The organism is Seonamhaeicola marinus (assembly GCF_008085455.1).
The window spans coordinates 213,343-271,013 of sequence record NZ_VSDQ01000163.1; the positions used below are offsets into that span (position 1 = coordinate 213,343).

Annotated in this window: 46 protein-coding genes (1 of these 46 running past the window's edge); 26 read left to right on the forward strand and 20 right to left on the reverse strand. The window is 33.8% G+C overall.

The window, feature by feature from the left end; all coding sequences use genetic code 11:
• Positions 1 to 33: 33 nt before the first annotated feature.
• Positions 34 to 696 (reverse strand): alpha/beta hydrolase, encoded by a 663-nt coding sequence (locus FUA24_RS02125; RefSeq protein WP_148539858.1) that lies wholly within the window; start codon positions 694 to 696, stop codon positions 34 to 36.
• A 121-nt stretch (positions 697 to 817) separates the two neighbouring features.
• Between FUA24_RS02125 and FUA24_RS02130 the strand changes: the two genes are divergently transcribed.
• The gene (locus FUA24_RS02130; RefSeq protein ID WP_148539859.1) at positions 818 to 1,114 is read left to right on the forward strand and encodes an N-acetyltransferase; all 297 of its coding nucleotides are present in this window, start codon (positions 818 to 820) and stop codon (positions 1,112 to 1,114) included.
• A gap of 51 nt (positions 1,115 to 1,165) precedes the next feature.
• On the opposite strand, the gene FUA24_RS02135 is transcribed toward FUA24_RS02130, so the two are convergent.
• Both FUA24_RS02135 and mtaB read right to left on the reverse strand, forming a co-directional pair.
• A complete protein-coding gene (locus FUA24_RS02135; protein ID WP_148539860.1) occupies positions 1,166 to 1,555 on the reverse strand; it encodes a hypothetical protein in 390 nt (129 codons plus the stop codon).
• Positions 1,556 to 1,652: 97 nt separating this feature from the next.
• Positions 1,653 to 2,975 carry a tRNA (N(6)-L-threonylcarbamoyladenosine(37)-C(2))-methylthiotransferase MtaB gene (gene mtaB, locus FUA24_RS02140; protein ID WP_148539861.1) on the reverse strand — a complete coding sequence of 441 codons (1,323 nt, stop codon included), beginning with the start codon at positions 2,973 to 2,975 and terminating at the stop codon, positions 1,653 to 1,655.
• A gap of 235 nt (positions 2,976 to 3,210) precedes the next feature.
• Here mtaB and FUA24_RS02145 point away from each other — a divergent pair, with 235 nt between their 5' ends.
• From FUA24_RS02145 to FUA24_RS02160, 4 genes are read left to right on the forward strand one after another with little or no spacing between them, the layout of a single operon-like run.
• Positions 3,211 to 4,254: an ABC transporter ATP-binding protein gene (locus FUA24_RS02145; RefSeq protein ID WP_449441415.1), complete on the forward strand. Its 1,044-nt coding sequence runs from the start codon at positions 3,211 to 3,213 to the stop codon at positions 4,252 to 4,254.
• A 10-nt stretch (positions 4,255 to 4,264) separates the two neighbouring features.
• Positions 4,265 to 6,049: a hypothetical protein gene (locus FUA24_RS02150; protein WP_148539863.1), complete on the forward strand. Its 1,785-nt coding sequence runs from the start codon at positions 4,265 to 4,267 to the stop codon at positions 6,047 to 6,049.
• A gap of 16 nt (positions 6,050 to 6,065) precedes the next feature.
• A complete protein-coding gene (locus tag FUA24_RS02155; RefSeq protein WP_148539864.1) occupies positions 6,066 to 7,688 on the forward strand; it encodes an ABC transporter substrate-binding protein in 1,623 nt (540 codons plus the stop codon).
• The gene (locus FUA24_RS02160) at positions 7,685 to 8,224 is read left to right on the forward strand and encodes a GNAT family N-acetyltransferase (protein WP_148539865.1); all 540 of its coding nucleotides are present in this window, start codon (positions 7,685 to 7,687) and stop codon (positions 8,222 to 8,224) included. Before FUA24_RS02155 ends, FUA24_RS02160 begins: the two co-directional genes overlap by 4 nt.
• Before the next feature lie 223 nt (positions 8,225 to 8,447).
• Here FUA24_RS02160 and FUA24_RS02165 read toward each other — a convergent pair whose 3' ends face one another.
• From FUA24_RS02165 to FUA24_RS02175, 3 genes are all read right to left on the reverse strand, one after another.
• Positions 8,448 to 8,789, reverse strand: coding sequence for a hypothetical protein (locus FUA24_RS02165; RefSeq protein WP_148539866.1), 342 nt, complete (start codon positions 8,787 to 8,789; stop codon positions 8,448 to 8,450).
• Between the two features lie 95 nt (positions 8,790 to 8,884).
• Positions 8,885 to 10,060: a GlmU family protein gene (locus tag FUA24_RS02170; RefSeq protein ID WP_148539867.1), complete on the reverse strand. Its 1,176-nt coding sequence runs from the start codon at positions 10,058 to 10,060 to the stop codon at positions 8,885 to 8,887.
• 149 nt (positions 10,061 to 10,209) lie between these two features.
• A complete protein-coding gene (locus FUA24_RS02175) occupies positions 10,210 to 10,461 on the reverse strand; it encodes a type B 50S ribosomal protein L31 (protein WP_148539868.1) in 252 nt (83 codons plus the stop codon).
• 157 nt (positions 10,462 to 10,618) lie between these two features.
• On the opposite strand from FUA24_RS02175, the gene FUA24_RS02180 reads away from it, so the two are divergent.
• The 7 genes from FUA24_RS02180 (at position 10,619) to FUA24_RS02210 (ending at position 17,661) form a co-directional block, all read left to right on the forward strand.
• Entirely contained in the window at positions 10,619 to 11,152 is a 534-nt protein-coding gene (locus tag FUA24_RS02180) for a DUF4199 domain-containing protein (RefSeq protein ID WP_148539869.1), read from the forward strand.
• A gap of 41 nt (positions 11,153 to 11,193) precedes the next feature.
• Entirely contained in the window at positions 11,194 to 12,141 is a 948-nt protein-coding gene (locus tag FUA24_RS02185) for a glycosyltransferase family 2 protein (protein WP_148539870.1), read from the forward strand.
• 101 nt (positions 12,142 to 12,242) lie between these two features.
• Positions 12,243 to 13,973 (forward strand): phospho-sugar mutase, encoded by a 1,731-nt coding sequence (locus FUA24_RS02190; protein ID WP_187388134.1) that lies wholly within the window; start codon positions 12,243 to 12,245, stop codon positions 13,971 to 13,973.
• Positions 13,973 to 15,832 (forward strand): ABC transporter ATP-binding protein, encoded by a 1,860-nt coding sequence (locus FUA24_RS02195; RefSeq protein ID WP_148539871.1) that lies wholly within the window; start codon positions 13,973 to 13,975, stop codon positions 15,830 to 15,832. Before FUA24_RS02190 ends, FUA24_RS02195 begins: the two co-directional genes overlap by 1 nt.
• Before the next feature lie 292 nt (positions 15,833 to 16,124).
• The gene (locus FUA24_RS02200; protein WP_148539872.1) at positions 16,125 to 16,667 is read left to right on the forward strand and encodes an RNA polymerase sigma factor; all 543 of its coding nucleotides are present in this window, start codon (positions 16,125 to 16,127) and stop codon (positions 16,665 to 16,667) included.
• A 33-nt stretch (positions 16,668 to 16,700) separates the two neighbouring features.
• A complete protein-coding gene (locus tag FUA24_RS02205) occupies positions 16,701 to 17,180 on the forward strand; it encodes a hypothetical protein (RefSeq protein ID WP_148539873.1) in 480 nt (159 codons plus the stop codon).
• Between the two features lie 16 nt (positions 17,181 to 17,196).
• Entirely contained in the window at positions 17,197 to 17,661 is a 465-nt protein-coding gene (locus FUA24_RS02210) for a Spy/CpxP family protein refolding chaperone (RefSeq protein ID WP_148539874.1), read from the forward strand.
• Positions 17,662 to 17,696: 35 nt separating this feature from the next.
• On the opposite strand, the gene FUA24_RS02215 is transcribed toward FUA24_RS02210, so the two are convergent.
• The 4 genes from FUA24_RS02215 to FUA24_RS02230 form a co-directional block, all read right to left on the reverse strand.
• Complete coding sequence (locus FUA24_RS02215; protein WP_148539875.1) at positions 17,697 to 18,773, reverse strand: WD40/YVTN/BNR-like repeat-containing protein; 1,077 nt, start codon at positions 18,771 to 18,773, stop codon at positions 17,697 to 17,699.
• A gap of 86 nt (positions 18,774 to 18,859) precedes the next feature.
• Complete coding sequence (locus FUA24_RS02220; protein ID WP_148539876.1) at positions 18,860 to 19,489, reverse strand: SCO family protein; 630 nt, start codon at positions 19,487 to 19,489, stop codon at positions 18,860 to 18,862.
• 53 nt (positions 19,490 to 19,542) lie between these two features.
• Positions 19,543 to 20,007: a toxin-antitoxin system YwqK family antitoxin gene (locus FUA24_RS02225; protein WP_246146927.1), complete on the reverse strand. Its 465-nt coding sequence runs from the start codon at positions 20,005 to 20,007 to the stop codon at positions 19,543 to 19,545.
• A gap of 102 nt (positions 20,008 to 20,109) precedes the next feature.
• Positions 20,110 to 20,895, reverse strand: a complete 786-nt coding sequence (locus FUA24_RS02230; RefSeq protein WP_148539877.1) for a YHYH protein — start codon at positions 20,893 to 20,895, stop codon at positions 20,110 to 20,112.
• 96 nt (positions 20,896 to 20,991) lie between these two features.
• Between FUA24_RS02230 and FUA24_RS02235 the strand changes: the two genes are divergently transcribed.
• The 8 genes from FUA24_RS02235 to purL all read left to right on the forward strand — a co-directional run bounded on the left by FUA24_RS02235 (position 20,992) and on the right by purL (position 31,424).
• Complete coding sequence (locus FUA24_RS02235; RefSeq protein ID WP_148539878.1) at positions 20,992 to 22,203, forward strand: RsmB/NOP family class I SAM-dependent RNA methyltransferase; 1,212 nt, start codon at positions 20,992 to 20,994, stop codon at positions 22,201 to 22,203.
• An 87-nt stretch (positions 22,204 to 22,290) separates the two neighbouring features.
• A complete protein-coding gene (locus FUA24_RS02240; protein ID WP_148539879.1) occupies positions 22,291 to 23,151 on the forward strand; it encodes a fructosamine kinase family protein in 861 nt (286 codons plus the stop codon).
• A gap of 105 nt (positions 23,152 to 23,256) precedes the next feature.
• On the forward strand, positions 23,257 to 24,012 hold the full coding sequence (locus tag FUA24_RS02245) for an SDR family NAD(P)-dependent oxidoreductase (protein ID WP_148539880.1): 756 nt from the start codon (positions 23,257 to 23,259) through the stop codon (positions 24,010 to 24,012).
• A gap of 201 nt (positions 24,013 to 24,213) precedes the next feature.
• On the forward strand, positions 24,214 to 25,131 hold the full coding sequence (locus FUA24_RS02250; protein ID WP_148539881.1) for a helix-turn-helix domain-containing protein: 918 nt from the start codon (positions 24,214 to 24,216) through the stop codon (positions 25,129 to 25,131).
• Between the two features lie 207 nt (positions 25,132 to 25,338).
• A complete protein-coding gene (locus FUA24_RS02255) occupies positions 25,339 to 25,896 on the forward strand; it encodes a DUF2975 domain-containing protein (RefSeq protein WP_148539882.1) in 558 nt (185 codons plus the stop codon).
• A complete protein-coding gene (locus tag FUA24_RS02260) occupies positions 25,893 to 26,132 on the forward strand; it encodes a helix-turn-helix domain-containing protein (protein ID WP_148539883.1) in 240 nt (79 codons plus the stop codon). Before FUA24_RS02255 ends, FUA24_RS02260 begins: the two co-directional genes overlap by 4 nt.
• Before the next feature lie 57 nt (positions 26,133 to 26,189).
• The gene (locus FUA24_RS02265; protein ID WP_148539884.1) at positions 26,190 to 27,416 is read left to right on the forward strand and encodes a pepsin/retropepsin-like aspartic protease family protein; all 1,227 of its coding nucleotides are present in this window, start codon (positions 26,190 to 26,192) and stop codon (positions 27,414 to 27,416) included.
• 339 nt (positions 27,417 to 27,755) lie between these two features.
• On the forward strand, positions 27,756 to 31,424 hold the full coding sequence (gene purL / locus FUA24_RS02270) for a phosphoribosylformylglycinamidine synthase (protein WP_148539885.1): 3,669 nt from the start codon (positions 27,756 to 27,758) through the stop codon (positions 31,422 to 31,424).
• Between the two features lies 1 nt (position 31,425).
• Here the strand turns inward: purL and FUA24_RS02275 are convergent, their stop codons facing one another.
• The 7 genes from FUA24_RS02275 to FUA24_RS02305 all read right to left on the reverse strand — a co-directional run bounded on the left by FUA24_RS02275 (position 31,426) and on the right by FUA24_RS02305 (position 43,347).
• Entirely contained in the window at positions 31,426 to 32,709 is a 1,284-nt protein-coding gene (locus FUA24_RS02275) for an alginate export family protein (RefSeq protein ID WP_148539886.1), read from the reverse strand.
• 117 nt (positions 32,710 to 32,826) lie between these two features.
• Entirely contained in the window at positions 32,827 to 35,919 is a 3,093-nt protein-coding gene (locus FUA24_RS02280) for a glycoside hydrolase family 2 TIM barrel-domain containing protein (RefSeq protein ID WP_148539887.1), read from the reverse strand.
• A 142-nt stretch (positions 35,920 to 36,061) separates the two neighbouring features.
• A complete protein-coding gene (locus FUA24_RS02285; RefSeq protein ID WP_187388135.1) occupies positions 36,062 to 37,819 on the reverse strand; it encodes a RagB/SusD family nutrient uptake outer membrane protein in 1,758 nt (585 codons plus the stop codon).
• 70 nt (positions 37,820 to 37,889) lie between these two features.
• Positions 37,890 to 41,435 (reverse strand): TonB-dependent receptor, encoded by a 3,546-nt coding sequence (locus tag FUA24_RS02290; RefSeq protein WP_222861298.1) that lies wholly within the window; start codon positions 41,433 to 41,435, stop codon positions 37,890 to 37,892.
• Between the two features lie 146 nt (positions 41,436 to 41,581).
• Entirely contained in the window at positions 41,582 to 42,313 is a 732-nt protein-coding gene (locus FUA24_RS02295; protein WP_317131919.1) for a FecR family protein, read from the reverse strand.
• A 15-nt stretch (positions 42,314 to 42,328) separates the two neighbouring features.
• On the reverse strand, positions 42,329 to 42,661 hold the full coding sequence (locus tag FUA24_RS02300; RefSeq protein ID WP_148539890.1) for a hypothetical protein: 333 nt from the start codon (positions 42,659 to 42,661) through the stop codon (positions 42,329 to 42,331).
• A gap of 77 nt (positions 42,662 to 42,738) precedes the next feature.
• A complete protein-coding gene (locus tag FUA24_RS02305) occupies positions 42,739 to 43,347 on the reverse strand; it encodes an RNA polymerase sigma factor (protein ID WP_148539891.1) in 609 nt (202 codons plus the stop codon).
• A gap of 444 nt (positions 43,348 to 43,791) precedes the next feature.
• Here FUA24_RS02305 and FUA24_RS02310 point away from each other — a divergent pair, with 444 nt between their 5' ends.
• Positions 43,792 to 45,165: a tetratricopeptide repeat protein gene (locus tag FUA24_RS02310; protein WP_148539892.1), complete on the forward strand. Its 1,374-nt coding sequence runs from the start codon at positions 43,792 to 43,794 to the stop codon at positions 45,163 to 45,165.
• A gap of 84 nt (positions 45,166 to 45,249) precedes the next feature.
• On the opposite strand, the gene FUA24_RS02315 is transcribed toward FUA24_RS02310, so the two are convergent.
• The 3 genes from FUA24_RS02315 to pflB form a co-directional block, all read right to left on the reverse strand.
• The gene (locus FUA24_RS02315) at positions 45,250 to 46,506 is read right to left on the reverse strand and encodes an L-lactate MFS transporter (RefSeq protein ID WP_148539893.1); all 1,257 of its coding nucleotides are present in this window, start codon (positions 46,504 to 46,506) and stop codon (positions 45,250 to 45,252) included.
• Positions 46,507 to 46,534: 28 nt separating this feature from the next.
• The gene (pflA, locus tag FUA24_RS02320) at positions 46,535 to 47,284 is read right to left on the reverse strand and encodes a pyruvate formate-lyase-activating protein (protein ID WP_148539894.1); all 750 of its coding nucleotides are present in this window, start codon (positions 47,282 to 47,284) and stop codon (positions 46,535 to 46,537) included.
• Between the two features lie 74 nt (positions 47,285 to 47,358).
• Positions 47,359 to 49,584, reverse strand: coding sequence for a formate C-acetyltransferase (gene pflB, locus FUA24_RS02325; RefSeq protein ID WP_148539895.1), 2,226 nt, complete (start codon positions 49,582 to 49,584; stop codon positions 47,359 to 47,361).
• 262 nt (positions 49,585 to 49,846) lie between these two features.
• Between pflB and FUA24_RS02330 the strand changes: the two genes are divergently transcribed.
• From FUA24_RS02330 to FUA24_RS02350, 5 genes are all read left to right on the forward strand, one after another.
• The gene (locus tag FUA24_RS02330) at positions 49,847 to 51,607 is read left to right on the forward strand and encodes an AMP-dependent synthetase/ligase (RefSeq protein WP_148539896.1); all 1,761 of its coding nucleotides are present in this window, start codon (positions 49,847 to 49,849) and stop codon (positions 51,605 to 51,607) included.
• A gap of 142 nt (positions 51,608 to 51,749) precedes the next feature.
• On the forward strand, positions 51,750 to 52,193 hold the full coding sequence (locus tag FUA24_RS02335) for a MarR family winged helix-turn-helix transcriptional regulator (RefSeq protein WP_148539897.1): 444 nt from the start codon (positions 51,750 to 51,752) through the stop codon (positions 52,191 to 52,193).
• Positions 52,194 to 52,204: 11 nt separating this feature from the next.
• Positions 52,205 to 54,613 carry a 3-hydroxyacyl-CoA dehydrogenase/enoyl-CoA hydratase family protein gene (locus FUA24_RS02340; RefSeq protein ID WP_148539898.1) on the forward strand — a complete coding sequence of 803 codons (2,409 nt, stop codon included), beginning with the start codon at positions 52,205 to 52,207 and terminating at the stop codon, positions 54,611 to 54,613.
• A 40-nt stretch (positions 54,614 to 54,653) separates the two neighbouring features.
• Positions 54,654 to 55,844, forward strand: coding sequence for an acetyl-CoA C-acyltransferase (locus FUA24_RS02345; RefSeq protein WP_148539899.1), 1,191 nt, complete (start codon positions 54,654 to 54,656; stop codon positions 55,842 to 55,844).
• Between the two features lie 173 nt (positions 55,845 to 56,017).
• A protein-coding gene (locus tag FUA24_RS02350; RefSeq protein ID WP_148539900.1) for an acyl-CoA dehydrogenase family protein crosses the window boundary here: on the forward strand, positions 56,018 to 57,671 show its 5' portion. The gene runs 152 nt beyond the window's last position; 1,654 of the gene's 1,806 nt are visible here — the first part of the coding sequence; the start codon lies at positions 56,018 to 56,020; its stop codon lies off the right edge, out of view.

The following is a 57,671-nucleotide window of genomic DNA, read 5'->3' on the forward strand; positions in this document are numbered from 1 at the left end:
AGGTTTTGGAATAAAAGTAACAAAAAACACCAATTATTCTAAAATAATTTCGGCTAAATGTTCATTAAACCACTTGTATTTATTGATAATCATAATATGCGTACCCTTTTCTATTATTTTACAAGAGCTTATGTTTTTTATTGGAAACACACTATCATTATCACCATGAATATGAATTACCCCCTCCGGAGGCTCTTTTTGACTCCAACCTATCATATTTTTTACAGCCCAATTTAAATACTTTTCATTATTAACCGATAAGTACTTCTTATACAGCTCTAAACGTTTTGTAAAATGCTTTCCAAAGGCATATTTTTCTAATAAATCTATTTTACTGGCCAAATGTGTTGGCAACAATTTATATACCCCTGTAGACTTTGCCAACTGCATATGTTTGGGTATCTCATCTTTAGATTTCACACTTGAAACCACAATTAACTTCCTGACAGTTATATGTTTACTCATTTCTTGAACAAGAACTCCTCCAAAAGAGACTCCCAATAAAACAACATTTTCGTGTTTAATATTTTGTGTCATTCTTAGGGCATAATTTGGCAAAGATTCATCTGCTAAAGGTTGTATCCATTCTAAATAATGAAGCTTAAATTTTTCTTCAGATAGTTTTATATGTTCAAAAATTAATGGACTAGCTGCCATACCTGGCATTAGATAAATATGTATTAAGTCTTGAGTCATAAGGCATTAACTTGCTTTTTTCTTTATAATAAGGTTTTTTTTTAGTACTTTTGCACCGCAATATAAACTAAGAATACTCGTAAGTATTTTATTTCTCCGCTAAAATTAAAAATTTATACATATGGCTGATGCTGCTGAATTAATAGATAATGATTTTTTACGCCAATTTGAATTTAAAGTTGATAATCATTTAGCTAAAATTGAATATTCTTTACAAGAGCGTAAAATATTTTTAACAAAACTTATAATTCCTGAAGAAATAAAGAGCGAAGACTTTAATAAAGAATTTATGGCTGCTGTTTTTGAACAGATTCAGGATAGAAACTTAAGCGTAGTTCCAACAAGTCCAGAAATTGCAAAATTTGTACGAAGCAACAGAAAATACAAACGTATGTTACCTGTTGGGGTTAGAATTTAAGTTTTAAAACATAGAACATAAGAAAAGCTGAAGTTTAGACTTCGGCTTTTTTTATATACCGTCGTACCAATCTGGGTAATCTTCAGATACTTTATCTAAAACAATCCCTGTTTGTTGTGACACCAATTGATCAGATGAATTCAAATAAAATGAACTTACTTTACTCCCTGTATTAACCTCAACAATTTCATTGGCTACCTTCCAAGAAATGTCTGTGTGGCCAGAAACCAATCGCCCTTCAGAATCTTCAACACTACTAACTTCTCCTCCGCCACCTTTTTTGGCAAAAATTAATTTGTAGTAATGCGTATCTCCTCCATCTATTGAGATATTTTCCCAAGTTCCGTAAATAGTTTGTGTAGTACTTACATCATCTTTAGAACAAGATGACATTACAACTAAAAGAATAAAAACGATAGTAGTTTTTAATAAATGTTTCATGATTTGGGGTCTTAACATTATGACGCCAAATGTAAGCTAGAGGGATAACACCTAAGAATTAAATCGACAAAGCGTTGGAAAATCGGCTTATTAGAATCTAAGCTAGAACTTTAGTAAAATTAAAACGTACCAAACCATCATCATCAATCTCTGTAAGCTCTACTTCGTGAAGTGTATTTATTAAAACCGGATTCCATGGTGTTTTTACCTTAACGTAGTTTTCAGTAAACCCATGAACATACCCTTCTTTGTTTTCACTTTCAAATAAAACAGTTCTGGTTGTTCCCAACTGACTTTCATAAAATGCCCTACGTTTCTTAACCGATAGTCCACGTAACATCTTACTTCGCTTACTTCTAACATTATTAGGTACAACGCCTTCCATTTCGGCAGCCTCCGTATTATCACGTTCAGAATAGGTAAATACATGTAGATACGAAATATCTAATTCATTTAAAAAGTTATAGGTCTCTAAAAAATGGTCATCGGTCTCTCCCGGAAACCCAACAATTACGTCTACCCCAATACAAGCATGAGGCATCACTTCTTTTATTTTTGCAACTCTATCAACATACAATTCACGCATATACCTGCGCTTCATCTTTTTTAGAATCTCGTTATGCCCACTTTGTAGTGGTACATGAAAATGAGGCACAAAAGCTCTAGATTTAGAAACTAAATCTATGGTTTCGTTCTTTAAAAGATTGGGCTCAATTGAAGAAATACGTAAACGTTCTATACCTTCAACTTTATCCAATTCGGTTACCAAATCTAAAAATGTATGCTCGTGTTTTTTATTACCAAACTCTCCCTTACCATAATCACCAATATTAACACCAGTAAGTACAATCTCCTTTATGTTTTTTGAAGAAATTTCTCTGGCATTTTTAAGCACGTTAGCCATGGTATCACTACGAGATATTCCTCGCGCCAAAGGAATGGTACAATAAGTACACTTATAATCACAACCATCCTGAACTTTCAAGAATGCTCTAGTTCTATCGCCTATAGAATATGACCCTACATAAAAATCGGCTTCTTCAATCTCACAAGAATGCACCTCGCCAAAATCATTTTTACTTAAATCATTTAAATAATCTGTGATTTTGAATTTTTCAGTGGCACCAAGTACTAAATCAACACCATTTACATCGGCTAACTGTTGCGGTTTTAATTGCGCATAACAACCAACTGCTGCTATAAAAGCCTTGTCATTTGCTTTTTGTGCTTGTTTTACAATAGTTTTAAAACGTTTATCCGCATTTTCGGTAACAGAACATGTATTTATTACATAAATATCTGCCTTTTCCGAAAAGTCTACCCTATCAAAACCTTCATTAGAAAAACTTCGAGCAATGGTAGATGTTTCAGAAAAATTAAGCTTACAGCCTAAGGTATAAAATGCTACTTTTTTATTCATCAACTATCTTTAAGTTTTATGCCTAAGTAAGAAAAGTAGTTAAATTCCTTGTTTTCTAACTTAAAAGCTTGCAAATTTACGTAATACTTACAAGTATTCCAATGTATTAACCCTTTACCCTCCTTAAATGACTAAATCTGAGCAACGGATAAAAGACGTTCATAATTTTCTTGAAAATAATGATCTCGTACTAGGTTACAGAAAATTAATGGACTGCGCCATGGATACTCAAAACATGACTATTTACAAGGCCGTTATTGAACTTACCGATTGGAAAGAAAAACATCCAGATGACAACAAAGGGCTCATCTCTAGGAGTAAATCTATCTTAGAACAAATTTCTAAATTTCCAATTGATGAATACGCAAACGATTCTTCTGTTGTAGTAGGTAAAAACTTAATAAAAAGCTATGGAAAAAACAGGTTTGCGTTAGGTCCCGTTTCTATTGGAATAAAAAAGGGACAAGTCTATGGTTTAGTTGGAGAAAATGGTAATGGAAAAACAACACTGCTAAGGCTATTAGCCAAAGAACTTAGATTAAATCAAGGCACACTAGACTATAATTTGGATTCTGAAATTAATAATGAATACGATTTAAGAACCCGATTAGTTTATATACCGCAACGTACAAAAAAATGGTATGGTAGCTTAAAAGATAATTTAAAGTTTGTGCTTTCTAACTATGGTATTTCGCCTGAAGAAAATGAAACCAGAGTTCTTATGATGATTGCCAGATTAGGACTTTGGAACTATAAACATTTAAAGTGGCGCGAGTTATCGTCTGGTTATAAAATGCGATTTGAACTAGCCAGAACCCTGCTAAGACAACCAGAAATATTATTACTAGACGAACCTCTTGCTAATCTAGATGTACTTGCGCAACAAGTGATCTTAGAAGATCTTAAATCTATTTGTAATTCTTTAAATAATCCGATTGCGTTAATTTTAAGTTCGCAACAATTATATGAGGTAGAAAAGGTTTCAGATAAGGTAATTTTCTTAAAAAATGGTAAGTATACTGACAATAGTGAAAATACAGATGAAACCTCTAACAGCTTAATTATTGAAATTGAAACTAATTCAGAAAGAGATGCCCTTAAAACATCTCTTGCACATCTAAATCTAGAAAAACTAGTATTTAATGGCGGTATTTATATTGCTTACTTCAATTCTGAAACTACGTTTGCTTCTGTTCTAGAAGTCCTTGGCAAAAGCAACATTGAGGTTGTATATACCCGAAACATTTCAAAATCTACAAGACGTTTCTTTGTATCTTAATTCTACCTAAATGAAAAAATTCATCACAAAAACCAATGCATTCTTAATAGAAAAATTTCCAAATATCTGGAATACAAAAATTGTTTGGGTATTACTTGTAAGTATAATTCTTCATGGTATCTTCTTCATTTTTGGGTTACTAACTTTCACTAATCCAGAGTCCTTGCATGACATGCGTGCAAAAGATATTTATTTTGAAAACGGTACCATCTTTATGAATATCATCCTATTCATAATTATAATTGTTGTTTGGCTGTCCTACCTGTTTAAAAATAATGCATTTAAAAGCTTATATCCCTTAAAAAGAAAACACCTTTTTGGGCATTTGTTAATGTATATACTTATAGTGTTTTGCACCTCAAGTTTTTATATTTCATATAACTACGGACTTAAAACCTATATCAGCTTTACATATGAAGATGAAAAAGTTATAGATGAAGTCTTAAAGTCTAATAAAGCTGCCCTTTTCTTTTCTCATAAATTAGAAGATTATACGCTAGAAGAACGTAAATATCCTGCGCCGTTTGATACGCTTTATTGTTCTCATGTAGCACCCAAAAATTTGGATGAAATAGAATATATAGATGATAATTACGAAATTGTAGAAAAAAAGGTAGACTCTTCCCTTCCTCACCTTAGTTTTTTCGATGAGAAATATTACTACTATACACTTTATACTAAAACAGGATCAAGCAAACAAGAAGCCTTTAATTCTGAATTCAAAGGATACGTTTATTATAGAACCAAAGACACTATAAGAACTTACTACTATAAAGACAAAGTTTTTGACATTACCACTGTAGAAACTTCTGCACTACCAAGTTATTACAACTATTCATCAAGGTTCTATAGATTGAATGAAGATTCCAATGCAAGAAATTATTATCGTATTTCCTCCACCAATCCGTATACATATAATGAAGGACGAGAAATCTTAGATAAAAAAGTATTTTGGAATAAAGAAGCCTATGACTTATTGCAAAGAAATAACCCTAAAGAAATAAAGCAAACCTTAACAGACCTTTTAGCTATTTGTGATACTTACAAAGTAAAACACAACCTAACTCCGGATACATGGTTTAGTCTTGTTTATCATCCTGAAGACTTTAAACTAAAAGCTTTAATTAGAGAGGAACCAAAAGAGGAATTTGCATATTTTAATAATGCTAATAAAACAGAACTAGAAACCTTTAAAGAGAATCTTCTAACTGATTATTTTATTGAAACTGATAAATTATATAACCTCTTTGATAATGTTGAAGACATAAAAGAAAGCACCCCGTTTTCGGATAGCATCCATGTCTATTTATGGCTATCCTTTGTTATTTCGGCCATGATTTTAATGTTTAGAACAACAGGATTAAAGACCTTCATTCTTACCATAGTTACAGCCGGCGTAGTGTCCATATTTATTGGGCTGTCAGCTACTGTTTATGACCATATAATGAAATACCCAAATAGAAACACAGAATATTTTGTTACATATCTATCATTAATCATTACAATAGTTATACTTCTTGTACCCATTTTGTTCTCACAGAAGCTTAAAAAGATAATTGTTGGCATATGCGTAAATCTTTCTTTAGTAAGCTTTATGGCATTTATATTATTAGTAATGGGGTTAATCTCCATTTACCAAAATGATTACTGTCGTAGTACTGAAATTAGACCCTGTGATACCATTTGGGATGTCTTTGGTATTTACTGGAGTCCCATATTATTTATTATTAACTTAATAATTCTCTACTTTTACACCAAAGTAATTAAAAACTGGAAAGCGTTACCGGAAGCTTAAAAGAGATGAGTTAATAATGATTATAACCGTAGTATTGAGGCAAAGATTTCTTTATTATTTATGCATTTGTGTTTTGTTTTTTTCCTGCGGAAAAGACCTTAACTCTAATAAAGACCATTTGGTATTTAGGTATAATGAATACGCTAACATAAACACCTTAGACCCTGCATTTTCAAGGACGTTACAGGACAATTCTATAAATAACCAGCTGTTTAACGGATTGGTTCAGTTAGATGATAAACTAAATATTGAACCGTGTATTGCTAAAAGCTGGGTGATTTCCGAAGATGCACTTAGCTATACCTTCAATCTTAGAAATGATGTGCTTTTTCATAAGCATAGCTTATTCGGACAAGACTCAACAAGAACAGTTCTGGCTAAAGATTTTGAGTATAGCTTAAATCGCCTACGAGACAAAAAAGTTGCCGCCCCTGGAAGTTGGGTTCTAAATAAAGTTAATGATTTTAAAGCGCTAAATGACACCATTTTTGAGATTAGATTAAAACAGCCATTCCCTGCTTTTATTAGTTTATTAGCCATGAAATACTGTTCGGTTGTACCGCAAGAAATCGTAGAATATTATGGGAACGATTTTAGATCAAATCCAATTGGAACAGGGCCTTTTAAATTTAAACGCTGGGAGGAAAACATTAAATTAGTGCTTAGAAGAAATGAAAATTACTTTGAGAAAGATAAAAATGGAAATCAACTTCCATATTTAGAAGCGGTTGCTTTAACTTTTTTACCCGATAAGCAAAGTGAGTTTTTACAATTTGCACAAGGTAATATTGATTATTTACAGAGTTTAGATGCATCATACAAAGATGAATTACTTACGGCAGATGGTAGATTAAGAGAAAAATATAAGTCTACCACAAATATGACTACGGGCCCTTACTTAAATACAGAATACTTAGGGTTTTATTTAGATTCCGAAACACCAGAAATTCAATCTAAACTCATTAGAAAAGCTATTAACTATGGCTTTAATAGAAAAAAAATGATGATGTACCTTAGAAATGGTATTGGTAATCCCGCTAATGGAGGATTCATACCTATTGGACTAGAAGGTTACAAAAAAACAAATGGTTTTAACTATCAGCCAGAAAAAGCAAAGCAACTTATTGAACAATTCAAAAAAGAAAGCGGCATTAAGTCTCCTAAAATAGATCTTGTTACCACAAGTAATTATTTGGATTTATGTGAATTCATTCAACGAGAACTCGAAAAAGTAGGTCTAACTATTAATGTTGATGTTATGCCAGAAGCTGCTTTACGCAGTGCCAGATATAATGGCAAAGTAGATATGTTTAGAAGCTCTTGGGTAGCCGATTACTTAGATGCAGAAAATTACTTATCCATTTTTTACAGTAAAAACTTTGCACCCAATGGCTCTAACTATTTTCATTTTAAAAATAACACTGTTGATAGTTTATACAATAAAGCCTTTACAATAACAGATATTAACGAACGGAAGCATTTATACACTACTATAGATTCTTTAGCAATGGATAACGCCATTATGGTTCCCTTATATTATGATGAAGTAGTAAGGTTTACTAGAAAAAACGTTTCAGGATTAGGAATAAACCCAATTAACATGATAGATTTAAAACGTGTTAAAAAGCTAAAAGAATGAGTACACTCAACAAACTTATTCTAGAAAAAGAAGAAACAGAGCGCCTGATTTTCCGACCTGTAACCAAATCTGATTTTAGTATATGGTTGGAATTCTTCAAAACCCCAATAACCTCTTTATATTGGGAAGCTGAATCCGAATCCCCAGATATTGAATGCACCAAATGGTATGAAAAACAATTTTATAGATATGAAAACAATTTAGGCGGTATGAACGCCCTAATTGAAAAGTCCTCTGGAAGACTAATTGGACATTGCGGTTTGCTAATTCAAAATGTAGATGGCATTGCAGAAACGGAAATTGGCTATTCCTTACTTCCTGAGTTCTGGCATAAAGGGTATGCCACAGAAGCTGCTAAAAAATGTAAAGATTTTGCATTTAAAAATAATCTAACTACATCCTTAATATCGATTATCAGTCTTACCAATAAACCTTCGGAAAATGTGGCCTTAAAAAACGGCATGCATATAGATAAAACCACAGTTTATAATAAGAATAAGGTAAATATTTTTAGAATAAACAGAACGGAATGGTAAAACACCAGTAGCTAAATAATGTGAAATAAACATATTAAGAACTGATAATCCAAACTTTACACGTAACAATCAAATTGAAATTGTCATTCCGAACGAGGAACGAGGAGGAATCTCACTCGAATAAGATATCTCGTCGCTCATGCTTCGCTCTGTCGATATGACAAAGAACTATTTTAAGTATTATTGCCGCGATTTGTTAGTTGAAATTTAAATCGAACTCACGTTAAATATTTTCTTCTGGAGACCTACCGATATCATCAATTTCGGCTGTATTAACCATCACTTTCTTTTTCCATTTCTTTTCAAGAAGTATATAAAAGCCATAAACACTAATTAGTCCTGAAGGAAGTCCTATTAATAAATTAACCTTAAATGTATTATCCCAATCTATTCCCCAATAAAAAACGAATAAATCTAAAACTCCAATCAATATTCCAACCACAAAACCAGCTGCATAATAAATAACTACACCCAAAATTGCATAGAGCCATTTATTTTCATTATGCTCATCCGCTAAATCATAAAAGCGTTTACCTATAAAATAGATTAAAATTAACCCTAACATATATTTAATTTTTGTTTTATGGATTGAACAATACTAGAACCGCAGGAATATTAGAAAACATGAAAAAATCTCACCAAAGCAATATTCATCAAATCCTATTCTCTCCTATATTTTTTCGTTTCTTCAAATACGAATTCTAGTATTTTCTGATCTTCTTCGGTAAAGTCAACCTTCCTTCTAGCCATAACTACTTTAGCGACTTCAAAAGCCTTCTTCGTTAAATAGGTTGTAAAACCACTATTTCCGCCCCAACTAAAACTAGGCACAAAATTTCTAGGGAATCCACTACCAAAAATATTTGAACTTACACCTACAACAGTACCCGTGTTAAACATTGTATTAATACCTGCCTTACTATGATCTCCCATCATTAGGCCGCAAAACTGCAACCCTGTTTTGGCAAAACCTTCTGTTTGATAATCCCATAAACGTACTTGAGCATAGTTATTCTTTAAGTTGGAGGTATTTGTATCGGCACCTAAATTGCACCATTCCCCAAGCACAGAGTTACCTAAAAAGCCATCATGACCTTTGTTAGAATATCCAAAAATAACAGAGTTACTAATCTCTCCGCCAACCTTTGAGAAAGGCCCTATAGTTGTTGGACCATAAATTTTACCAGCCATTTTAACAACAGCATTATCGCATAGGGCAAAAGGGCCTCTTATCATACTACCTTCCATAATTTCGGCATCTTTACCAATGTAAATTGGCCCATTAGTAGCATTTAAAGAACACAATGGTAATACAGCACCTTCTTCGATGAAAATATTTTCAGAATGAAAAGCAACCGTTGTTTCTGGTATAGGTTGCGATGTTCTATCCTTAGTAATTAAATTAAAATCCTCTTGAATGGCTTCTCCATTCTTTGCAAAAATATCCCAAGTATTTTCAAGTTTTAAACAATCCTCATGGAATTCTAAAGCCTCATAAGTATCAAAATCTATATCTTCTTGAGTATCTTTAGTAAAGAAAGCAATAACATCTTCTCCTTTAAAAATTGCTTGATTTTCCTGTAAATTCTTTACCATCTCTACCAATTCAAAATTTGGAAGATACGAACCGTTAATCATAACATTAGAGTCCTTCTCTACCATAGGGTACTTCTCAGATAAATAATCTTCGGTAACCGTAGTTGTGGTGGTATTTAAATATTTCTCCCATTTTTCTCTAATGGTTAAAATACCAACTCTAATATCTGCTACAGGGCGTGTATATGTAAAGGGTAAAAGATTGTTTCTTGAAGGGCCGTCAAAAAGAATATAGTTCATTTTTAAAGTTAGAAGTTAGAGGTTACACCTTAGAAGTTTACCACTCCCAACGTGCAACTGTAGTTCAACATCAAATGTAGCTTAAAAGTATAAAACAAAAAAGCCTTTCTTATTCAGAAAGGCTTACAAATATTATTATATAGTTAAGTTTATTTTTTAAACTTAGCGTATTTAGTTTTGAATTTATCAATACGTCCTGCTGTATCTACTAATTTAGATTTACCAGTGTAGTATGGGTGCGATGTTCTTGAAATCTCCATTTTTACAAGCGGATACTCAACACCATCAACCTCAAGAGTTTCATTAGTTACTGCAGTAGACTTTGTTAAGAACACATCATCATTAGACATATCTTTAAATGCCACTAATCTATAATTTTCTGGGTGTATACCTTTTTTCATCGCTTTAATCTTTAAAGTCTTTAATTTTTCGAGGTGCAAATTTAAGCATTTTTTACAATTTCACAATTATTTTTTATAATTTTTATTTCAAATTTTGGTGTAACATTTTAATAATTTTGAATACTAACCTTTTCAACTAACATTTAACACAAATATTATGGAAAAATCTTTTAAATCTGTCGCAACAAATTATGGACTCTATGCAGCTCTGGCTTTAACTCTATTAACCGTTATTGCTTATGCTTTTAATGTTGAACTTTTCCTTAACACTATGTTTGGAATTTCATATTACATTATAGCCATTGTATTCGCTATAATTTCAATTGTTAAAGCAAAAAAGCTTCTTGGCGGTTTTATTAGTTTCAAACAAGCATTTACAAGCTACTTTATAACCATTTTAATAGCATTTGCTGTAGTGACATTAGTTTCTTTTATAATTTTCAACTTTGTTGATGCAGAAGCAGCAGCGGTTTTACAAGAAAAGTCTATTGAAAAAATGGTTAAGGTTTATGAAAGAATGAATTTGGCTCCCGATAAAATTGCCGAAATAGTAGAAGGCATGGAATCTCAAAATCTATTTTCCTTAAAAAACTCCTTAATTTCCTTAGTTGTTAACTATATTCTACCAACTACAATTGTTGGACTTATAGTGGCAGCAGTAATGAAAAAAAATAATCCAGACGCAGAATAAATTCATTATTTTTGAACTTTCCTAAAGTTTAAAACTATTAAATGAATATATCTGTAGTTATACCACTACTAAACGAGCAAGACTCTTTAAAAGAATTACATGATTGGATTGCAAAAGTTATGCAATCCAATCATTTTTCTTATGAAATCATTTTTATTGATGATGGCAGTACAGATAATTCATGGCAAGTAATCTCTGATTTAAATACCCAAAACGATACCGTAAAAGGCATTCGATTTTTAAAGAACTTTGGCAAATCTCAAGCACTTCATGCCGGATTTAAAAAAGCGCAAGGCGATGTTGTTATTACAATGGATGCCGATTTACAAGATAGTCCAGATGAAATTCCTGAATTATACAATATGATTGTTAATGACGGTTATGATCTAGTTTCTGGTTGGAAAAAAAAGCGCTATGATTCTATAATCGCCAAAAACCTACCTTCAAAGCTATTTAATTGGGCTGCCAGAAGAACTTCTGGAGTTAAGCTTCATGATTTTAATTGCGGCTTAAAAGCCTATAAAAACTTAGTGGTTAAGAATGTTGACGTTCATGGTGAAATGCATCGTTATATTCCAGTATTGTCAAAGAATGCTGGTTTCACCAAAATAGGAGAAAAAGTTGTGCAACATCAAGCCAGAAAATATGGTGAAACCAAATTTGGTATGAATCGCTTTATACATGGTTTTCTAGATTTAATTACTATTTGGTTTATTTCAAGGTTTGGAAGACAACCCATGCATTTATTTGGAGCACTAGGAGTTATTATGTTTATGATTGGTTTTGGGTTTTCCATCTATCTAGGTATAGATAAACTTTACCTGAACACAACGGGAAGGCTGATAACCGAACGTCCTCAATTTTATATTGCACTTTCTACAATGATTATTGGTACGCAATTCTTTGTAGCTGGTTTTTTAGGAGAAATCATTTTACGTACAAAACGCAATAAAGAACGTTACTTAATTAAAGACGAATTAAATTTTTAATACTATTTCGTTTTCGTTGCCAATACATGAAAAGCGTATTTTTTTAATTACATTTTTTAATCATTTAACTATTTTTGCATAGTAACATTTTTATCTACACTATGATTCATATTGAACCACAAATTTTAGACAGAATAAATACTTGGTTAACTCCAACTTTTGATGAAGAAACACAGCAATTTATTAAGGATAGTATTGCTAATAATCCAAAAGACATTCAAGAGAGTTTTTATAAAGATTTAGAGTTTGGTACTGGTGGTATGCGTGGTGTAATGGGCGTTGGAACCAATAGAATAAATAAATATACTTTAGGAAAAAGCACGCAAGGTTTAAGCAATTACCTAAAAGAAGCCTTTCCTGGAGAAAACATAAAAACAGTTATAGCTTATGACTGTAGACATAACAGTAAAACATTAGCCAAAGTAGTTGCAGACGTATTTTCAGCCAACGGTATCGAAGTGTACTTGTTTGAAGACTTAAGACCAACTCCAGAACTATCCTTTGCTGTTAGACATCTTAATTGTCATTGCGGAATTGTACTTACGGCTTCTCATAATCCACCAGAATACAACGGATACAAAGTGTACTGGCAAGATGGCGGACAATTAGTTCCTCCACAAGATGGAGCTGTAATCAGTGAAATAAATGCATTGAACTATGCCGATATTAAGTTTGAAGCCAATGATAACTTAATCAATTATATAAGTACTGATATTGACAATGTTTTTGTTGATGCTTCTGTTAAAAATGGTAGTTTAGGCTTAACACAGGAAGCAAAAGATGACTTAACCATAGTGTTTACATCTTTACATGGTACTTCTATTACAGCAGTACCCGAAACACTAAAACGAGCGGGGTATAAAAATGTTCATATCGTTAAAGAACAAGAAGTTCCTAATGGTGATTTCCCAACAGTAGCTTCGCCTAATCCAGAAGAACCTGCTGCCTTAAAAATGGCTTTAGAACTAGCTGATGAAGTTAATGCGGATATCGTAATTGGTACAGATCCAGATTGTGACAGACTTGGTGTAGCTGTAAGGAACTTAGATGGTGAATTGGTACTTTTAAATGGAAATCAAACTATGGTTATGATGACCGATTTTCTTTTAAAACTATGGAAACAAGAAGATAAAATTAAAGGTAAAGAGTTTATAGCAACGACTATTGTTTCTACTCCTATGCTTACTACAATTGCAAATTCTTATAATGTTGAAAACAAAATTGTTTTAACAGGATTTAAATGGATTGCAAAGTTAATTAAAGATTTCCCAGAATTAGATTTTATTGGTGGCGGCGAAGAAAGTTTTGGCTTTATGGTTGGTGATTTTGTTAGAGATAAAGACGCTGTTACCTCTACCCTTTTAGCTATTGAAATTGCTGCACATGCAAAAGCAAATGGCAGTTCTTTATTCGAAGACCTAATAAAACTTTATGTTGAACATGGTTTCTATAAAGAAAAGTTAGTGTCTTTAACCAAAAAAGGAATTGAAGGTGCTGAAGAAATTAAACAAATGATGGTAGACGCTAGAGAAAATCCTCTAACTGAAGTTTGTGGCTCTAAAGTGGTAAAAGTTGAAGATTACCAATCTTCTATTTCTAAAGATATGGCTACTGGAGAAGAAAGCCCTATAGATATACCAAAATCTAACGTTTTAATATACTACACTGAAGATGGTACGCAAGTAGCATTAAGACCAAGTGGTACAGAACCAAAGATAAAATTCTATGTAAGTGCTAACACTAAATTAGACAATTTGGCAGCATTTAAAACTACGGAACAAGAATTGGATACTAAGCTTGATACGATATTGCAAGACATGAATCTTATTTAATGAATGAATTTCTAAAAATATTAAGGTATGCGGTACCTTATAAACGATATGCAATAGGACACATTATTTCTAATGTGTTTTTTGCATTATTTAGCACCCTTTCTTTTGTGGTGCTAATACCAATGCTAAACGTTATTTTCGAAAAAAACGTAGACCCTTGTACAAAAGAAGTTATAACAACCATACCGGCAAAACCCGTTTATAACGGGATTTTTGAAATTGAACAATATGGCAAAGAATTCTTTACCTACCAGATGTATAGTTTTAGTGGTGGTGATAAATCTAAAACCCTATTATTTGTTATAATTCTTTTAGTACTTACATTTTTCCTTAAAAATGTATCTAGCTATTTGGCAAAATACTTTATGGTCTTTGTTAGAAATGGGGTTATTAGAGATTTGCGCAACACAGTTTATAAAAAAATACTTGAACTACCTTTGTCTTATTTTTCAGAAAAAAGAAAAGGAGACATTATAGCTAGAGCAACAGGAGATATTAATGATTTACAAAACTCCATGCTCCCCATTTTAGAATTAGCTATTAGAGAGCCACTAACTATTATTTTTACTTTAGTGGCTATGCTATACATTAGTACTAAACTAACATTATTCATCTTTATTTTTATTCCGCTGTTTGCCTTTTTAATTTCTAAAATTGGAAAAAGTCTTAAACGAAAATCAGATAGAGTTCAGAAAGAACAAGGTCTATTTTTATCAACCCTAGAGGAAACATTAAGTGGTCTTAGAATTATTAAAGGCTTCAATGCAGAAGATCAATTTGATGAAAAATTCAAAGACTCTACACAACGCTACTATAACTTTTACAACAAACTGCTAATTCGTCAAAATTTAGCTTCACCAACCAGTGAATTTCTGGGAATATGTATGGTCTCTGTTATTTTATGGTATGGTGGTAATCTGATATTTAATGGCACAGATAGTTCCTTTCTTGACGGTAGTCAATTTATGGCCTACATTGGTTTAGCCTATAACATACTAACACCTGCCAAAGCCTTCTCAAGAGGTCTAGTTAATGTTAAAAAAGGCGGAGCTGCAGCCGAAAGAATTCAGGAAGTATTGGAAACGGAAAATCCGTTAAAAGACAAAGAAAACGCAATAGAGAATCTGGATTTCGCAACGAATATTGAATTCAAAAATATCTCCTTTAAATACGAAGATGAATATGTTCTTAAAGACTTCACGTTAAACATTCCTAAAGGAAAAACGGTAGCCTTAGTTGGACAATCTGGTAGCGGAAAATCTACTATTGCAAACCTAATAACACGTTTTTACGATGTAAATAAAGGGGAAATTTTAATTGATGGCATAAACGTTAAAAATTTAAAAAAGAGCGCCCTCAGAAAACAATTAGGCATTGTTACTCAAGATGCCATACTGTTTAATGCCAGTATAAAAGAAAACTTATTACTTGGTAACGAAACCGCCACAGACCAAGATGTTATTGAAGCCCTGAAGATAGCCAATGCTTGGGAATTTGTAGAAGAACTACCAGAAGGTATAAACACAAACATTGGCGACTCTGGGAATAAACTTTCTGGTGGACAAAAACAACGCCTAAGCATTGCTAGAGCAGTTTTAAAAAGTCCACCAATCATGATTTTAGATGAGGCCACCTCAGCGTTAGATACAGAAAGTGAGCGCGTTGTTCAAATAGCATTAGAAAACCTAATGAAAAATAGAACATCTATAGTTATTGCACATAGACTATCTACAATTCAAAACGCGGACGAAATTGTTGTACTGAAAAAGGGTGAAATTGTAGAACAAGGTAAACACAACGAGCTAATTGCTAAAGATGGAGCCTATAAAAAGCTCGTGAAAATGCAAAGTTTAGAATAAAACTAAACCTTTTAAAAAACAAAAAGGATAGATCTTTGGGGGAATCTATCCTTTTTTTGTTCATTGATAGAATTGGGGCTTCTAACAACATAAGTAAGTTTCTGTAACAAACTTAAAACAAAAGAACGTATACCACAAGAAAAAAATGTTTTTTATCGAATTTAATTGCATTTCATCGATGATTATTTCACAAACATCAGATAATCAACATTTTAATTTTTAACCTCAAAATTAAATTTATTTAGGATTAAACTTTAGTATATTTATTTAGTCAAAAGACCAAATATTGTTTGTGACAAACGACGACGAACTATTAAGAAAACTAAAGTCTAAAACCCTAAAAGAAGAAGGGTTTAGAGAGCTTATAACGCTTTATAAGGAGCGTTTATATTGGCATATTCGTAATATAGTGAAGTCTCATGATGACGCCGATGATGCCCTGCAAAATACCTTTATTAAGATATTTAAAGGCATTGATAATTTTAAAGGCGATAGTAAATTGTATTCATGGATGTATCGAATTGCAACAAATGAGTCTATTACATTAATTAATAAGAATGCCAAACGTTTACAAATAACTAGTGAAGAAGCGCAGCAGTTAGCTATAAATAATTTGACATCGGACACCTATTTTGAAGGCGATGCCATTCAATTACAATTACAGAAAGCTATTGCTACATTACCAGAGAAACAACAATTGGTTTTTAATATGAAGTATTTTCAAGATTTAAAATACAAGGAAATTGCGGAAATCTTAGAAACCAGTGAGGGTGCCTTAAAAGCCTCCTACCACATTGCTGTTAAAAAAATTGAAAGCTATTTAACTAAAGATTAAACCTTTAAACAAAACATTAGTCTTAGTAGTAAGATGAAAAAAGATAAATTACATACTATAAAAGAAAGTGGCTTTAAAGCTCCTAAGGATTATTTTGATTCCCTTGAAGACAGTGTAATGAATCAGATAAAATTAAAGAGCACTGCATCAAACTCTGGCTTTGAAGTACCTGATAATTATTTTGAAAACCTAGAACAAGAAATTATTTCGAAAACTAGGAAGACCGAACCTAAGGTTATTAAACTTTTTAGTAAAAAGAATCTTGTTTACGTATCCAGTATAGCAGCCGCTATTGTATTGTTGTTTACCTTAAATATTTCAAATACTAAAGAAGAACTAGATTATAAAACTGTTGAAAATTATATTTTAGACGAAGAGATTAGCTCTTATGATATAGCCTCTTTATTAGAAGAAGAAGATTTAACTGAGGATAACTTTATTGAATACACTATTGAAGAAGAAACTGTTGAAGATTACATAATCGACAACTTAAGTGTTGAAGATTTGTACTAAACCTAAAGTAAAAAAAATGAAAAAACATATACTTACACCAATACTATTCTTGATGTCTTTGGGTGTTTATGCACAACCACATCATCACGAAAAAATTCAAACATTAAAAATTTCATTTTTAACAGAGCAGCTTGATTTAACAGAAAAAGAAGCCCAAGAATTCTGGCCTGTTTATAATGAATTTGATAAAAAAAGCAACCAGTTAAAGTTTCAAGAATTTAGAAATCTTAGAAGAGAGATTAAAAGCAATATGGAAACTTTAACAGAAGAAAAGGCTAATGAGTTACTACAAAAAATGAATGTGCTCGAAACGAAAATTCATAAGCAAAGATTAGAGTTTGCTCAAAAGATACAGACCATACTCCCAGCAAAAAAAATCATTAAACTCAAAGTCGCAGAAGAAGACTTTAAGAGAAAAATGTTGGAGCGTTATAAAAGATTTAGAGGAGAACGCCATGGCGGCCCAGGCTCCGGAAATTAAAAAAAGAGAAGCTAAAGCTTCTCTTTTTTTATTCGTTATTTCTTAAAGGTTAGTTTAGACACTCTACCCGCACCCGCAGCATAAGCAATAGAATCATTTAAAAATCTAATGGTATAAAACCCTTCATCACTTAAATGTTTCCAAGTTTCACCTGAATCATTACTATAATCTATTCCTTTAAAACCAACCGCAACCAATTCTTTTCCACTACTATTAGGCATATATTTTACGCAACTCCTATATCCCGGACTTTGATTTTCACCCACTAAATGCCAAGTTTTCCCTCCATCATTAGTTCTTATTTTATTGGCGGCGTTATCATCCGGTTGTGTATAATCACCTCCTATAGCAAATCCATTTAGTTCATCATAAAAATCAAGGGAATACATTCCTGTTGTTTCTTTCCCTTGTATTATTGGAGTTTCAAACACCTCCCAAGTTTTGCCTTTATTAGGAGAATACAATATTCGACTAGTTTTTCCTCCCGTAGCTACCCAAGTATGATTGCCAACAATAGCAATATTAGTGTCACTCGCAGCAAAAGCAGCTTCACCTTCTTTAGCTTTTGGCAAATCATCACAAGATAATTTTGTCCATGTTTTACCTCCATCTCTAGTAATTATTATGCTCATACAATCTTCTGTAGGATCTCCAATGGCGATCCCCTCATCATCATTCCAGAATTCCATAGAATCATAAAACACCTTTTCATGTACTTCTTTGTAAGCTATGGAACTATCTTTAACATCTTTATCCAGTTTTATTACATACGCAGGGTTGCCTATGGTTATACCAAAACCATGTTTTTTTCTTGCAGCTAAAGCTCTAAAATTTAGTTTCAAAGTATCAGAACTTAGTTTCGCTGGATAATACACTTTATAATCTTCTTGTTCTTCAATTTTTATAGGGCCAACACCCATATTCCCTGAAGAAGTTAAAAAAGCAAAAAAACCTGCTTCTTTAATAAGCTCTAGTGCTCTAACATTTAACAAAGAGTCTTCTAAAAGATGTTTTATTTCAACTTTAGAAACATCTCCATTATAGGTGTTTTTGGAGCCTTTAAAGGCAAATAGCAACATAACCATTACGAATACTAATGCGAGTTTTTTCATGAAACTAAGTTTTTTATAAAAATAAAAAAGCCCCATAAATAATTATGGAGCTTTCAAAAAAAAATAGATCTAGTTTAACTATTAATCTAACCTTCTTTCTTTAGTATATTTATGTGGCGTTTTAAGCGTTCTACATCAATGGGTAAAGTACCATTATAAACACCTCTAATGAAACCTTTTTTATCAACCAGAATAAAATTTTCTGTATGAATAAAATTGCTCTCATCTTGAGTTTTCACAAAATCTTCATCGGCAAAATAGCCGTTTCTAGCAATGGCATAAAGTGCCTTTTTATTGCCTGTTACTAAATGCCATTTGGCATCATTCACATTATGTTTAACCGCGTAATCCTTAAGCACAGGAACGGAGTCTCTCCATGGCATTACAGTATGAGACAACATCATAATATCACTGTCATTTTTATAGGTTTCCTGAATGGCCTCCATACTTTTAGTAAGTTTCGGACAAATGCCAGGACAACTTGTAAAAAAGAAATCTGTTATATAAATCTTATTGGCAAAGGTTGTATTGGTAATTGTTTCTCCATTTTGATTCGTAAAGGCAAAAGCGGGAATTTTATGTTCTGGTTTATCCCAACTTGGCGTAAAGTCAGCCGAATTAAAATAGGGTAATGTATTTACGGCATCCCCCTGTTGCTGCTTCTCTTTACATGAAAAACAAACCAAAAACACTGTTATTATTGTGAAATACTTCATCTTAAACTATTCTCATCTAAATCCTGAAATATGCTCAGGTTGATGTTACATTATTACTTTATTTCGTCCTTATCTACGGTTACCGTGTAACACTTTTTTAATCCAATTAATCCAAAACGTTCCCCGTTAACCACTACATAATTGGATTTAATTTCTCCATTGTCCTTCCACATTTTCTGGGCTCCAGATTCTTTCCCATTCTTATAGTTAAAATCTCTAATTAGCAAACCTGTAATATCCCATTCTTTCAAATTACCATGGTGTTCGCCTTTATCATTAAAATAATAGACAAATTTATGTATTCCATTGCTCCACCAGGCCTTATGCACGCCGACCTTTACACCCTCATGGTAGAATCTTTCCATTGCTAAAATTCCGTTACCATACCATTGTTTTTCTCCCCCTTCTTTTAACCCATTATAATAAAAGACTTCAGAATGTTTGGCACTATTAGCATAAGTAGACTCCAACTTACCTGTAAAAGGATCATCATGGTATTCTAAGACACCATTGTTCAACTTTAAATTTTGATCATCAGCATTAATGACCAAAGGCTCTTTATTGCCACATGACACAATAAGTATGAAACAGGAGATTATATGTATTACAGAAAACCGCAATTATTGTGAAACGTTACCAGGAGTTCCAAAAAATCCATTCCCATTTAAATACGGATCATCACTTGTAATGTGATAATGGTAAATACCATCAGGGAAATCATCTGTAGCATGCGTATGCCCATGATAAGCATCTAAATCGGCATTAGTTATAGTTTCTCCATCTTCAACTGGTCCATAAACCGGAAAACCATCCGATAACAAACCTAAAAAAGCATCATCTCCAAACTGACTGGTTAAGTAAGTTGGTTCTATGTGATAATGATACGTTCCTTGTCCTGCAGGGTGTCCTAACCACTGATCAAATGAATTAATCTCATTTGTTAAAGGCGATCCACCCGCTGCATATTGATTAAAAAATACCACACCATTTCTAGAGATTCCAATAGGGCCCATAGGTGTAGCCTCCTTGTTTGTAGCTTCCTCAGGATGCAGTGGAATGGTAAAAACAATGTTTTGAGCTGCAATTCTATTGGGGTTTAACCTGAATTGATTATTCGTTCCGTTATAATCTGCATGTAAAGGATTAGATTCTGGCCAATAAGGACTTGTATGATTTGGTAAATCTTGAGTAGTAAACGTTACTGTATTACCATTTATAGCATATGACAACCCTGTACCTTCAAACTTGCTAAGGATACTGCTAATATCATAATCGGTGTCTTGTGGTTGTTCTATTATAGGATCTTCTTCCTCTGGCGTACTTCCGCCATCATCACTACTAGAACAGGCAATAAAAATTAGGGCTAACAAAGCGGCTAAGAACAATAGTTTTTTCTGTGACTTCATATTTTAAGTTTTTTATTTAGGACTAAGTAAATATCAAAAGGTTTAATCTGATATTTACAAATCTATATTTTACCTTTGCACCCAGATATATTTAAGATGCGATTACACAGAAATTTATGCTTTGCGGTTATTGATGGTTTAATGTCAATTTTTAATGATGAAGAATATGCCGATAAGGTCATACAGCAATTGTTAAAAAGAGATAAACGCTGGGGAAGTAGAGACCGTGGTTTTGTTGCCGAAACCACCTATGATATTGTACGCTGGAAACGTTTGTACGCCGAAATTGCCGAAGTTAAAGAACCTTTTAACCGTGATAATCTGTGGCGTATGTTTGCTGTTTGGGCTACGCTAAAAGGTATTAAATTACCAGATTGGAAATACTTTGAAAACACACCTACTAGGAAAATTAAAGGCAGATTTGATGAATTATCTAAAATTAGAAAGTTTAGAGAATCTATTCCTGACTGGATTGATGCTATTGGTGTTGAAGAGTTAGGTGAAAGTAAATGGACGAAAGAGATTGCTGTTCAAAACAAACAGGCCGATGTTATTTTAAGAGTAAACACACTTAAAACATCAAAAGAAAAGCTTCAAAATACATTGTTTGACCAGGATATTGAAACCGAATTTATTAAAGGGTATCCATCGGCATTAAAACTCACCGAACGTGCTAACGTTTTTATGACGGAGGCCTTTAAAAAAGGATTGTTTGAAGTTCAAGACGCCTCTTCTCAACTGGTAGCAGAAATGTTGCATGTTGAACCAGGCATGAAAGTAGTGGATACTTGTGCAGGTGCTGGTGGTAAAACCTTGCACATTGCTTCTCTTATGGAAAATAAAGGGCAAATTATTGCCATGGATATCTACGAGAGTAAACTTAAAAAACTTAAGGTTAGAGCTAGACGTAATGGCGTTCATAATATTGATATGAGAGTCATTGACTCTACCAAACCAATAAAGAAATTACATAATAAAGCAGACCGCGTTTTAATAGATGCGCCTTGTTCTGGACTTGGTGTTTTAAGAAGAAATCCTGATGCCAAATGGAAATTAGAACCTCAGTTTTTAGACCAGATACGTGGTATTCAGCAAGATATTTTGCAGAGGTATTCTAAAATGGTGAAATCTGGTGGTAAATTGGTTTATGCTACCTGTTCTATTTTACCTTCTGAAAATGAGAATCAAATAAATGCTTTTTTAGAATCTGAAGCTGGAAAAGACTTTACGTTTGCAAAAGACAAAAAAGTATTAGCCCATGAATCTGGTTATGATGGGTTTTACATGGCACTTTTGGAGAGACACTAAAAATTGTTTCATCACTTTGTCAACCTGAACTCGTTTCAGGTTCTGAAAATCTACATTTTTTTAAAATAGTCTCACTATTTTTAGTGCATGCTACAAAACGCATTCATAAAATATCTTGAAAATTTACTTTCGGAAAAAGTTATTTCTACCGCATACATTTCTGGAGGCGACATTTCGGAAGCATTTTATATTGAAACCGAAAAACAAAAGTATTTTCTAAAGACCAATACTTTAGATAAACTCAAAATGTTTGACCTTGAAGCAAAAGGTCTTCAAGCCATAGCTAAAACCAATACTATTGCAACTCCTAAAATTTATCAATCTAGTACGTTTAGTAATTCGTCTTACTTATTAATGGAATGGATTGAAAGTAAGCCCGCTTCAAATCAAGATTTTCAGACTTTAGGGAAGCGACTAGCTCAACTGCACAACACTAGTACAGATAGTTTCGGTTTTGAACACAATAACTTTATTGGTAGTCTATCTCAATCTAATAAGAAGCATTTGAGTTGGACAGATTTTTATATTAAAGAACGCCTTCAAAAGCAACTTGACCTAGCTAATGCCTCTAACCTACTAAGCACTAATGAAATCCCGACAACTTCAACCATGCAAGAGGTGTTGCAACCCTTATTTCAAAATATTAAACCGTCCTTATTGCATGGCGATTTATGGAGTGGCAACTACTTAATGTCATCCAAGGGCGTACCTTATTTGATTGACCCGGCCGTATATTACGGGCATGGCGAAATAGACATAGCCATGACCAAACTCTTTGGCGGATTTTCTAATGCGTTTTATGAAGCCTACTTTAATAGCATCCCTCCAGATACTAATACAAATCTTAGAATTGAAATTTATCAATTGTATTACCTTTTAGTACATCTCAATTTATTCGGAAAGAGTTATTACGGTTCTGTAACTTCTATTTTAAGGAAGTTTTTCTAGTAAAAAACAGAAAACCATAGATTAAAACAAGTTAACCATAGATTTGGCAAAAAGTAAATTGCTGTTTAAGCGCAACTTTGTAGTGTACTTTAAAACAATACAATTATGAAAACAAAAACAGCAATTATAACAGGAGGAAGCAGAGGTTTAGGCTATGACATGGCCATTAATTTAGCCAAAAATGGCGTAGACATTATTTTTTCTTATCATTCAAATTCAAAAAAGGCAACCGAGATCATCAAAGAGATAGAAGCACTAGGACAAAAAGCGGTGGCTTTTCAATTTGATGCAACTACTTTTGAAAGTATCAAAACCTTTACAGACAGCGCCATTGACTATCTACAAAAGGAGAATGGCAGTACTAATTTTGACTATTTAATAAACAATGCTGGTACTGGGACTTACAATTTAATTTCGGATACTACAGAAACGCAATTTGATGACATGCTAAACATTCACCTAAAAAGCGTGTACTTTTTAACCCAAACCCTATTACCTCATCTAAATGATAGCGGACGCATTATCAACATTTCAAGTGGTTTAGCACGTTTTAGCTTGCAAGGTATGTCGGCTTACGCCATTATGAAAGGTGCCATTGAAGTATTTACGCGCTATTTGGCGAAAGAATTAGGACCGCGAAAAATCACGGCTAATGTAGTAGCCCCAGGAGCTATAGCTACAGATTTTGCTGGTGGCAGCAATAAACAAGAAGATAAAGCGGCTTTAATTTCGAGCATTACAGCCTTAGGTCGTGTTGGTGAAGCAGAAGATATCGGTGGCATTGTCGCCTTTTTATGTTCAGATAAAGCGGGTTGGATTAACGGGCAGCGTATTGAAGCTTCCGGAGGCATGTTGGTTTAGTCGAAAAGAATTTCCTCAATGCAAAGTATCGAGGTTTCTATTGAACCTGTCATTCCCGTGAAAACGGGAATCTAAATAACAGAATTGGAGCTATTTCCTATTATATTTTGAAATAAAAATGAATTATAAAACAATAATCAGAATTGGAAAGAAAGTCTATTCTATAAATTCTTTTATTTCAGTTTCACTAATTTTACTATCATGAAGGACTTAATGCACCTAAAAAGCGTAAATGATTATCATAAACTGGCTCATATTAAAGCTCCGGAACACCCTCTTATAAGTTTAGTTAACTACAAAGAAGTTAACTATCCAGAGGATATTGATAAACTTAAGTGGAAACAAGACTATTATACTATAGGCTTAAAACGTCATGTGCCTTATAAATTCTTTTACGGTCAGCAGCAGTATGATTTTGACGAAGGCCTCATGACTTTTGTAGCACCAAATCAAGTGATGCGTTTAGGTAAAAATCCGAATGTAAAAAGTTCACAACCTTCGGGTTGGTTACTTTTAATTCATCCCGATTTTTTATGGAACTCGGCCTTAGCTGAACGCATCTCCAATTACGAATATTTTGGGTATAGTATTAGTGAAGCCCTCTTTCTATCTGAAAAAGAAGAACAAACCATTTTAAAATTATTCAAAAACATAGAACAGGAGTACAAGTCTAACATTGATAAATTCAGTCAGAAGATTATTGTTTCCCAGTTAGAAGTATTACTTAATTATGCCGAACGCTATTACGAACGCCAGTTCATAACTAGAAAAATTACCAACCACCATATCTTAGATAAGCTAGAAACATTTTTGAATACTTATTTCTCTGAATCTAATCTCATTGAAAAAGGGCTCCCAACAGTTCAAGACATTGCCAGTCATTTAAACCTATCTCCTAATTATTTAAGTAATATGTTGAAATCGCTTTCAGGACAAAGTACGCAACAACATATTCATAATAAATTGATTGAAACGGCAAAAACACAACTCTCCACTACCCAGCATTCTATAAGCGAAATTGCCTATAATTTGGGGTTCGAACATCCAGCCTCATTTACAAAATTGTTTAAAAACAAAACGAATATGTCTCCGTTAGAGTTTCGGAAGACTTATAATTAAGTTATCATTTCTTTCTTATTGGCACGCAGCTCTACAAAGTCTGTGACTTTGGAGTATAATTACTGATGCCCAATACTAACAAAGTTTTTATCAAGAGATTGTGTACCATTTCTCATCAAAAACATTTTAAAAAATTAAATTTTATGAAAATTATTTTATGTTTTACATAAATTTATTTATGTTTATATAAAATTAAAACTCATATTAATGAAACGCAATAAAATAATTAGAACCACTTTAGCACTTAACAGATTTACGTTTTGGTTATCAATAGTTGCAGGAATCGCTCTTATTTTTGGAATAAGTTATGTATTCATATTTCCAGAATCTTATCCTGATATTAAAATAAGGAATGATGGAAATCCATCAACGCTATTCTTCTGTACTGACTGTGATTATACATCAAAGAGCACACTTCTTTCCGAGGTTCGTTCGGGAATGAAACTCTGGATACTGCTACGTCTGTCTGTTATAGGATCACTATTTATCTTGTGTATATATAAAACCATCAAAATTCTAAAATCAGTTAGAGATTATAAGACGTTCCATAGTCAAAACAGACTATATTTCAAACAAATAGCCAAATATACTTTGGCAATAGCGATTTTAGGAACCTTTAATTTCATTGACGAAGGACAATATGGAATTGGGTTAGAAATAGGGTTTCCGATTCATGTCTTTGGGGTAGCTCTGTTCTGCCTCAGTATGAGTGAAGTTTTTAAAGAGGGACAACTCCTACAGGAGGATAAAGATGCTATGATATGAGTATAGTAGTGAATTTAGACGTCATGCTAGCCAAACGTAAAATGAAGTTAAAAGACTTAGCTGAAACCATTGGGTTATCTGAAACTAACCTCTCCTTGCTAAAAACAGGTAAGGTAAAAGGTATCAGGTTCAATACCCTGGATAGCATTTGTGAAATATTGGAATGCCAACCTGGAGATATATTAGAACATATACCTCCAGATTCTTTAAGTGATGCTACCGCGAAAACTAAATAGAAGCAAGTAAAAACACGCCTTCTATAAAAACATTAAAATTAATAATTCTTAACGGTCATGAAACTATACGCAATTTTAGCAGTCGTCTTATTGTTTAATTCTTGTAATCCCAAAGAAAAAAACACTAAGAAGTTAACCATGGTTAATACACTAGAAAGCCCAGTAACACTTCCTTATGAAATGGTTAACGGATTAATTGTTATTAAACTGCAAATAAATAATTCAAAACCCCTAAACTTTGTTTTAGACACGGGCGCTCCCATCACCTGTATTTTAGAATCGGATAGAGCCATTGGATTTCAGGACCCTTTGAGTGCGCATGATGAAATTAGCTCACATACAGAAACCTATATGGAAAAACCTGTGAAATTTATTGATGGATTACATCTTAAATTGAATAATAGCATTTTTCTTAAAAATCTATCCCTAGGTTTGTGGCCTCCTGAACTATTTTTTAAACACTCTTCCTATAATAATGTGCCATATGATGGCATTATTGGTTATGATCTATTAAAATTTTTAGTGTTGGAAGTTAATCAGGAACATAAAACCTTAACATTGTATAATCCAAAGAAAGATTTACCGAAAAATGATTGGGCCTATTCGGATCTTGAGTTTATAAATAATAAGCCTTATTGCAATATTAATTTACGTATTAAGCCAGAAGACGAAAAGATTCCGCTAAAAGTACATTTTGATTTAGGAAATATGAACTATATGTGGGTAAAAACAAATCCCAGTAAAAATATAATTGTCCCCGTAAAACGTAAAGAACAAGTAATAGGTATGGGAATAGATGGTAAACCAATGACGGGCACTTCATGGCCAATTCATAGTTTAGAGATTGCTGGACTTACCAATTGGGCGGTGCCCACTAGGTTTTCGTCCACAGGGCATTCTCGTGATAAAAATAGAGAAGGACATATTGGCTTAAAAGAGCTAGAACGATTTAATCTATTAATTGACTATAATAACAAGCGCCTAGGCCTTCGTCCTATAGAAGAGACTTTTGTAATCAATGATGCCTCCTTAAAATTATGTGAAGGCACATATGCCTCGCCCAGCCTTCCATATGCCATGATATTAGAAGGTAAAAGAAACGTCTTATACTTTAAAGCAGAAGGAAAAAATCCACTGCCTTTAGTTCCCATAAACAATGGTAAGTTTAGTTTTAAACCTATGAATATTTCGATAATCTTTCCAAGAGACAAAGACGGTAAAATAGATTATACTAAGTTTACCCTTAAAGAAAATAAAAAGGAGCTAATTTGGACAAGACTTTAGATTTACAAGGTAACCTAACATACAAATTGCTAGCGGTATTTTCTTTGATTTTTTAGATACATTAAGCTATATTAGTTAATCCAGATCTCCGAAGTCTGCGACTTCGGAGAGCAATTCTAGATTTGTATAAAACTTCATCAAAAAACAACTCCATTTTTATAACCCAAATACGAAGTTTGAAACTTCGCATAGCATAACAAAATTTATTTACTTTGGTCTTCAAAAGTAGTTGTTAAAAACCCTGTTAACATCCCACCGTCCTTTCCTTAAAAAATCATTACCGAATCGTTAAAAAAGTGTATTTTTGCATTTTCAATTTTATCTTATAAATAACATATAATGATTCATTTCTTTGGAAACACAAGCAGTAAGGTATTTGCTGTTCAAACAACAAAAGAATTATCAACGGAAACCATCTCAAAATTAACGTGGTTATTTGGCAACCAGCCTAAAATAGAGCAAGCATCATTAGATGCTTTTTTTGTTGGACCACGTGCTGCTATGATTACACCTTGGAGTACCAATGCGGTTGAGATTACCCAAAATATGGGAATCGGTGATATCATCAGAATTGAGGAGTTTGAAGCAGTAGCCGAAGATTTCAAAGATTTTGACCCAATGATTTCAGAGAAATTTAACGGGTTAAACCAAGAATCATTTACCATAGATATTACGCCAGAACCCATCTTAGACATTAAAGATATTGCTGCTTATAATATACAGGAAGGTTTATCTTTAAGTGATGAAGAAGTAGCGTATTTAGAAGGCGTTTCAGAAAAAATTGGAAGACCATTAACAGATTCTGAGGTATTCGGATTTTCACAAGTAAACAGTGAGCACTGTCGTCATAAAATCTTTAATGGTACGTTTGTGATTGATGGTGAAGAAAAACCAACGTCCTTATTCAAACTTATTAGAAAGACATCAGAGGCAAATCCAAACGATATTGTATCAGCCTATAAAGATAATGTAGCTTTTATTCAGGGGCCAGTGGTGGAGCAATTTGCACCAAAACGTGCTGATGTACCTGATTACTATACCACTCAGAATTTTGAGTCGGTTATTTCATTAAAAGCAGAAACACATAACTTCCCAACAACAGTAGAGCCTTTTAATGGTGCTGCAACAGGTTCGGGCGGAGAAATTAGAGATAGATTAGCAGGCGGTAAAGGGTCTATTCCTTTAGCAGGAACAGCTGTTTACATGACCTCTTACTCACGTTTAGAAGAAAACCGTCCTTGGGAAAAAGCCTTTGAGGAGCGTAAATGGTTATACCAAACCCCAATGGACATTTTAATAAAAGCTTCTAACGGAGCATCTGATTTTGGTAATAAATTTGGCCAACCACTAATTTGTGGATCTGTGTTGACTTTTGAGCACAAAGAAGAAGCTCAAAAACTAGGTTTTGATAAAGTCATCATGCTTGCCGGAGGAATTGGTTATGGTAAAAAAGACCAGGCTTTAAAAGACACACCAAAAACAGGTGATAAAATAGTAATACTTGGTGGTGAAAACTATCGTATTGGTATGGGTGGTGCTGCCGTGTCAAGTGCTGATACTGGTGAGTTTGCATCGGGTATCGAATTGAATGCCGTACAACGTTCTAACCCAGAAATGCAAAAACGTGCTGCTAATGCTGTACGTGGTATGGTAGAAAGTGATGAAAACTTTATCGTATCTATTCACGATCATGGTGCTGGTGGTCACTTAAACTGTCTATCCGAATTGGTAGAAGATACTGGCGGAAAAATAGATTTAGACGCTTTACCAGTTGGTGACCCTACCCTATCTGATAAAGAAATTATAGGAAACGAATCTCAAGAACGTATGGGATTAGTAATTTCTGAAGAACATATTGAAACACTAAATAAAATAGCCGATAGAGAGCGCTCGCCAATGTATACCGTTGGGGATGTAACTGGAGATAATCGTTTTACATTCCAATCTAAAACTAAAGGTAACAAGCCAATGGATTTAGCAATGGAAGACATGTTTGGAAGTTCTCCAAAGACTATTATGACCGATAACACGGTAGAAAGAAACTACGCTGATGTTGCTTATAATAAAGATAATTTCCAAAGCTATTTAGAACAAGTATTACAGTTAGAAGCTGTTGCTTGTAAAGATTGGTTAACAAATAAAGTAGACCGTTGTGTTGGTGGAAAAGTGGCTAAACAACAATGTGTTGGTCCGTTACAAATTCCGTTGAACAACGTTGGTGTGATGGCTTTAGATTATACCAGTGGTGAGGGTATTGCCACGTCTATTGGACACTCACCTATATCTGCTTTAATTGATCCTGTTGCAGGAAGTAGAAACTCAATTACCGAAGCTTTAACTAATATTATTTGGGCACCTTTAAAAGACGGATTGAAAAACATTTCACTATCTGCCAACTGGATGTGGCCATGTAAAAACGAAGGCGAAGATGCAAGATTATATGAAGCTGTAGAAGCGGTGTCTGAATTCTCTATTGACTTAGGTATCAATGTGCCTACTGGGAAAGATTCGCTATCAATGAAACAGAAGTATCCTGATGGCGATGTGATTTCTCCTGGAACAGTAATTATTTCTGCCGGAGCTAACTGTAACGACATTACTAAAGTAGTAGAGCCTGTTTTAAAGACAAACGGTGGTGATATTTACTATATCAATATTTCACAAGATGATTTTAAATTAGGCGGAAGTTCATTTGCCCAAATAGTCAATAAAATTGGTAATGAAGCGCCAACAGTTAAATCTGCGGACTACCTAAAAACGGTTTTCAATACCATTCAAGATTTAATTAGAAATGAGCAAATTGTTGCTGGTCATGATGTAGCGTCTGGTGGATTAATTACGACACTATTAGAATTGTGTTTTGCTGATAACAATGTAGGTGCAGACTTAGACTTATCTGGGTTAAACGAAAAAGAATCAGTTAAATTATTATTCGCTGAAAATGCGGGTATTGTAATTCAGGCTAAAGACAGCTCTATTGAATCTATACTTTTAGATGCAAATATCGATTTTGTAAATATTGGAAAAGTAACCAATAGTGATACACTAAATATTACTAATAATGCTGACGCATTTACATTAACTATTTCAGAATTAAGAGATGTTTGGTACAAAACATCATACTTATTAGACCAAAAGCAAACAGCAAACGGTTTAGCTGAAGCACGTTACAACGATTATAAAAATCAACCTTTACAATATAAATTCCCGGAAAACTTTACTGGAAAGCTTCCCGTCATTCAGAGCGGTAGCGAAGAATCTCGTCCTAAAGCAGCCATACTTCGTGAAAAAGGAAGTAATTCTGAACGCGAAATGGCAAACGCCATGTATTTAGCTGGTTTTGATGTAAAGGATGTACACATGACCGATTTAATTTCTGGTCGTGAAACTTTAGAAGACATCCAATTCTTAGGCGCTGTTGGAGGATTCTCTAATTCTGATGTATTAGGCTCTGCAAAAGGTTGGGCAGGTGCTATTAAATATAATGACAAAGCTAAAAAGGTTATTGAAGACTTTTTTGCTAGAGAAGATACCTTATCAGTAGGCATCTGTAATGGTTGTCAGCTTTGGATGGAATTAGACCTTATTAACCCAGACCATGAGGTACACGGTAAAATGCATCATAATGAATCTCATAAACATGAGAGTTCGTTTACTTCAGTTAAAATCCAAGAGAACAACTCTGTAATGTTATCATCTTTAGCAGGAAGTACTCTAGGTGTATGGATTTCTCATGGTGAAGGTAAATTTAACTTACCTTATTCAGAAGACAAGTATCATATCGTTGCTAAATATGGTTATGAAGGCTATCCTCATAATCCTAACGGTTCGGACTTTAACACCGCTATGATGAGCGATAAAACCGGACGTCATTTAGTAACCATGCCACATATTGAGCGTTCTACCTTCCAATGGAACTGGGCTAATTACCCAAACGGACGTAAAGACGAGGTTTCGCCTTGGCTTGAAGCCTTTGTGAATGCTAGAAAGTGGATTGAGAATAACTAAATTATTTATTTAGAAACTTAGGTTTTAGTACAAGCATTATCCATCCCCAATTTTGAACATTGGCGGCGGTATCTTTGGTTATATTTGACAGGTTTGGTCTTCTACGCATAAGTTCGTACATACCATCACTGGCAAACATTTGGGAATAGCCTGCAACTACACTACAGCTGTTGTTGAATGTCTTTTTAAACACAAGATCTACCTCTGTTCCTAATGACCTGTTCCTATCTGATAAATATTGTTCGCCACTAAAACTTAGCACCTTGACTGAAATGCTAGATTTTCGCCCCAAATCAAAATTAGCACTTACATGTATATCAGACAGCCCTATAGAGTTTGCATGGTTACCCACATAGAAGTAATCCATAAGGCCATTAAATTTATGATTTGTTCCATACAATGGAAAAAATGCATCGGTATCCGTTGTCGATTCTTGATCGCCGCTAATTACCTCAACACCGGCACCGACTGTCACTTTATCAGAAAGCTTATAAAATGCATCTAAACCTAATAAAAACCCTATCTCTCTATCATCTCCCATTTGCACAAAAGCATTACCAGTTACCAATACTCTTCCTTTATTAAAATTTAAATGGGAGCCCAAAGTTTGGATATTATTTACACCATCTGCCTCATCATTGTTATCAAATTTCTGAAACCCATTATTTAGAAATAGTAAACTACCTGAAAAATTATTCCAACCCTGCCTTAAATACAACATTTGCATGGTTTTATAAGAGAAAAAACCCGTAGTTCCGTATGATGTTCCAATAGATCTAAATCCAGATGGATCTTCATGGTCTTGATTAAACGCGAAGGCTGCCTCTAATTTAAATCTATTTTTTTTATACTTTATTAAAGCGGCATCATGATTACGTCCCTGTTGCGCCCAATCTAAAGCACCAAGAATACGTTCATCATCATATGATAATATTTGGCGACCTAATCTAGTAGACCAACCACTTCCTAAATTTAATTCCGCCCATGCTTGAAAAACTGCGAAAGAATCATTTTGATCCAAAGGGGAAACCTGTCTGTTTTCACCCCAAACGATAACATCTTGAACGCTTATATAGATTTTGTAAAAATCAGCTTCAAAACTTCCATTTAAACGCATTCTTGTAGCTACCCCAAAACCTGGATCTGAATCTTCATCTATAATATTTCCGAATCCGTTTCTATATTCAGCGCGAGGTCTTAATTCTCCATCTATTAGTAACTGAGCATATGTTAATTGCACTAAACAGAACATTAACACTATTGTTATAGTATATGATTTTTTCATAGGTTACAGTTTCGAATTAAACCTATCACAAAGCTAATAAAGATTTTTTTAGATGTTAATGTTTAACAAACTAATGAAACAGACTTAACACATATAATTCTAGAGACTCCATGCTGTTTAGTTCATAATGGGCTCTATATAGAATGTATATTTCATGGGTTCTGGTATAATTAAATATTCTTGATAGGGTAATTGCCCCCAACTAGTATCTCCACCAATACCCATCTGCCTATAATCAATATTCAAATTAATATGATCTTTAGGCACTATATCTATTGTATGCTTATTTTTTATAGAGTGCTCAAAGTCGTCATTATTAAAATGATTAATATTGAAATTTAATAGTTGTTGACTTGAAAACTTAAGCCCTTGGTTTTGGCTATTTTTAATCTCCAGCCAACGCACATCTGTCCTATAACCATTTTCCTGAGGCCTAATATATGGTACATAAAAATCTTCTGATTTTGAATTATACACTCCTATAAAGGCAGATTCCCTACGATCTGAATAATTTTCATGTGGTCCCCTTCCATAGTAAATAACATCGGTAAAAGTTTTGGCTAGTTTAAGATTCATTCCTATACGAGGTATTAATGCTTTACCATTTGTTCTTTCTAAAACGTATTGCGTTTTTATCTTTCCAGTACCATCAATAGTATAGTTTATATAAAAGTTTGCCACATCGGGATTATACTTTTTTATGCTTACCATAATACCGGTGTTCGGTATCTTTTTCCAATCTACGATAGTTGCTTCTACTTTAGCCTCAATATCTTTCCATTTCATAGATTTTAATGGAGTTCCAGCTCCCAGATCATTGTCTATGGGCGCTCTCCAAGTATTCAGTAAAAGAGGAGCAGTCATCCAGTTTTCACCATTAACTTCGTATGAAGAAAGCACTCCTTTCTCTTTATTAAATGATATTGTTATGGTTTCACCACATTCAACAATTATTTTATCTGTTGTTTCACTTACATTAATGTTCTGTTTTGAACCTTCATTAGAAATAGCAACTGGTCCCGTTTTAATAACAAACTGATCTTTAGCAATTTCAAACCCTTTTTCTAAAAATGATTTAGGTTGATTGAGTTTCCAGTAAAAATTAATAATATATTCAGCTCCAGGTTCTAAACTCCCAATATTACCCTCTAGGTTTATAATTTGCCTAGATAATGGCGTTCCTTTTAAAGACAAACTTCCTTTTTTAACTTTTTTACCATTCTTTAACAAACACCACTCCAAATCAAAATTAGAAAGGTTTGTAAAAAAGTGTTCATTATAAACTTCAAAGGACATAGCTTCTTCTGCTACTTTACTAATATGAATATTTTGGTATTGCTTTTTTACTTCCCAAAGTGCGGGTTGAATTGTTCTATCAGGAAAAACTAATCCGTTTAAGCAAAAAGCCCCTGAGTGTTTCACCCCTTGGGGTTCAAAATCACCTCCATACCCCCAATATGTCTCACCCTTATCATTTTTTATGGTTATTCCTTGATCAACCCAATCCCAAATAAAACCACCTTGTACTCTCGGTTCTTCTCTTACAAAATCCCACAATTCCTTTAAATTCCCTGTACTATTCCCCATTGAGTGTGCGTACTCTACCCATATAAACGGCCTATCTGAATTTGCAGGTAAATGTTCCATTTTTATATGACTAATCGGTGCATACATATAACCAATTATATCTGTATGTCTCACATAATCAAAATCTGGGTCTACCTCAGCCCTATCATAAGACACCAATCTAGAATTGTCCTTTTGTTTTAACCATGTATAACTATCTATAAATGGCAGCCCTGTTCCTGCTTCATTTCCCATGGACCAAATAAGGATAGATGGGTTATTTTTATCTCTATGAAACATTCTTTGAATTCTGTTTGTAATGGCCTCATAATAGCTTGGATCTCTAGCAACTTCATTAACAATCCATCCATAACCATGTGCCTCAATATTAGCCTCATCGATAACATATAAACCATATTGATTGCATAATTCATACCAGTAAGGGTCGTCTGGATAATGGCTTGTTCTTACGGCATTTATATTAAACTGTTTCATAAGTTTAATATCCTTAAGCATCATCTCTTTAGTCATAACGTGTCCTAAAACAGGGTCGTGTTCATGACGGTTAACACCCTTTAGCAATATAGGTTGCCCATTCACTATTAACTGCCCGTCTTTAAGAGATACACTTTTGAAACCAATTTGATGAGTGGCAGTTTCTAAAAGGTTTTTATTCTTATCTCTTAGTGTAATAACAAGGTTATATAAGCTGGGGGTTTCTGCAGACCATTGTTCAACATTACTTATTATAGTATTAAAATTTACAATCTGAGAAGCGTTTCTTTTTACGGTTATCTCTTGATCTGATTTATATATAACAGCATCTCCTTTATATAATTTTACCAAAACATTGCCATACTGCTTTGATGTAAAATTTTTTATATCAATTGTTAAATCTAATACTCCATTTGAGAAAGAATCATCTAAAGTGGCTTTAGCAAAAAAATCATGAAGCATTAATTTGGGTCTTGCATGTAAAAACACATCACGTTCAATACCTCCTAATCTCCAAAAATCTATGTCTTCTATATAACTAGCATCGGTGAATTTGTAAACTTCTATAGCTACTTCATTTTCACCTTCTTTTATGTAATTGGTAATATTGAACTCCGCAGGCAATTTACTACCTTGACTATAACCTACCCTTTCGCCATTAACCCATAAATAAAAGGCGCATTTTACCGCTCCAAAATGAATAAATATTTCTTTGTTACTCCAAGAAGGGTCTATAACAAATTTTCTTTTATATTGCCCTACAGGATTATAATCATGCGGCACAAAAGGCTTGTTTTTTGGAAACGGATACGTTATGTTGGCATAGTGAGGATATCCGTACCCTAACATTTCCCAATTTGAGGGCACCGTAATACTATCCGTTAACTCTTCATTATTTAACTTATAAAAACTTTTAGATTTCAAAGATGGATTTTCAGCCCATTTAAATTTCCAAATACCGTTTAATAACTTGTAATGATTTGTTTTTAATTCATTTTTTAAAGCTTCTTCTTCGGAATTATAAGATATAAAATAAGCATGCGGAGTTTCTTTATTTAAGCCAATAACATTGGGGTTCTCCCAGTCATCTATCTGAGTAAAAGACACTAAACTAATGCTGAAAGCAAAAAGAAATAAATAATATTTCATATGGTTTTTGTTTAAAACAACTATAAACGTTAATTAAAATTAAACTATAATTAATTAAAACATGTAGTAAAAAGCCAGCAATTTTTGATTGCTGGCTTAAACTAAACAAAACTAACTATTACGTATCACTATACATAAAATTTTAATATCCTGGGTTTTGTATTAAATTCGGATTATCTGCTAACCTACCTTGAGGAAAAGGTAAATAGTAACGCTCAGGACCAAACTGTCTTTCCTGTTGTTCTCCATTTTTTAGCGTTATACTATATTGATTAGTGTCTAGATAATATTTAAACACAAGACCTTTTTTAATCTCTCCGTTTAATATACCATCTGCGGCTCTCCATCTAATTAAATCCCAGAATCTATGTTCTTCGAAACATAGCTCAATTTGTCTTTCATGACGAATGTTTTCTTCGGTAGCTTCTGTTCTTAAAGGCATTCCTGCTCTTTCTCTAATTTCATTTAGAGCGTCTAAAGCTTCCCCTGTTCCAAGATATAAAGAAGCTTCTGCCATATTCAATAAGGTTTCGGCGTATCTAAACAAGTAAAAATCTTGTCCAGACCTACCTAATTCTGGATTCTGATTACTTTCATCAAACCTTTTACTAAGTAATAATGCTGTATTTCTAACATTTCTTGGAGGGGCTGCGGCAGGCCATTGTTCTCCGTCAGGTCTGGTTAAAAGCTCATTCGTATTAGAAGATTCTACCATGGTACCATTATCATCATAAATTGTACTAGTATGAAAATAGACCTTACTACCTTGTAAAGGTACTTCTGGATAAAAAACTGAGGCTCTAAAACGAGGATCTCTATTCCCAAAGAAATCACTGATATCCCATCTGTTATCTGCAGTTAATTGATTTCTAGGAATCATACCTGTTCTACCATCTGTAAAATCAAATAGCTCTACAAAATCATAAAGCACAGGAAAATTAGCATTCCAAGTAGATTTAAAACCTTGTGGTGTTGCTAAAAGCTCAAATGAATGACCTCTAATTTCAGGATCAAAAACTTCTGCAAAAATCACCTCATCATTTCCTTCGTTTAAGAAAATAGATTTATAGTTCTCTACTTTATCGGAAATGTCATTAACTAAACTAAATTGCCCTGAATCAACAATAGCCTTAGACGCATCATAACTACGTTGATAATAAGTCATGGCATCACCGCTAGATATACCTACCAAACCTTCTATTTCAGGTCCGTTTCCAAAATTAGCAATACTGGCTGCATATAACATAGCGCGGCTTTGCAACATTAAGACAGTATATCTATCTACACGACCAGCTGCCCCCGTCTTAGCATCAGAAAATGCGGGTAGTATCTCATTTAATTCGCTATATATGAAATCATAAACCTCTTTTTCCGTATTTCTATCTGGAAAAATTTCTTCTTCGGGGTCATCTTGACTTAATACTTTAGTTATAATTGGAACACCTCCAAAACGTCTAACCATTTCAAAATACTCATAAGCCCTTAAAAATCTAACTTCAGCTACTCTTGAATTTATATATTCTTGACTTAAACTAGAGCTATTTGGTAATTGTTCTATTAGGACATTCATTTCTCGGATATTTACATACGCCCAACGGTCTAAGTTTCCGGGTCCAGTAATAGCAGTGTACTGCCTTCTATAAGCCCCATTGGGATATTGCCAATTTGCGAAATTTACATGTTCTGCACCAACAGCAGAGAACAAGCCCATTCCCAAATGCGCTAATCCTCCTAATTCTTGAAAATTCATTCTTGTATACAGATCTGATATATAAGCTTCGGTTAATGGTTCTTGTTCAAAGATTTGACTTTCAGAAATGAAAGGTGGTTCTTTTTCTAAATCATTTTCACAACCTGCAAAAAGCGCAAGAAGTATTATAAACAATAGAAACTTTTTCATTTTTTTGGTTATTTTTTTAAAATTCATTTACAATGTCTTTTTGTTAAGATAAAACTGTTAAATCTATATATTAAAGCCCTACTCTTAACCCAAAAGTATACGTTCTTAATAACGGCAAAGTAAACCCTCCGTTATTAGTAGCCTGCTCTGGATCAACAACATCTTTAAAGATTCCCAACTTAGAAAAAGTAAGCAAATTGTTACCAGATAAGTAGATATCAAAATTGCTAAGACCAATTTGTTCTATAATCGTTTTTGGTAAACTATAATTAAGAGTTGCCGTTTTTAAACGCACATATGTAGCATCTTTAAACCAGAAATCCGATTGTACGGAATTCCATACTCTGGCACCATCTCTATCAAAGGCAGGAAGTTGCGCATTAGGATTAGAACCTACACCAGGATTTGCAGGATCTTGTCTCCAACTATATTTGTTATGAAGTTCAAAAGGCACTCTTTCATTGCCAAAAGCGGCTCTTAATTGATTTGCTATACCCACATTAAACTTAGAAGCCCCTTGCCATAACATAGATAAAGACAGTCCCTTATACTTAAAGTTAGTATTTAACGAAAAGGTCATATCTGGTTGTGCACCAAACCCAATTTGTCTTCTATCATCTTCATTAATAACATTATCTCCATTTACATCTACATAACGAATGTCTCCTGGTTTTGGAGTACCACCAATGTCTGCAAAAGTATATTGAGAAGTATACTCATCTACTTCTGCTTGCGTATTTAACAATCCATCTGTAACGTATCCAAACGTTCTATTCACATAATTACCTCCTCTTTTATTTAAACGTACTTGTGTGGGATCTGTTAAATCTACATCAGCATCGCCTTCAAAATGTCCAAAACGTTCTCTGGCCAATCCAAATCCTCCGTTAAAACTCATGGTAAAATCTTTCCCTATTTGACCTCTGTACCCTAAAGAGATTTCAAATCCTCTACTATTCCTGGAATTAAGATTGGTAAGTGGCAATACAGCTCCAAAGGTACTTGACAAACCTTCTGACGGGAAAGCCAACATATCTTCTCTATCTCTGTAAAAAGCATCAATAGTTCCAATAATTTTCCCTTTTAGAAAAGAAAAATCAAGTCCAACATTATACAAAGTTGTTTTTTCCCATGTAATCAAAGGGTTAACCAAACCTTGCGTTCTAATTCCTGTGGTTAATGCGTTCGGATCTCCTAAATAGTAACCAGGTGTTTCTGTAAATCCGGTTAGGTAATCAAAAGCTGTACTTGGCACGTTACTGTCAATACCTGTTTCACTATAAGATAGTCTTAATTTAAGGGAACTAAGAGATTCTACGCCGGCTAAAAAGTTTTCTTTGTGCATGTTCCACCCCAAAGAGACAGAAGGAAAATACCCCCAACGTACTTCTTTTGCGAATTTAGAACTTGCATCTGCTCTTAACGTAGCCTCTAAAAGGTATTTTTCATCATATGCATAATTTAATCTACCAGCAGCACTAACTCTGGTATACTCGAATGGAAGACCAGTTCCTCCTGTAAAAGTTAAAGTATTATCACCAGAAACAATTGAAGGAATATCTGGAGACAATAATTCTCTTCGTCCTGCAGTTAATGACGTAAATTCATTATCCTCTTTCTCAAAAAATGCCAATGCTCCAATTTTATGTTTTTCATTGAACGTACCATTATAATCTACGTAAATACGGCCAAGAATTCGCTTTCTAGGATCGTCTATCGTGTTTGCTACATTTCCTAGATTACCACTACGAACAGTTCTTGAAAACGAATTAGCAGGTACACTGGCGGCCTGCTTTATATACCCTTCACTATCTGCCTGACTTGATGTTGGGTCATAAATCCAAAGATCATAAGGTTTAAATAATCTATCGTTAAAAAGTGTTCTATAACGGACATTTACTTTAGTACCTATTCCTAATCCTGGTAGAAAAGGCACATCATATTTTAAATCTACAGCTGCCGCAAGAGTTTCTATTTTAGTCCTGTTAAACCCAGCAATGTTCTGACGTGATCTCGCTATTGGAGAACGTTCAGAAAATCCTGAGTATGGTGCTCTATTTGGATCGGGTAAAAACGGGTTATAAATAGGTTGCGCTGTTGTTAAATCAACCCATATAGTTCCAATATTTACAGCAGCATAATCTTGCTCTTCCTCTATATAAGAACTATTAAAAGATAATGAGAGGTTATCTGTTAAGTTAACATCTAGGTTGTTTGTAATAGTAAATTTTGTATAATCATAATCTCCATTTACAATACCATTTTGAGACAATGTACCTAAAGAAGTGTAATATCTTACTTTATCAGAGCCTCCGCTAGCAGAGATATTATGTTGTTTTATTTGTGCCCCACTACTTCTAATCATGGCATCGGACCAACTATAACTAGGCAATTCTCCAGATCTATATTGTTGTAATCTTTCTTCTGTAAAATCTGTACCGTAATCTATTGTTGCGTTAGGGTTTGCGGGATCATAAGCCCCATTAAAAATTGCATTTCTACCTAATTGGATAAAATCTGCAGCATTAGTAATATCTGGAAATGTTAGTTGTTTTTGTACCCCATACCAACCATGATAATTAATTTTAGCTTTACCTGATTTACCACGTTTAGTTGTAACCAATATTACACCATTTCCTGCTCTAGCTCCATAAATTGCGGCAGAAGCATCTTTAAGTACAGAAATGGTTTCTATATCATTTGGGTCTAACCTGTCAAAAGAAGATTCCACACCATCTACAATTACCAATGGATTACCAAATCCTCTAATACTAAGGTCTACTGTATCAGTACCTGGTAAACCTGGATTTTGATTAGAAATTAAACCTGGAATCTGACCAACAAGTAACCCTCTAACATTTGCTGCTGGGGTTTGCACCACATCTTCTGCTTTAATAGAAGCTACAGAACCTGTAACATTAATTTTCTTTTGTGTACCATAACCTACAACAATAACCTCATCTAGCGCAGCCACATCTTCTCTTAAGACAATATCTAATTTATTCCCAGAACTTAATGAAACTTCCTTAGACACGTAACCTAAATAAGAAACCACCAAAATTGCTCCGGGTTCAACTTCGATTGTATAGTTACCATCAAAATCTGTTTGCGCTCCATTAGAGGTTCCTTTTTCTAAAACCGAAGCTCCAGGTAATGGCTGTCCACTAGTGTCTGAAACCGTCCCTGTTACTTTAATTTTCTGTACAGTATTAATTTTATCCTTAATGATAAGCGCGCCGCTTACTTTTTCTTTCTTTTTAACTATAACCTGCCTTTCTGAAATAACATACTCCAAATCTGTTTTAGAAAACGAATGATCTAGTATTTCTTTTAACTTGGCATTTTTTAACTTTATGGTTACTTTAAAATCATTATCCAAAATATCATCTTTATAGAAAAATATGTAGTCACTATTATTTTGAATTTCTCGAAAAAGCTGTTCTATAGTTCCATTTTTTAAATCAATATCAATTTTTACCTGAGCATGAGAGCCAGTGGCGTACATACTACTCACTCCAAGTAAAATTATCAGCATTAAAGTTTTCATGATTATGGATTTGACGACATCCCACGTCTTTTCTGGCCGTTTTTGCCAACGGCTGAAGATTTTATTCATAAATTTGTATTTAGATTAGTTAATATTATCTGTTAACAGATAATGTTGATTTTGAAATACCAGAAGATGCTGAACCCATCTTCTGGTTTATTTTTTAATTAGTTTAGTTTTTTGGTTTTGTCATAGGCAAGTTTAGTCTTAGTTATTTAGTTTATGTTTATGTTAATATTGTTAGTATCATCTATTTGATAATTAAGTTTCGTACTCTCCTTTAACACATCTAAAACTTTTACAATATTTTCTTTTAAATCTAAATACCCCGAAAAAGTTTCTTCTTTGATTTCATCATTTTCTATTGAAATTGACACATTGTAATAGCGCGATAACCTTTTAGTAATATGCTCTAAATCATCATTCTTAACAATTAAAACACCGTTAATCCAGGCAAAATAATCTTCAACATTCACCTGCTTTTCTGTTATTAAGTGATTTTTTAAATTAAAATTGGCTTTTGTTCCTGGTGTAATAATTCTTTCATTGTATTTATTCCCTAAAAGTTTTCTCTTTTCTAATAAACCGCTTTTTAGTTTTACGCTACCACTTTTAAGAACAACAAAATGATTAGTATCATCTGGGTAACTGCTAACGTTAAACACTGTTCCTAATACTTCTATTTCTTGATCTTTTGTAAACACTTTAAAAGGATGTGCTTTATCATGAGCTACGTCAAAACTAGCTTCTCCCTCTAAATAAACTTCTCTAAATTTTGAATCAAAATTGGAAGGGTAGGTTAACTTTGAACCAGAATTTACCCAAGCAATTGTTCCATCAGACAGCGTTATCTTTGAACGCTTTCCATACGGTACAATTAAAGTGTTGTAATTTATCTTTGCGCCAGAAACTTTCTTTTGATTAACTACTTTTTCCTGATCTACAATAACCTTTTCACCATCTTATGAGTATACTACTGTACTATTTATCCCATCTATTTTTACACCATTGTTTTCTGAAAGTACAATTGTGGTAAAATCTATTTCTTTTAAACTCTTAGAATTGTTTTCATTGGTATTAACAAACTCCAAAATATCTGGTTTTGGATTATATAAAAATTGATAGTAACCAAACCCAATTAATACTATGATTGACGCAGCTATAGAAGAAGCATATCTTATTCTCCTCCTTCTTTGAAGAACACTTACAGATTTTAAGATACGCTTTTTTAACAGCTCTTTTTCTGTGTTGGAAAAAACAGTAGATTTTGTTTCTTTACGAGTATTATTATCCATTTAAGGTTATGCCTTACTTAATAAAAACAGATTTATATGAGATAAAGCGCGTTAAACTGTTTTTATAGACAAAATTTTTAAAAAAAATTTTTGAAGAGTAATAAAAAAATAAAAGGAGCTTCCCGTAACACCTTGATAGCTCTATAAATTGTAGTTCTTGCAGTGGCAACAGAAACCCCTAAAATTTGGGCAATTTCTTTATAAGATAATTCTTTATCAAATCTTAAAGACAGACCTTCCCTTTGTTTTTTAGTAAGCAAATTAAGTCTTCTTACGAGCTTTAAACTATCTTCTTTTTCCTTTTCGGATGAAATAATTGTTTCCTCCTGAGATTTATAATAATTGCCTTTAGAATAATTGTCTTGTATTTGTTCTAATTTAACATCATTAAACACAGGACGCTTGTTTTTATTAAAGATTTTTCTTTTTAATGATTTAAGTAGATAATATTTTACGTTAGTCGTATCGGAAAGTGAATCTCTATACTTAAATAAATCAACAAACAAATCATGAATGCTATCCATAACCTCATTCTTATTACCTGAAATGGTAATTCCATAAGCCAAGAGTTCATCAATGTACAAGTCATAAAGGTCTCCTAAGGCATTACTATCCCCTTTTTTAAACCTAGACCAAACAGAAATTGCCTTACTTGAAATATCTGAATTTGTATAGTTAGTTTTCATGAATTTATAAAGATGAATAGCCTTTAAATAGGATATAAAATATCAAGTATTAAAAGCTTTAATAAAACCTCAAATTCTAAAGTGATTTTATTAAAATCATTCAAGCTAAATTAAAAAAAATTGTCAAATTCAAAAAAAGAAGCCACTGCACTTCTAATTACCGAAAGCGTTTCCGTAATAAATTCGCCAGTTAAACTTTTAGAATATTTATGAAAAGGTAGAATAATGTTATACTATTTCTATTTACCCATCAATACGCTATTCTTAATTAAAAAGTCAATTAAACTATTTTTGACTCTGATAATTATTCTTTTCAAGATAAACCATGACTAACAGAAAATAAATTCAAAAGACCAAACGGTAGGTTAATTTTTTTAGACTATATTTCTTACATCTAAAAAAAGCTTATACATTAGTAAAGCTTTTTATCAAAACTATTTAAGAATGAATATATCTAAATTCGTCGCTTTTTCTTTTCTAGCGGTATTAATCTTTAATTGTAAAACTGCGGACATAGCAGAATCAAAAAACAAATCCTCTAAAAGTTTTTATAACGACGGACTCGTATTAAAAGAGGTGTTTTATAATACTAAAGGCCACAAAGATTCTTTAAAGACTTACCACAATACGGGAAAATTAAATGAGGTGTTCTATTATAAGAATAACAAATACCACGGAACTTGTTACCAACTAAATAAAAAAGGAGACACTTTAGTGGTATGGCAATTTCAAGATGGCATACTAAAGAAAAGAACAGATCATAATTTAGACTTTAATAAAATTAACGAACGAAGTATCAAAATGGCCCAGTCTCGTCTACAAGAATCTATAAAACTGTTTGAAAATGACTTTGGAGTTTACGGAAGAATAGAAATTGCTAGACATCGTTTTAAATTAAAACATTATACACTAGCCTTAGATGAATTGCTAAAATTAGAAAAAGAAAGCCTAACACCAAGAAGTAAAATGGGTATCTATGAAATGTTAGCCAACATCTACTCTAGTTATGAAAACGAAGAAGCAGCGATTCATTATAAAGTTAAAGCCATTAATGTTGCGGCAAAAAAGACCCGATTAGAGTACAATCTCGCTGCCTATTTACTTCATGCCAAGTCCTATAATTCTGCGCAACATTATTTTGATATTGTACTTAAAACTTGGCCAAAACATAGTTTTTCTCACTGGACTTTAGGAAAGTACCACAGCGATAAAGGGGAATATGAGAAAGCTTTAGAACATATTAATATTGCCTACAAACAAGAACAAAACATTATTAATTACAGCTCTAATACCTCCTTCACAGATGTAAAAACAATAAAAGGTTTTATTCATCATAAATTGGGTGATTCCAAACTAGGTATCCAATTTCTACTCAAAGCTATCAAGGAAAAGCCTAATAATTCCTATGCCTACCGAAGTTTAGGTATTATTCATAGTGATTTAGGCGAACATGCAAAAGCATGTGCCTACTTAAAAAAATCTAGAGAATTAGGGTACGAAAAGGCTTTTGACAAAAATGACCTAGAATACTATATTATGCTGTCATGTAACGATACTACTATTGAGAAACCAGATTCAACATTAATAGAAAATGAACTCGTAGACTTAAATGTTGAAGAAGATCAAAATGCTATAGAATTAAGTGATTATTCGAGTAATCAATTTGAATATCAAATTCTAAATCACAACAAGAAAATAATTAGAAAAGGGTCTACAGAGAATAAGATTGTTAATATAGGTAATTTGTCTTCTGGTTATTATACTCTTAAAGTATTGAATACATCTAATCCAAAGAATTTCAATTTTATTAGACTTTAAAACATAAAAACCCCGGAGCTCAAAAAAATCTAGCCTCGGGGTTTTTTCAATAAAAAAAGAAAAAATGGAAGTTGTAAAGTTTACCTAGGCAAACTTAAGGTCTTTGTTTATTTTTCTGTACGCACGCGTAACTACTCGTTTCATTAATAAGGATACAATAAATGCTACTACAAATAACCCTGCAAATACTGCTAATGTAGAGTCTAATGATCCCGTAGCTGTTTTAACCATATCATAAATTGTTGGTCCCACAACTCCAGCTAAAGCCCATGCCGTTAATACCATACCATGAATTGCTCCTAGCTGCTTGGTACCAAATAAATCTCCTAAAAATGCTGGTAACGTTGAAAAGCCTCCACCATACATTGTTATTACTGTAAATAGCATTACTAGAAATGTTATTTCCATAGAAATTTTAGGCAGTAACCAGAATGCTACAATTTGGAAAGCGAAAAACACAATATAGGTATTTGCCCTTCCCAGGTAATCCGATAATGTAGACCAAACGATTCTACCTAAACCATTAAACACCCCAATTAAACCAACTATAGCGGCTGCCTCCATTGGCGAGTAATTTAACTTTTCCTGCATCATTGGGCTTGCTGCCGAAATAACTGCTATACCACAAGCAATGTTAATAAACATCATAATCCATATATAATAAAAACGTGGTGTTCTTAAAGCTTCATTGGCAGTAATGTTAGCCATATCGGCTTTTATAGTTTTTCCTTCACCAGGTTTAAAACCTTCTGGTAAGTATCCTTCTGGTGGTCTTTCAATATATCTTGCCGAAGCTAGAATTAATGTCATATAAATAGCACCTAAAATATAGAACGCATTAGAAACACCAACAGCATCAAATAACGATTGCATAACAGGTCCGAACACCAACGCAGCAAAACCAAATCCCATAATTGCCATTCCCGTTGCTAACCCACGTCTATCTGGGAACCATTTTACTAAAGTACTTACAGGTGTAATATACCCCAATCCAAGACCAATACCTCCTATGACACCGTAGCATAAATAAAACATCCATAGTGATTCTAACTGTACGGCAAGTCCAGAACCTAAAATGCCCAATCCGTAGAAAATACCAGCTGTAGTTCCACTAATTTTTGGCCCTACACGTTCTACCCATCGTCCTAAAAATGCCGCTGATAAACCAAGTAATAATATGGCAATTTTAAATGCCCATTTTATGACACTACCGTCTACATCAAATATTTCTTTAACAGGGTTTGTCATTACGGAATACGCATACACAGACCCAATAGAAATATGTATACCTACAGCAGACGCCGCAATTAACCATCTGTTTTTAAGTTTTTTTTCACTCATAATCCTAACATTGTGTTGGCTAGACCAACTAATTTATTTTTACTTCTTTAAAATATTGTTCTAAAATTTTAACCGCTTCATTGATTTCTTCCTCAGTATTCTCTCTAGCATCATTTAATTGGTATTGCCATCCTAACTTTTCCCATTTGTGAATACCAAGTTTGTGATACGGCTGAATTTCTATTTTTTCAATAGTTTTATAATCCTTAAAATACGCTCCCATTTCATGTAACAAGCCTGGGGTATTTGTTAAACCAGGAATTAATACATAACGTAACCACATGGGTTTTCCAGATGCTTCTCTATGTTTTGCAAAATTGAATGTGGTCTCCTTGTTTTTCTGTCCTGTTAACATTTGGTAACCATCTTCATGCATATGTTTTATATCGAGCATCACTAAATCTGCATAACCATCTAACAACTCCGTTGTAAAATGATTTAATACCCTTCCATTAGTATCTATGTTTGTATGAATACCTTCTTCTTTTAACCGTTGAAAAAAATGGATTAGTTCTTTAGACTGAAGAAGTGGTTCACCACCCGAAACTGTAACACCTCCAAACTCACCAAAGTAGGACTTCATATTTACAGCTCTTTTCACTAAGCTTTCAATAGGAAATTCTTTTCCGCCATGAGTGTCAATCGTATCTGGATTATGGCAATACAAACATTTTAACTTGCAACCTTGTAAAAACACAACCATTCTAATACCAGGTCCGTCATGTGTTCCAAATGATTCTATGGAATGTACTCTTAATGTGTTTTCTGAAGTTTTGATATGCCTCTGCTTTAAATTAGAACTTCCGAAAAGTTTTAGTTTTCGGAAGTTCTTATTTGACTAATTCTAAAAAATTACATTGAATCGTGGAATGATCTTGTAATTACTTCTAATTGCTGTTCTTTAGTTAATCTAATAAAGTTGACAGCGTATCCCGAAACCCTAATTGTTAACTGCGGGTATTCTTCTGGATGTTCCATTGCATCTAGCAAGGTTTCTTTATTTAAAACATTTACATTTAAATGTTGTGCATTTCTAGCAAAATAACCATCTAACATGGTGGTAAGGTTATTAATTCTATCCTCATCTGTAGATCCAAGAGATTTTGGTACTATTGAGAAGGTATTAGAAATACCATCTTGTGAATCTTCATAATCAATTTTTGCAACTGAATTTAAAGACGCAATTGCCCCATGCGTATCGCGTCCATGCATTGGATTAGCACCTGGTGCAAATGGAACTCCTTTAGCTCTACCATCTGGAGTAGCCCCAGTTTTCTTACCATAAACAACATTAGATGTAATTGTTAATACTGACATTGTTGGTTCTGCATCTTTATATACAGGTAAGGCTTTTAACTCATTATTGAAATCTCTAACAGCATCATGAGCAAAAACATCAACACGATCATCATCATTTCCATACTTAGGGAAGTCTCCATCTATCTCAAAATCCACTGTTAATCCGTCTTCATTTCTAACAGGTCTAACTTTAGCGTATTTTATTGCCGATAATGAATCTGCAACAATGGATAAACCAGCTGCACCGTAAGCAATATTAATCTCAGGATTAGTGTCAATTAATGCCATCTGCGCTTTTTCATAGTAGTATCTATCATGCATGTAGTGGATAATATTCATAGAATCGTTATACACACGTGCCACTTCTTTCATAGCTATTTTGAAGTTAGCCATTACTTTATCAAAATCTAAAACTTCATCTTCCATTGGCGCAATACCTTCCACCATTTGTGTTCCAGTATTTTCACAACGTCCGCCATTAATAGCCAATAATAATGTTTTAGCTAAGTTAGTACGTGCTCCAAAGAATTGAATTTGTTTTCCTAAAGCTTGGTAAGACACACAGCATGCAATTCCGTAGTCATCAGACCCTCTCATTGTACGCATCATATCGTCATTTTCAAACTGAATCGAAGAAGTATCAATAGCTACTTTAGCACAGAAGTTTTTAAAGTTTTTAGGTAAACTATTAGACCAAAGTATTGTAATGTTTGGCTCTGGTGAAGGCCCTAAATTGTATAAGGTATTTAAGAAACGGAAAGACGATTTAGTAACCTTAGTTCTTCCGTCTGCAAACATACCACCAATAGCTTCTGTTACCCATGTTGGGTCTCCAGCAAATATCTCATCGTAGGCACCCATTCTTAAGTGGCGCACCATACGTAATTTCATTACAAATTGATCAATATACTCTTGTGCTTCAACCTCAGTAATTAATCCCTCTTGTAAATCATTTTCAATGAATACATCTAAGAAAGAAGAGACATTACCTAAAGACATAGCTGCACCATCTTGTTCTTTTACAGCTGCTAAGTAAGCCATATAAGTCCATTGTACAGCTTCACGTGCGTTTTCAGCAGGACGAGATAAATCTAGGCCATATTTTTCGCCCATTCCTATCATGTCTTTCAAAGCTTTGATTTGATCAGATACTTCCTCGCGTAAGCGAATAACGGCATCTGTCATTGGCCCTTTAATTTCTTTTTGGTCGGCTTTTTTGGCTTCAATTAAAGCGTTAATACCATATAAAGCAACACGACGGTAATCTCCTATAATTCTACCTCTTGCATAATTATCTGGTAACCCCGTTAGAAGTCCTAAAGAACGGAATCTTCTAATTTCCTCGTTATAAGCAGAGAAAACACCATCGTTATGAGATTTAACATATTTAGAGAAAAGCTCAGAAACCGTATCACTAGCAACTAAACCATGTTCACTTAACGCTTTTTGAACTACTTTAAAACCTCCAAAAGGCTTCATAGCTCTTTTTAAAAGCTCATCTGTTTGTAAACCAACAATAACTTCATTCTCCTTATCAATATACCCTGCTTCAAAGTTATTTACACCAGAAATAATTTCTGTATCAACAGATCTTACCCCGTTATTTTGTCTTTCCTCTTTGGCTGCCGCTAAACAAATTTTCCAAAGTGCTTCAGTACGCTTACTTGGGCCTACTAAAAACTCGTCATTTCCGTAATAAGGTGTTACATTATTAATGACAAAATCTCTAACATCAATTTTCTCATTCCAAACACCGTTTTTAAACGCTTTTACTTCCATTTTATATTCTTTTAAAAAATCACTTCTTATTTGTTACTCCAAATTTACACCCGAATAACTACGTGTAAACTGACATTTATCATGTATTCTGAGTTTAACAAATTCTTTATCAGATATTTTTCATTATTGCAGTTTTATCAAAAAAAACCTATTTTAGATTAATCTTTATCAGTACCAAAGCACATATTTTAACACATTATTACCAAAGCGATAGTTGTTTATCCTATTTATTTTTATATTTTGGGCTTCACATTGAAAAAAAATGAAAGAGATTACAAGAATTTTTGATTTCCCTCCATACCAACTGGAGCGTTTTAACTTAGAGAAAGCATTCACTTCTAAATATGATGGTAAGTGGGTAAGTATTAGTACCAAAGAGTATATAGACCAATACAATAAAGTAAGTAGAGGCCTATTGAAATTAGGTGTAAAAGCAAACGATAAGATTGCCGTTATCTCTACCACAAATAGAACAGAGTGGAATGTTTTAGATATGGGTGTTTTACAAATTGGCGCACAAAATGTACCTATCTACCCGACTATTTCTAAAGAGGAATATGAATATGTCTTATCGCATTCTGAAGCTACATACTGTTTTGTTTCAGACGAGACGATTTTAGAGAAACTTAACCAGATAAAAGATAAAACTAAACTTAAGGCTGTTTATACCTTTAATGAAATAGAAGGTGAAAAACATTGGAGTGAAGTTTTAGAATTGGGAGAAGCTGCCGACAATCAAAAAGAAGTTGAAGAAAGAAAAAATGCTGTTACTCCAGAAGATTTGGCCACTTTAATATACACTTCTGGAACTACAGGAACACCAAAAGGTGTTATGCTATCTCATAAAAATCTCGTATCAAATGTATTAGACAGTTCCTCTAGAGTACCAATGGAGCATGGTAAATCATCAGCTCTTAGCTTCTTACCAGTTTGTCATGTTTTTGAACGTATGATTCTTTACTTATACCAATATTGCGGTATTGAAATCTATTTTGCAGAAAGTATTGAAACCATAAGTGACAACTTAAAAGAAATTAAACCATACATAATGACTGCAGTTCCTAGACTTTATGAAAAAGTCTATGACAAAATTATTGCAAAAGGAACGGAATTAAGTGGTATTAAAAAAATGCTGTTCTTTTGGGCTGTAGATGTAGGACTAAAATATGAACCCTACGGGCAAAACGGATGGTGGTACGAATTTAAATTGAAAATTGCACGAAAACTAATTTTTAGTAAATGGAAAGCTGGATTAGGAGGTAACTTAGAAACTTTAGTTTCTGGTAGTGCAGCATTGCAGCCAAGGTTAATTAGAATATTCTCTGCTGCTGAAATGCCGATTTTAGAAGGCTATGGCCTAACCGAAACATCACCAGTTATATCCGTAAACTGTCCATTTAATATGGGAATTAGAATAGGTACAGTAGGTAGAATTATAGACAATGTTGAGGTTAAAATTGCTGAGGATGGAGAAATTCTGGTAAAAGGTAATAACGTTATGATGGGCTATTACAAAGATCCTGAGCGTACTGCCGAAGTGATGACAGACGGCTATTTTCACACAGGTGATATTGGCGAAATAGGCGACGACAATTTCTTAAAAATTACCGATCGTAAAAAGGACATGTTTAAAACCTCTGGTGGAAAGTATATAGTCCCTGCTCTTCTTGAAAACCAGTTTAAACAATCGCGTTTTATAGAGCAAATCATGGTTATTGGAGAAGGCGAAAAAATGCCGGCTGCATTAATTCAAATTAATAACGAGTTTGTAGAGGAATGGGCAAGAAGACATAACATCTTGTTTGAAAATATCAATGCTAACCCATTATTAATAGAACGTATTCAGGAAGAAATTGATGAAGCCAACAAAAACTTTGGTAAATGGGAACAAATAAAACGTTTCGAAATTACCCCAGATGTTTGGACTATAGATGACGGACATCTTACACCTACCATGAAAATGAAACGCAAGGTTATTAAAGAAAAGTATAAAAATCTTATTGATAAAATCTACCGAGAGTAAGGCGCATTTTCTTTTAAAATATAAATAAACACAAACAGTCTATTTTTTATGTAGGCTGTTTTTTACGTATGGACTACTTTTAAAAAAATATTATGCATGCATAATATTTTTTTCATATATTTGGTTTATAACTACTAACCAAATGAAGGATAAAACTATTGATTATGTACTGAGAACTACATGGCTTACGGTTCAAAAAATGTACAATGAAGAGGCTGCTAAGTTTGAAAGCACTATGGCTACCGGTTTTACTCTATTAAGTATAGATCCAGAAAAAGGTACTCCTTCAACTGCTTTAGGCCCAAAAATGGGTATGGAAGCAACCAGTCTCTCAAGAATTTTAAAAACGATGGAAAAAAAGGGATTAATAGAAAGACATCCCAATCCCAAAGATGGAAGAGGTGTACTAATTCACCTAACAGATTTTGGGCGTGAAAAAAGAGAATACTCTAAAGAAAAAGTAATAACGTTTAACAATAGTATTAGGGATAATGTATCTGACGAGAAGATGAACAATTTCTATGAAGTTGCAGAACTTATAGTCGACATGGTTTCTAATAAAAAAATTTACAAAAAAGGTAACTAGACTAAATAGTAATGAGTAAACGAACAATTAAAAAAGTTGCAGTCATTGGCTCTGGAATAATGGGTAGCGGTATTGCTTGCCATTTTGCCAATATTGGCGTAGAAGTTTTGCTCCTAGACATCGTTCCTAGAGCACTTAATGATGCCGAAAAATCTAAGGGTTTAACTTTAGATGACAAATTGGTGAGAAACAGGTTGGTTAATGATGCTTTAAAAAAAGCACTAAAATCTAAGCCCTCTCCTATTTATCATCAAAAATTTGCCAGTAGAATTACTACAGGAAATTTAGAAGATGACATATCTAAAGTAAAAGATGTAGACTGGATTATTGAAGTTGTTGTTGAACGCTTAGACATAAAAAAGCAAGTTTTCGAAAACTTAGAAAAACACAGAACACCAGGTACACTCATTACTTCTAATACCTCTGGAATTCCTATTAAGTTTATGAGCGAAGGCAGAAGCGATGATTTCCAAACACATTTTTGTGGTACCCATTTCTTCAACCCAGCAAGATATTTAAAACTTTTTGAAATTATTCCAGGTCCTAAAACCTCTTCGGCGGTTCTAGACTTCTTAAACAATTACGGAGAACAATATTTAGGAAAAACTTCTGTAATCGCTAAAGACACACCTGCTTTTATTGGAAACAGAATAGGTATTTTTGGCATACAGTCTTTATTCCATCAGGTAAAAGCATTGGGCTTAACCATTGAAGAAGTAGATAAATTAACTGGTCCTGTAATTGGACGGCCTAAGTCTGCCACATTCAGAACAGTTGATGTGGTTGGATTAGACACTCTAGTTCATGTTGCAAACGGTATCTACAACAATTGTCCTGATGATGAAGCGCATGAACTTTTTAAACTTCCTGATTTTATCAACACAATGATGGAGAACAAATGGTTAGGAAGTAAAACTGGGCAAGGGTTTTATAAAAAAGTAAAAGGAGAAAGTGGTAAGAGTGAAATTCTATCTTTAGACTTAGACACGCTTGAGTATAGTTCTAAGAAAAAAGCAAAATTTTCAACTTTAGAACTTACGAAAACGATTGAGAAAGTCATTGATAGGTTCAAAGTATTAGTTTCTGGAAAAGATAAAGCCGGAGAATTCTACAGAAAGAACTTCGCCGCAATGTTTGCCTATGTTTCAAATAGAGTTCCCGAAATCACAGATGAACTTTTTAAAATAGATGATGCAATGAAAGCCGGATTTGGATGGGAACATGGCCCATTCCAAATTTGGGATGCCATAGGTGTAGACAAAGGCCTTGAAATTATGAAAGCCGAAGGCTTAGAACCTGCGTCATGGGTAAATGACATGGTAAATGCAGGAAATACATCCTTCTACACTGTTCAAAACGGAGCAACTTATTATTACGATATTACGTCTAAATCTCAAGTTAAAAAACCGGGTCAAGACGCCTTCATCATATTAGATAACATCAGAAAAAGCAACGAAGTTTTCAAAAACTCTGGTGTTGTTATTGAAGACCTAGGTGATGGTATTTTGAACTGCGAATTCCAGTCTAAGATGAACACAATTGGTGGCGATGTCTTAGCAGGATTAAACAAAGCAATAGATTTAGCTGAAAAAGACTATAGTGGATTAGTAATTGGAAACCAAGGCGCTAACTTCTCTGTTGGTGCCAATATTGGTATGATATTCATGATGGCTGTAGAACAAGAGTATGACGAACTTAATGGTGCAATAAAGTATTTTCAAGATACGATGATGCGCATGCGTTACTCTTCAATCCCTACTGTTTCTGCTCCTCATGGTATGTCATTGGGTGGAGCGTGCGAATTATCAATGCACGCTGACAAAGTTGTGGCTGCGGCCGAAACTTACATAGGTTTAGTTGAATTTGGGGTTGGCGTCATTCCAGGTGGCGCCGGTTCCAAAGAAATGGCACTTAGAGCTTCAGATTCATTTAGTAAAGGCGATGTAGAACTTAATGTGTTACAGGAATACTTCCTAACCATTGGTATGGCAAAAGTAGCGACTTCTGCCTATGAAGCTTTTGATATGGGAGTGCTTCAAAAAGGAAAAGATATTGTTGTTGTTAACAAGGATAGACAGATTGCAACGGCTAAAGCACATGCTAAATTAATGGCAGACGCTGGTTACACACAACCTATTAAACGTAAAGATGTAAAAGTACTTGGTAAACAAGCGCTTGGTATGTTTCTAGTGGGAACAGACGCTATGGAAGCTTCAAAGTACATTAGTGAACATGATCAAAAAATTGCCAATAAATTGGCATATGTAATGGCTGGAGGTGATTTATCTGAACCTACTCTAGTTTCAGAACAGTACCTCCTAGATTTAGAGAGAGAAGCATTCTTAAGTTTATGTACCGAACGTAAAACTTTAGAACGTATTCAGCACATGTTAAAAACTGGCAAACCATTACGTAATTAGATAATTATACCAATTATCTAGTTTTCAAAAAATTAAAATTATGAAAACAGCATATATAGTTAAAGGATATAGAACCGCCGTAGGCAAATCTAAAAAAGGTGGTTTCAGATTTAAAAGAGCAGATGAGTTAGCTGCTGAAACCATCAAATATATGATGGGGCATTTACCTGAATTCGATACCAAAAGAATCGATGATGTTATCGTTGGTAACGCTATGCCAGAAGGCTCCCAAGGTTTAAATATGGCGCGCATCATTTCTCTTATTGGTTTAGATACTGTGGATGTGCCTGGAGTTACCGTGAACCGATTTTGTTCTTCGGGTTTAGAAACCATAGGTATGGCAGTTGCAAAAATTCAATCTGGAATGGCAGAATGCATTATAGCGGGCGGTACGGAAAGTATGAGTTCTGTGCCTATGACAGGATTTAAACCAGAATTGAATTACGACATTGTAAATTCAGGTCATGAGGATTATTATTGGGGAATGGGTAACACAGCCGAAGCTGTAGCCCAAGAGTTCAATGTGTCTAGAGAAGACCAAGATGAGTTTGCCTATAACTCTCATATGAAAGCCTTAAAAGCTTTAGACGAGGATCGTTTTCAAGACCAAATTGCACCTATTGAAGTAGATGAGACTTACGTAGATTCTAAAGGTAAAAAAGCAACGCGAACGTATACAGTTAACAAAGATGAAGGTCCTAGAAGAGGAACCAGTAAAGAAGCATTAGCAAAATTACGTCCAGTATTTGCCGCCAATGGTTCGGTTACCGCAGGGAACTCTTCACAAACAAGTGATGGCGCTGCTTTTGTAATGGTAATGAGCGAGGCCATGGTAAAAGAATTAAAACTAGAGCCAATAGCCAGATTAGTAAGCTATGCTGCGGCTGGGGTTCCTCCTAGAATAATGGGTATTGGTCCAGTTGCTGCTATTCCAAAAGCATTAAAACAGGCTGGTTTACAACAGAACGATATTAATTTAATTGAATTAAACGAGGCATTTGCATCTCAATCTTTAGCAGTTATCAGAGAATTAAACCTAAACCCTGATATCATAAATGTAAATGGTGGTGCTATTGCATTAGGACATCCTCTTGGATGTACTGGAGCTAAATTGTCAGTTCAATTATTTGATGAAATGCGCAAACGAAACATGACAAACAAGTATGGTATGGTAACCATGTGTGTTGGTACAGGACAAGGTGCTGCTGGTATTTTTGAATTTCTTTCTTAAAACCAACCCCTCCAACCTCCCGAAGGGGAGGCTATACTAAAACTAAAAGAGACACTATTATTTGAGTTTTTTTTTAAAACTATTTAACACAGAATAAAATTATTAATGTTTAACTAAAAAAATACCCAATTACTTTTCTCCCTTTTTGGGAGGAGTTAGAGGGGGCGTATAAAATGGAAGAAAAAGACATATTAAGAGGTGGCCAGTTTCTAGTTAAAGAAAGTAGCTGCGAAGATATTTTTACACCAGAAGATTTTAATGAAGATCAACTTATGATGAAAGAAGCCGTTTCTGAATTTGTTGACCGAGAAATTTGGGCTAAAAAACCACAGTTTGAACAAAAAGACTATGCTTTAACTGAATCTTGCATGAGACAGGCTGGAGAACTAGGTTTTTTAAGTGTTTCTGTACCTGCCGAATACGGCGGAATGGGAATGGGTTTTGTAGACACCATGTTGGTTTGTGATTATATTTCTGGAGCAACTGGTTCGTTTAGTACTGCCTTTGGAGCCCACACCGGTATTGGTACCATGCCAATTACACTTTACGGTTCTGAGGAGCAAAAACAAAAATATGTCCCAAAGTTAGCTAGTGGCGAATGGTTTGGTTCTTACTGCTTAACAGAGCCAAGTGCGGGTAGTGATGCCAACTCTGGTAAAACAAAAGCCGTTCTTTCTGAAGATGGAAAAACTTATAAAATTACAGGGCAAAAAATGTGGATTTCCAACGCTGGCTTCTGTAATTTAATGATTGTTTTTGCAAGAATTGAAGACGACAAGTACATTACCGGGTTCATTGTGGAATATGATCCAGAAAATCCGAATGGTATTACCATGGGAGAAGAAGAACATAAATTAGGTATTCGAGCGTCTTCAACGCGGCAGGTGTTCTTTAACGAAACTGTAGTTCCTGTTGAAAACATGCTATCTACAAGAGGAAATGGGTTTAAAATTGCTATGAACGCCTTAAATGTAGGTAGGATAAAATTAGCCGTTGCTTGTTTAGATGCCCAACGAAGAACAATTTCTGAATCTATTAAATACGCTAATGAGCGAATTCAGTTTAAAACACCAATTTCTAGTTTTGGAGCTATACGTCAAAAAATTGCTGAAATGGCAACTAATTGTTGGGTAGGTGAAGCCGGTTGCTACCGTGCAGCAAAAAACATTCAAGATCGTATTGAATTAAGACAACAAAATGGAAAGGATACGCACCAAGAAGCTGAATTAAAAGGTGTTGAAGAATATGCCATTGAATGTTCTATTCTTAAAGTAGCCGTTTCTGAGTTTGTTCAAAGATGTACCGATGAAGGTATTCAAATTTTTGGTGGTATGGGATTCTCTGAAGAAACACCAATGGAATCTGCTTGGAGAGATGCAAGAATTGCAAGGATTTATGAGGGTACCAATGAAATTAACCGTATGTTAAGCATTGGTATGCTTATCAAAAAAGCTATGAAAGGTCATGTTGATGTTTTAACGCCAGCAATGGCCGTTAAAGATGAACTTATGGGCATTCCTTCTTTTGATACTCCCGATTTTTCTGAGTTATTTTCAGAAGAAAAAAGTATTATTAAAAACCTTAAAAAGCTGTTTTTAATGGTTGCTGGTGCCGCGTTAGAAAAGTATGGCGAAAAAATAGAAGAGCAACAACAATTAATGCTGGCCTCTTCAGATATTTTAATTCAAATCTATTTAGCTGAATCGGCAATTTTACGCGCAGAAAAAATGGCTAAGAAAGATGGAGAAGATAATGCTAAAGAGCAAATAGCAATGGCAAAACTAAACTTATTCCATGCCATAGATGTAATTGAAACAGCTGGTAAAC

Bases quoted from the DNA above. Each gene is read 5' to 3' on its own strand.
- FUA24_RS02150 (WP_148539863.1), top strand. From the start codon at position 4,265: ATGAAAAAATTCATCACAAAAACCAATGCATTCTTAATAGAAAAATTT.
- FUA24_RS02245 (WP_148539880.1), top strand. From the start codon at position 23,257: ATGAAAACAAAAACAGCAATTATAACAGGAGGAAGCAGAGGTTTAGGC.
- FUA24_RS02170 (WP_148539867.1), bottom strand. From the start codon at position 10,060: ATGAACTATATTCTTTTTGACGGCCCTTCAAGAAACAATCTTTTACCC.
- FUA24_RS02180 (WP_148539869.1), top strand. From the start codon at position 10,619: ATGGAAAAATCTTTTAAATCTGTCGCAACAAATTATGGACTCTATGCA.
- FUA24_RS02275 (WP_148539886.1), bottom strand. From the start codon at position 32,709: ATGAAAAAATCATATACTATAACAATAGTGTTAATGTTCTGTTTAGTG.
- FUA24_RS02260 (WP_148539883.1), top strand. From the start codon at position 25,893: ATGAGTATAGTAGTGAATTTAGACGTCATGCTAGCCAAACGTAAAATG.
- FUA24_RS02210 (WP_148539874.1), top strand. From the start codon at position 17,197: ATGAAAAAACATATACTTACACCAATACTATTCTTGATGTCTTTGGGT.
- FUA24_RS02290 (WP_222861298.1), bottom strand. From the start codon at position 41,435: ATGAATAAAATCTTCAGCCGTTGGCAAAAACGGCCAGAAAAGACGTGG.
- FUA24_RS02185 (WP_148539870.1), top strand. From the start codon at position 11,194: ATGAATATATCTGTAGTTATACCACTACTAAACGAGCAAGACTCTTTA.
- FUA24_RS02190 (WP_187388134.1), top strand. From the start codon at position 12,243: ATGATTCATATTGAACCACAAATTTTAGACAGAATAAATACTTGGTTA.
- FUA24_RS02145 (WP_449441415.1), top strand. From the start codon at position 3,211: ATGACTATTTACAAGGCCGTTATTGAACTTACCGATTGGAAAGAAAAA.
- pflB (WP_148539895.1), bottom strand. From the start codon at position 49,584: ATGGAAGTAAAAGCGTTTAAAAACGGTGTTTGGAATGAGAAAATTGAT.
- FUA24_RS02195 (WP_148539871.1), top strand. From the start codon at position 13,973: ATGAATGAATTTCTAAAAATATTAAGGTATGCGGTACCTTATAAACGA.
- FUA24_RS02215 (WP_148539875.1), bottom strand. From the start codon at position 18,773: ATGAAAAAACTCGCATTAGTATTCGTAATGGTTATGTTGCTATTTGCC.
- FUA24_RS02155 (WP_148539864.1), top strand. From the start codon at position 6,066: ATGATTATAACCGTAGTATTGAGGCAAAGATTTCTTTATTATTTATGC.
- FUA24_RS02205 (WP_148539873.1), top strand. From the start codon at position 16,701: ATGAAAAAAGATAAATTACATACTATAAAAGAAAGTGGCTTTAAAGCT.
- FUA24_RS02175 (WP_148539868.1), bottom strand. From the start codon at position 10,461: ATGAAAAAAGGTATACACCCAGAAAATTATAGATTAGTGGCATTTAAA.
- FUA24_RS02345 (WP_148539899.1), top strand. From the start codon at position 54,654: ATGAAAACAGCATATATAGTTAAAGGATATAGAACCGCCGTAGGCAAA.
- FUA24_RS02310 (WP_148539892.1), top strand. From the start codon at position 43,792: ATGAATATATCTAAATTCGTCGCTTTTTCTTTTCTAGCGGTATTAATC.
- FUA24_RS02330 (WP_148539896.1), top strand. From the start codon at position 49,847: ATGAAAGAGATTACAAGAATTTTTGATTTCCCTCCATACCAACTGGAG.
- FUA24_RS02315 (WP_148539893.1), bottom strand. From the start codon at position 46,506: ATGAGTGAAAAAAAACTTAAAAACAGATGGTTAATTGCGGCGTCTGCT.
- FUA24_RS02230 (WP_148539877.1), bottom strand. From the start codon at position 20,895: ATGAAGTCACAGAAAAAACTATTGTTCTTAGCCGCTTTGTTAGCCCTA.
- FUA24_RS02220 (WP_148539876.1), bottom strand. From the start codon at position 19,489: ATGAAGTATTTCACAATAATAACAGTGTTTTTGGTTTGTTTTTCATGT.
- FUA24_RS02160 (WP_148539865.1), top strand. From the start codon at position 7,685: ATGAGTACACTCAACAAACTTATTCTAGAAAAAGAAGAAACAGAGCGC.
- FUA24_RS02235 (WP_148539878.1), top strand. From the start codon at position 20,992: ATGCGATTACACAGAAATTTATGCTTTGCGGTTATTGATGGTTTAATG.
- FUA24_RS02135 (WP_148539860.1), bottom strand. From the start codon at position 1,555: ATGAAACATTTATTAAAAACTACTATCGTTTTTATTCTTTTAGTTGTA.
- FUA24_RS02125 (WP_148539858.1), bottom strand. From the start codon at position 696: ATGACTCAAGACTTAATACATATTTATCTAATGCCAGGTATGGCAGCT.
- FUA24_RS02265 (WP_148539884.1), top strand. From the start codon at position 26,190: ATGAAACTATACGCAATTTTAGCAGTCGTCTTATTGTTTAATTCTTGT.
- FUA24_RS02305 (WP_148539891.1), bottom strand. From the start codon at position 43,347: ATGAAAACTAACTATACAAATTCAGATATTTCAAGTAAGGCAATTTCT.
- FUA24_RS02280 (WP_148539887.1), bottom strand. From the start codon at position 35,919: ATGAAATATTATTTATTTCTTTTTGCTTTCAGCATTAGTTTAGTGTCT.
- FUA24_RS02340 (WP_148539898.1), top strand. From the start codon at position 52,205: ATGAGTAAACGAACAATTAAAAAAGTTGCAGTCATTGGCTCTGGAATA.
- FUA24_RS02165 (WP_148539866.1), bottom strand. From the start codon at position 8,789: ATGTTAGGGTTAATTTTAATCTATTTTATAGGTAAACGCTTTTATGAT.
- purL (WP_148539885.1), top strand. From the start codon at position 27,756: ATGATTCATTTCTTTGGAAACACAAGCAGTAAGGTATTTGCTGTTCAA.
- FUA24_RS02300 (WP_148539890.1), bottom strand. From the start codon at position 42,661: ATGGATAATAATACTCGTAAAGAAACAAAATCTACTGTTTTTTCCAAC.
- FUA24_RS02250 (WP_148539881.1), top strand. From the start codon at position 24,214: ATGAAGGACTTAATGCACCTAAAAAGCGTAAATGATTATCATAAACTG.
- FUA24_RS02285 (WP_187388135.1), bottom strand. From the start codon at position 37,819: ATGAAAAAGTTTCTATTGTTTATAATACTTCTTGCGCTTTTTGCAGGT.
- mtaB (WP_148539861.1), bottom strand. From the start codon at position 2,975: ATGAATAAAAAAGTAGCATTTTATACCTTAGGCTGTAAGCTTAATTTT.
- FUA24_RS02335 (WP_148539897.1), top strand. From the start codon at position 51,750: ATGAAGGATAAAACTATTGATTATGTACTGAGAACTACATGGCTTACG.
- FUA24_RS02240 (WP_148539879.1), top strand. From the start codon at position 22,291: ATGCTACAAAACGCATTCATAAAATATCTTGAAAATTTACTTTCGGAA.
- FUA24_RS02255 (WP_148539882.1), top strand. From the start codon at position 25,339: ATGAAACGCAATAAAATAATTAGAACCACTTTAGCACTTAACAGATTT.
- FUA24_RS02130 (WP_148539859.1), top strand. From the start codon at position 818: ATGGCTGATGCTGCTGAATTAATAGATAATGATTTTTTACGCCAATTT.